The organism is Pannonibacter indicus (genome assembly GCF_001418225.1).
In the GTDB taxonomy this organism is placed as follows: Bacteria; Pseudomonadota; Alphaproteobacteria; order Rhizobiales; family Stappiaceae; genus Pannonibacter; species Pannonibacter indicus.
In genome coordinates, this window is the sequence record NZ_LIPT01000010.1 from 57672 (window position 1) to 114506 (window position 56835).

General features: G+C 63.3%; 51 protein-coding genes, 1 tRNA gene, 1 other RNA gene and 1 riboswitch (2 of these 54 running past the window's edge). Of the genes, 20 read left to right on the forward strand and 33 right to left on the reverse strand.

Features of this window, described 5'->3' with window-relative positions; translation table 11 throughout:
• Window positions 1–626, forward strand: partial view of a DUF1134 domain-containing protein gene (locus ASC48_RS14145; RefSeq protein ID WP_055456381.1) — the 3' portion only. Its footprint begins 7 nt before the window's first position; the window shows 626 of its 633 coding nt (coding positions 8–633); its start codon lies beyond the left edge, outside the window; it ends in the stop codon at window positions 624–626.
• Window positions 627–746: 120 nt separating this feature from the next.
• The gene (locus ASC48_RS14150; protein WP_141658967.1) at window positions 747–1919 is read left to right on the forward strand and encodes a coiled-coil domain-containing protein; all 1173 of its coding nucleotides are present in this window, start codon (window positions 747–749) and stop codon (window positions 1917–1919) included.
• A gap of 139 nt (window positions 1920–2058) precedes the next feature.
• Here the strand turns inward: ASC48_RS14150 and ASC48_RS14155 are convergent.
• Both ASC48_RS14155 and ASC48_RS14160 read right to left on the reverse strand, forming a co-directional pair.
• Window positions 2059–2133, reverse strand: a tRNA-Glu gene (locus ASC48_RS14155).
• A gap of 115 nt (window positions 2134–2248) precedes the next feature.
• Window positions 2249–2626 carry a hypothetical protein gene (locus ASC48_RS14160; RefSeq protein ID WP_055456383.1) on the reverse strand — a complete coding sequence of 126 codons (378 nt, stop codon included), beginning with the start codon at window positions 2624–2626 and terminating at the stop codon, window positions 2249–2251.
• Between ASC48_RS14160 and ASC48_RS14165 the strand changes: the two genes are divergently transcribed.
• From ASC48_RS14165 to ASC48_RS14175, 3 genes are all read left to right on the forward strand, one after another.
• On the forward strand, window positions 2625–3650 hold the full coding sequence (locus tag ASC48_RS14165) for an RluA family pseudouridine synthase (protein WP_055456384.1): 1026 nt from the start codon (window positions 2625–2627) through the stop codon (window positions 3648–3650). The genes ASC48_RS14160 and ASC48_RS14165 overlap by 2 nt on opposite strands.
• A gap of 174 nt (window positions 3651–3824) precedes the next feature.
• Window positions 3825–4715, forward strand: a complete 891-nt coding sequence (rpoH, locus tag ASC48_RS14170) for an RNA polymerase sigma factor RpoH (protein WP_055456385.1) — start codon at window positions 3825–3827, stop codon at window positions 4713–4715.
• A gap of 120 nt (window positions 4716–4835) precedes the next feature.
• Window positions 4836–7031 carry a CHASE2 domain-containing protein gene (locus tag ASC48_RS14175; RefSeq protein ID WP_244270065.1) on the forward strand — a complete coding sequence of 732 codons (2196 nt, stop codon included), beginning with the start codon at window positions 4836–4838 and terminating at the stop codon, window positions 7029–7031.
• Window positions 7032–7328: 297 nt separating this feature from the next.
• On the opposite strand, the gene ASC48_RS14180 is transcribed toward ASC48_RS14175, so the two are convergent.
• From ASC48_RS14180 to ASC48_RS14195, 4 genes are all read right to left on the reverse strand, one after another.
• Window positions 7329–8267 carry an ABC transporter substrate-binding protein gene (locus ASC48_RS14180; RefSeq protein ID WP_055456386.1) on the reverse strand — a complete coding sequence of 313 codons (939 nt, stop codon included), beginning with the start codon at window positions 8265–8267 and terminating at the stop codon, window positions 7329–7331.
• 82 nt (window positions 8268–8349) lie between these two features.
• Window positions 8350–9003, reverse strand: coding sequence for an ABC transporter permease (locus ASC48_RS14185; RefSeq protein WP_082440147.1), 654 nt, complete (start codon window positions 9001–9003; stop codon window positions 8350–8352).
• 229 nt (window positions 9004–9232) lie between these two features.
• Window positions 9233–9336, reverse strand: a riboswitch (TPP riboswitch).
• Window positions 9337–9470: 134 nt separating this feature from the next.
• Complete coding sequence (locus ASC48_RS14190) at window positions 9471–11099, reverse strand: hypothetical protein (protein WP_055456387.1); 1629 nt, start codon at window positions 11097–11099, stop codon at window positions 9471–9473.
• Window positions 11100–11282: 183 nt separating this feature from the next.
• Complete coding sequence (locus tag ASC48_RS14195; RefSeq protein ID WP_055456388.1) at window positions 11283–12575, reverse strand: adenylosuccinate synthase; 1293 nt, start codon at window positions 12573–12575, stop codon at window positions 11283–11285.
• Window positions 12576–12827: 252 nt separating this feature from the next.
• On the opposite strand from ASC48_RS14195, the gene ASC48_RS14200 reads away from it, so the two are divergent.
• On the forward strand, window positions 12828–13715 hold the full coding sequence (locus ASC48_RS14200) for a DMT family transporter (protein ID WP_055456389.1): 888 nt from the start codon (window positions 12828–12830) through the stop codon (window positions 13713–13715).
• 144 nt (window positions 13716–13859) lie between these two features.
• Here ASC48_RS14200 and serA read toward each other — a convergent pair whose 3' ends face one another.
• The 18 genes from serA to ruvC form a co-directional block, all read right to left on the reverse strand.
• Window positions 13860–15446 (reverse strand): phosphoglycerate dehydrogenase, encoded by a 1587-nt coding sequence (serA, locus tag ASC48_RS14205; RefSeq protein WP_055456443.1) that lies wholly within the window; start codon window positions 15444–15446, stop codon window positions 13860–13862.
• A gap of 140 nt (window positions 15447–15586) precedes the next feature.
• Window positions 15587–16759, reverse strand: coding sequence for a phosphoserine transaminase (locus ASC48_RS14210; protein ID WP_055456390.1), 1173 nt, complete (start codon window positions 16757–16759; stop codon window positions 15587–15589).
• Window positions 16760–16924: 165 nt separating this feature from the next.
• The gene (locus ASC48_RS14215) at window positions 16925–17752 is read right to left on the reverse strand and encodes an outer membrane protein (protein ID WP_055456391.1); all 828 of its coding nucleotides are present in this window, start codon (window positions 17750–17752) and stop codon (window positions 16925–16927) included.
• 327 nt (window positions 17753–18079) lie between these two features.
• Entirely contained in the window at window positions 18080–19423 is a 1344-nt protein-coding gene (gene glmM / locus ASC48_RS14220) for a phosphoglucosamine mutase (RefSeq protein WP_055456392.1), read from the reverse strand.
• 151 nt (window positions 19424–19574) lie between these two features.
• Window positions 19575–21500 (reverse strand): ATP-dependent zinc metalloprotease FtsH, encoded by a 1926-nt coding sequence (gene ftsH / locus ASC48_RS14225; protein ID WP_055456393.1) that lies wholly within the window; start codon window positions 21498–21500, stop codon window positions 19575–19577.
• A 226-nt stretch (window positions 21501–21726) separates the two neighbouring features.
• Complete coding sequence (tilS, locus tag ASC48_RS14230) at window positions 21727–23088, reverse strand: tRNA lysidine(34) synthetase TilS (RefSeq protein WP_167345144.1); 1362 nt, start codon at window positions 23086–23088, stop codon at window positions 21727–21729.
• Window positions 23072–24088, reverse strand: coding sequence for a tol-pal system protein YbgF (gene ybgF, locus ASC48_RS14235; RefSeq protein ID WP_055456395.1), 1017 nt, complete (start codon window positions 24086–24088; stop codon window positions 23072–23074). The genes tilS and ybgF overlap by 17 nt, the downstream gene beginning before the upstream one ends.
• A gap of 162 nt (window positions 24089–24250) precedes the next feature.
• Window positions 24251–24742, reverse strand: a complete 492-nt coding sequence (gene pal, locus ASC48_RS14240; protein WP_055456396.1) for a peptidoglycan-associated lipoprotein Pal — start codon at window positions 24740–24742, stop codon at window positions 24251–24253.
• A 181-nt stretch (window positions 24743–24923) separates the two neighbouring features.
• Window positions 24924–26279: a Tol-Pal system beta propeller repeat protein TolB gene (gene tolB, locus ASC48_RS14245; RefSeq protein ID WP_055456397.1), complete on the reverse strand. Its 1356-nt coding sequence runs from the start codon at window positions 26277–26279 to the stop codon at window positions 24924–24926.
• A 35-nt stretch (window positions 26280–26314) separates the two neighbouring features.
• Complete coding sequence (locus tag ASC48_RS14250; protein ID WP_141658968.1) at window positions 26315–26668, reverse strand: energy transducer TonB; 354 nt, start codon at window positions 26666–26668, stop codon at window positions 26315–26317.
• 51 nt (window positions 26669–26719) lie between these two features.
• Window positions 26720–27709, reverse strand: a complete 990-nt coding sequence (locus tag ASC48_RS14255; protein ID WP_055456399.1) for an energy transducer TonB — start codon at window positions 27707–27709, stop codon at window positions 26720–26722.
• A 15-nt stretch (window positions 27710–27724) separates the two neighbouring features.
• Window positions 27725–28168 carry a protein TolR gene (gene tolR / locus ASC48_RS14260; protein ID WP_055456400.1) on the reverse strand — a complete coding sequence of 148 codons (444 nt, stop codon included), beginning with the start codon at window positions 28166–28168 and terminating at the stop codon, window positions 27725–27727.
• 3 nt (window positions 28169–28171) lie between these two features.
• Entirely contained in the window at window positions 28172–28879 is a 708-nt protein-coding gene (tolQ, locus tag ASC48_RS14265; RefSeq protein WP_050472476.1) for a protein TolQ, read from the reverse strand.
• A 274-nt stretch (window positions 28880–29153) separates the two neighbouring features.
• Window positions 29154–29606: a tol-pal system-associated acyl-CoA thioesterase gene (ybgC, locus tag ASC48_RS14270; protein ID WP_055456401.1), complete on the reverse strand. Its 453-nt coding sequence runs from the start codon at window positions 29604–29606 to the stop codon at window positions 29154–29156.
• A gap of 115 nt (window positions 29607–29721) precedes the next feature.
• Window positions 29722–31833, reverse strand: a complete 2112-nt coding sequence (locus ASC48_RS14275) for a methyl-accepting chemotaxis protein (protein ID WP_055456402.1) — start codon at window positions 31831–31833, stop codon at window positions 29722–29724.
• 161 nt (window positions 31834–31994) lie between these two features.
• On the reverse strand, window positions 31995–33041 hold the full coding sequence (ruvB, locus tag ASC48_RS14280) for a Holliday junction branch migration DNA helicase RuvB (RefSeq protein ID WP_055456403.1): 1047 nt from the start codon (window positions 33039–33041) through the stop codon (window positions 31995–31997).
• Window positions 33042–33163: 122 nt separating this feature from the next.
• Complete coding sequence (gene ruvA / locus ASC48_RS14285) at window positions 33164–33781, reverse strand: Holliday junction branch migration protein RuvA (RefSeq protein WP_055456444.1); 618 nt, start codon at window positions 33779–33781, stop codon at window positions 33164–33166.
• Entirely contained in the window at window positions 33778–34305 is a 528-nt protein-coding gene (gene ruvC / locus ASC48_RS14290) for a crossover junction endodeoxyribonuclease RuvC (protein ID WP_055456404.1), read from the reverse strand. Before ruvC ends, ruvA begins: the two co-directional genes overlap by 4 nt.
• Before the next feature lie 100 nt (window positions 34306–34405).
• On the opposite strand from ruvC, the gene ASC48_RS14295 reads away from it, so the two are divergent.
• Window positions 34406–35170, forward strand: a complete 765-nt coding sequence (locus ASC48_RS14295; protein ID WP_055456405.1) for a sulfite exporter TauE/SafE family protein — start codon at window positions 34406–34408, stop codon at window positions 35168–35170.
• Between the two features lie 58 nt (window positions 35171–35228).
• On the opposite strand, the gene ASC48_RS14300 is transcribed toward ASC48_RS14295, so the two are convergent.
• The 6 genes from ASC48_RS14300 to ASC48_RS14320 form a co-directional block, all read right to left on the reverse strand.
• On the reverse strand, window positions 35229–35975 hold the full coding sequence (locus ASC48_RS14300) for a YebC/PmpR family DNA-binding transcriptional regulator (RefSeq protein ID WP_055456406.1): 747 nt from the start codon (window positions 35973–35975) through the stop codon (window positions 35229–35231).
• 262 nt (window positions 35976–36237) lie between these two features.
• Window positions 36238–37059, reverse strand: coding sequence for a TIGR00282 family metallophosphoesterase (locus ASC48_RS14305; protein ID WP_055456407.1), 822 nt, complete (start codon window positions 37057–37059; stop codon window positions 36238–36240).
• Window positions 37056–37667 carry a 5-formyltetrahydrofolate cyclo-ligase gene (locus ASC48_RS14310; protein WP_055456408.1) on the reverse strand — a complete coding sequence of 204 codons (612 nt, stop codon included), beginning with the start codon at window positions 37665–37667 and terminating at the stop codon, window positions 37056–37058. The genes ASC48_RS14305 and ASC48_RS14310 overlap by 4 nt, the downstream gene beginning before the upstream one ends.
• A gap of 103 nt (window positions 37668–37770) precedes the next feature.
• Window positions 37771–37927, reverse strand: a non-coding RNA gene (gene ssrS, locus ASC48_RS19370) — 6S RNA.
• Window positions 37928–38007: 80 nt separating this feature from the next.
• Window positions 38008–38379, reverse strand: a complete 372-nt coding sequence (locus tag ASC48_RS14315; protein WP_055456409.1) for a cell division protein ZapA — start codon at window positions 38377–38379, stop codon at window positions 38008–38010.
• A gap of 6 nt (window positions 38380–38385) precedes the next feature.
• Window positions 38386–38682 carry a DUF4164 domain-containing protein gene (locus tag ASC48_RS14320; RefSeq protein WP_055456410.1) on the reverse strand — a complete coding sequence of 99 codons (297 nt, stop codon included), beginning with the start codon at window positions 38680–38682 and terminating at the stop codon, window positions 38386–38388.
• A 441-nt stretch (window positions 38683–39123) separates the two neighbouring features.
• Between ASC48_RS14320 and tkt the strand changes: the two genes are divergently transcribed.
• The 10 genes from tkt to ASC48_RS14370 all read left to right on the forward strand — a co-directional run bounded on the left by tkt (window position 39124) and on the right by ASC48_RS14370 (window position 51411).
• The gene (gene tkt / locus ASC48_RS14325; RefSeq protein ID WP_055456445.1) at window positions 39124–41112 is read left to right on the forward strand and encodes a transketolase; all 1989 of its coding nucleotides are present in this window, start codon (window positions 39124–39126) and stop codon (window positions 41110–41112) included.
• A 191-nt stretch (window positions 41113–41303) separates the two neighbouring features.
• Window positions 41304–42314 carry a type I glyceraldehyde-3-phosphate dehydrogenase gene (gene gap, locus ASC48_RS14330; RefSeq protein ID WP_055456411.1) on the forward strand — a complete coding sequence of 337 codons (1011 nt, stop codon included), beginning with the start codon at window positions 41304–41306 and terminating at the stop codon, window positions 42312–42314.
• Between the two features lie 176 nt (window positions 42315–42490).
• Window positions 42491–43684 (forward strand): phosphoglycerate kinase, encoded by a 1194-nt coding sequence (locus tag ASC48_RS14335; RefSeq protein WP_055456412.1) that lies wholly within the window; start codon window positions 42491–42493, stop codon window positions 43682–43684.
• A 380-nt stretch (window positions 43685–44064) separates the two neighbouring features.
• A complete protein-coding gene (fba, locus tag ASC48_RS14340; RefSeq protein WP_055456413.1) occupies window positions 44065–45132 on the forward strand; it encodes a class II fructose-bisphosphate aldolase in 1068 nt (355 codons plus the stop codon).
• 283 nt (window positions 45133–45415) lie between these two features.
• Window positions 45416–46060, forward strand: a complete 645-nt coding sequence (locus ASC48_RS14345; protein ID WP_208975730.1) for a thiamine phosphate synthase — start codon at window positions 45416–45418, stop codon at window positions 46058–46060.
• Window positions 46057–47358, forward strand: coding sequence for a tetratricopeptide repeat protein (locus ASC48_RS14350; RefSeq protein WP_055456415.1), 1302 nt, complete (start codon window positions 46057–46059; stop codon window positions 47356–47358). The genes ASC48_RS14345 and ASC48_RS14350 overlap by 4 nt, the downstream gene beginning before the upstream one ends.
• A 143-nt stretch (window positions 47359–47501) precedes the next feature.
• Window positions 47502–48065 (forward strand): elongation factor P, encoded by a 564-nt coding sequence (efp, locus tag ASC48_RS14355; protein ID WP_055456416.1) that lies wholly within the window; start codon window positions 47502–47504, stop codon window positions 48063–48065.
• 81 nt (window positions 48066–48146) lie between these two features.
• Complete coding sequence (locus ASC48_RS14360) at window positions 48147–48941, forward strand: inositol monophosphatase family protein (protein WP_055456417.1); 795 nt, start codon at window positions 48147–48149, stop codon at window positions 48939–48941.
• A gap of 442 nt (window positions 48942–49383) precedes the next feature.
• The gene (locus tag ASC48_RS14365) at window positions 49384–50376 is read left to right on the forward strand and encodes a hypothetical protein (protein ID WP_055456418.1); all 993 of its coding nucleotides are present in this window, start codon (window positions 49384–49386) and stop codon (window positions 50374–50376) included.
• Window positions 50377–50379: 3 nt separating this feature from the next.
• Window positions 50380–51411, forward strand: a complete 1032-nt coding sequence (locus tag ASC48_RS14370; RefSeq protein WP_055456419.1) for a peptidoglycan -binding protein — start codon at window positions 50380–50382, stop codon at window positions 51409–51411.
• A gap of 348 nt (window positions 51412–51759) precedes the next feature.
• Here the strand turns inward: ASC48_RS14370 and ASC48_RS14375 are convergent, their stop codons facing one another.
• Entirely contained in the window at window positions 51760–52494 is a 735-nt protein-coding gene (locus ASC48_RS14375) for a DUF1013 domain-containing protein (protein WP_055456420.1), read from the reverse strand.
• A gap of 187 nt (window positions 52495–52681) precedes the next feature.
• A complete protein-coding gene (locus tag ASC48_RS14380) occupies window positions 52682–53704 on the reverse strand; it encodes an NAD(P)H-quinone oxidoreductase (protein WP_055456421.1) in 1023 nt (340 codons plus the stop codon).
• 298 nt (window positions 53705–54002) lie between these two features.
• Here ASC48_RS14380 and ASC48_RS14385 point away from each other — a divergent pair, with 298 nt between their 5' ends.
• Both ASC48_RS14385 and rcdA read left to right on the forward strand, forming a co-directional pair.
• Window positions 54003–54209: a DUF1192 domain-containing protein gene (locus ASC48_RS14385; RefSeq protein WP_055456422.1), complete on the forward strand. Its 207-nt coding sequence runs from the start codon at window positions 54003–54005 to the stop codon at window positions 54207–54209.
• 376 nt (window positions 54210–54585) lie between these two features.
• Window positions 54586–55125 carry a protease adaptor protein RcdA gene (gene rcdA / locus ASC48_RS14390; RefSeq protein ID WP_055456423.1) on the forward strand — a complete coding sequence of 180 codons (540 nt, stop codon included), beginning with the start codon at window positions 54586–54588 and terminating at the stop codon, window positions 55123–55125.
• Between the two features lie 85 nt (window positions 55126–55210).
• Here the strand turns inward: rcdA and ASC48_RS14395 are convergent, their stop codons facing one another.
• Window positions 55211–55987, reverse strand: a complete 777-nt coding sequence (locus ASC48_RS14395) for a sulfite exporter TauE/SafE family protein (protein ID WP_082440143.1) — start codon at window positions 55985–55987, stop codon at window positions 55211–55213.
• A gap of 219 nt (window positions 55988–56206) precedes the next feature.
• Here ASC48_RS14395 and ASC48_RS14400 point away from each other — a divergent pair, with 219 nt between their 5' ends.
• Window positions 56207–56835: the start of a propionyl-CoA synthetase gene (locus ASC48_RS14400; RefSeq protein WP_055456424.1), read on the forward strand. Its footprint extends 1288 nt past the window's final position; the window shows 629 of its 1917 coding nt (coding positions 1–629); the start codon lies at window positions 56207–56209; the stop codon falls past the right edge of the window.

The window sequence follows — 56835 nt, forward strand, 5'->3', positions numbered from 1 at the left end:
ACAGCAAGGCTTCCGGAACCAGCTCCAGCGAAGGCCGCCCGATCAGCCGGCGCGCGTTGATGGGCTTCATGCTCGGCTCGGTCGCGAGTGCTGCCCTCATGGGCCGCTCAGGGGCCGCTTTGGCCCAGGGCTCACCTCCGGGCGGCAGCTATAACCAGCAGGAAATTCTGGAAGCCGGCCATCGCTTCTTCGGTGAAATCTCCGGCGGCCTTGCCTCGGTCATCGAGAAGGCCGTCAGCCAGTATGGCGAGCCCAATGGCTACATTCTGGGCGAAGAAGGGTCTGGTGCGATCGTTGCCGGTGCGCGTTACGGCGAGGGCGACCTCTACACCCGCAATGCTGGCAATCACAAAATCTTCTGGCAGGGCCCGTCGATCGGCTGGGACTTCGGCGGCGACGGCGCCCGTGTCATGATGCTGATCTACAATCTGCCGGTGGTGGAGGACATTTACCGCCGCTATGTCGGCGTCAATGGCTCGGCCTATCTCGTCGGCGGCTTCGGTATGACGGTGCTTGCCTATAACAACATCTATGTCGTGCCCGTACGGGCCGGCGTCGGCGCCCGCCTCGGCGTCAACATGGGCTACCTCAAATTCACCCAGCGCCCGACCTGGAATCCTTTCTGATCTGCGGAAGTTATCTGAACGGCAGCTTTTCAGGGCTGGCCTCTTGGCCTGCCCTTTCTGCTGCGGTATTGATGGAGGTAACTGGCAGCAGAACAGACTTCAGAACCAGCGAGACGGCGTGTGATCGAAGCGGCAATGTATGGACTTCTGGGGTTCCTGGCAGCCAGTCTGCTGGGCCTCGCTGTTCTGTCTGCCGTGTGGAACCGCGCCGTGCGCCTGACACGTGAAGCGGTGCTGGCCACCACGCCAACCAGCTATCGCGAGATCATGGCCGCGCGTGACACGCTGCGCGCCGAACATGCCGTGGAGCTGCGCCGCCTGGAGCGGGAACTTTCAAGGCTCAAGGAAGAATGCACCCGGCTCCGTGCCGAGGCCGGACGCGCACTGCCCGCCCAGCTGGCGCTGGAGCGCGAGCATCACGCCCAGCTGCGCCAGGACAAGGCGCTGGAGGAGCAGCTTGAGGCCGAACGCCGCGATTCAGCCCGCCTGAAGGACGCCCTCTCCGAACTGGGCGCCCGTTACTCCGCCCTTCTGGAAAAAACCTTCGAGGCCGAAGCGCCCGAACTAGCCGACACGGCAGATACGGCAGCGCTCGCCACCATCACTTCGCTGGAAGCGCAGATTGCCACGATGAAGCGCCAGCTTGAGGCCTTCCGGGGCAGCGCACTCGCCAGCCAGATGGAACCGGATGCCGACGGCAGTGCATTACGCAAGACGATTGCCCAGCTGGAAGCCCGCCTTCTCGACAGGGAAGCCGATCTGATTGCCGCTCAGGCCGACATTGCGCGCCTGAGCCTGCATCTGGACATGGCCGGCGCAAAGCCCGAGACGCTGATGACACGGCTCGACAGCGAACTTCAGGCGGCAGAAACGGAGAAAGCCAGGCTGGCGGCCCGCGCGGCAGCGCAGGAGCGCGCACTCACCCGCGTGCGCGGCGAGAACCTGCGCCTGCGCCGTGAACTGGCGTCCAGCACGACGGTCCAGGATCTTCGCAGCGAGCTTAAATCCATCACCAAGGCCATGACGGGCGGCACGGCTGCGGCGCCCGCATCGCGGCCAACCTCAGCTCCAGCCCCGGCCGCTCCCCAGCCGGCCAAGACGCGCAAGAAGGCAGCCGCCAAGCCGGCACAGCCAACGCAGCTCAGCCCGGCTCAGCTTGCCGGCAAGATCGTACGTGCCAGCGCTGCCGCCGCCAGCCAGCAGCAGGCGGCCCAGGCTGCAACGGCCCCTTCGGCCGTCACGGCAACGCCTGCATCTGCCCCGGCAGACCCGCAAAAGAAGGTCGTCGCCTGAGGTACAGCTGAGGCAACTTGGCTCAGGCCTGCCTTGCTGTTGACGTCTGGAAACTGACTTCCCCGGATGAAACACGCCAAAGCCCAAACGCAGCGCGTAACGCTGTGTAGTCTCATATCCGTCATGTGAGGGAAGAGCTTGGTACTCCCAAGGGGAATCGAACCCCTGTTTCCGCCGTGAGAGGGCGGCGTCCTGACCGCTAGACGATGGGAGCGCCAGCAGCAACCGTGCTGCGAGGCCGCTCATATAGGCTCAACAGCGGAGCCATGCAAGGGCAAAGTTCTGATCCGCCGGGGAAAACACCTTCCCCGGCTGCCGGACCGGAGCATTCACTCCGCCAGCAGCTTCGTGCGGCCCAGGATTTCGCCAGATGAGGCGTCCAGATGCACCAGCTGGGGCGCGCCCTCCTGCCGCACCAGCAGGATGAGGCGACCATCCGCCCCCGGCGAAAGGCCCAGCACCTCGGCCCCTGCCCCCAGTTTCACCATCTCCGGCAGGGCAACGCCGCTGTTTTCCTTGCCCACGGAATTGACCTTGTACACGATTACTGCGAAGAGAGCGGCAAATCCGGCGAACATGATCAGCGTGGAGCCCGCCATGAGGCGGCGCAGGCGCGTCTGAACCCGCAGCACGGCGGGGTCCAGAGGAGCTTCCTCCTCATGTGTGCTGGTCTCCACATCCCGGTCTTTGAAGGCGGAATTGGTCATGAACGATACTTCTCCTCAGGCGCCGCAGGGGCTGGATGGGGCATCCGGCTTTATCGCTTCTGAAGAAGATGCAGGCAAGCGCCTCGATGCCGTCATGGCCGCGAAGCTGGAAGGCCTCAGCCGCAACCGGGTACAGGCCCTTATCAAGGGCGGTGAGGTGCAGGTCAACGGCAAGACCGTCGAAGAGCCCAAGCACAAGGTGCAGGAGGGCGACCGCCTGAGCCTGACCATGCCTGAGCCGGAGGATCCCGAGCCACAGGGCGAGGACATCCCGCTCGACATCGTCTACGAGGATGATGCCCTCATCGTCATCGACAAGCCGGCGGGTCTCGTCGTGCATCCAGGGGCGGGCAACTGGACCGGCACGCTGGTGAACGCACTGATTGCCCATTGCGGCGACAGCCTGTCGGGCATCGGCGGCGTCAAGCGCCCCGGCATCGTCCACCGCCTCGACAAGGACACATCGGGACTTCTGGTTGTCGCCAAGACCGATAGTGCCCATCAGGGCCTGTCGGAGCAGTTTGCCGACCATGGCCGCACCGGGCCGCTGGAGCGCGCCTATCTGGCCCTGGTCTGGGGCGGACCAGGTGCCCTGCGCGGCACCATCGAAGCCAATCTGGCCCGTTCGGAAAGCAACCGTCAGAAGATGACCGTGGTGCGCAAGGGCGGCCGTGAGGCCATCACCCACTGGCAGGTGATCGAGCGCTTCGGCCCGGTGGATCAGCCGCCGCTGGCCTCGCTGATGGAATGCCGGCTGGAGACGGGCCGCACCCACCAGATACGTGTGCACATGGCCCATATCGGCCTGCCGCTCATTGGCGATCAGGTTTACGGCGCCGGTTTCAAGACCAAGGCGAACCCGCTTCCCGAGCCCCTGCGCAGCGCTGTCGTTGAGTTTCCCCGTCAGGCGCTGCACGCCGGCGTCCTTGCCTTCGAACATCCGGTCAATGGCGAAACGCTGTATTTTGAAAGCGAGATCCCCGAGGATTTCGCCGCGCTTCTTGAAGCATTACGAAAATTTTAGGTCTCAGCCCCTTTACGGTCCTGTTTTCGGCAAGATCTTCCTTATATCTTGAGCCTGAGGGTGATCCAGGAACGGATGCCACATTGAAGCGTTTGCCCTGAGCAGCAGCACAAGCGGTGCTGCCAGACGTCCGGTAGGGGAACGCAGAAGGTTTTAGGAAAGGGGGCGCATTTCATGGCCCAGAACATTCCGGTGCTGACGGCAGGCGAAGGCGGCCTCAGCCGCTATCTCGACGAAATCCGCCGGTTCCCCATGCTGGAACCGCAGGAAGAATACATGCTCGCCAAGCGCTACCGCGAGCATGAAGACCCTGCTGCCGCCGAAAAGCTCGTAACCTCACACCTGCGTCTCGTCGCCAAGATTGCCATGGGCTACCGTGGCTATGGCCTGCCGCTCGGCGAAGTCATATCCGAAGGCAACGTTGGCCTGATGCAGGCCGTCAAGCGCTTCGAGCCCGAAAAAGGCTTCCGCCTCGCCACCTATGCCATGTGGTGGATCAAGGCCGCGATCCAGGAATATATCCTGCGGTCCTGGTCGCTGGTGAAAATGGGCACCACCGCCAATCAGAAGCGCCTGTTCTTCAACCTGCGCCGCCTCAAGGGCCGTATCCAGGCGCTGGACGAAGGTGATCTGAAGCCGGATCAGGTGCAGGCCATCGCCACCAAGCTGGGCGTGCCGGAAGAAGACGTGATCTCCATGAACCGCCGTCTGGCCGGTGACGCCTCGCTGAACGCGCCGATCCGGGCTGCGGAAGCCGATTCCGGCGAATGGCAGGACTGGCTGGTGGACGAAAGCGAAAGCCAGGAGACAATCCTCGCCGACCAGGAAGAACTGGACATGCGCCGCAAGCTGCTGGGCAATGCCATGTCGGTTCTCAATGACCGCGAGCGCCGCATCTTCGAGGCCCGCCGCCTGTCGGAAGAACCGATCACGCTGGAAGACCTCTCCACCGAGTTCGGCGTGAGCCGCGAGCGCGTGCGCCAGATCGAGGTGCGCGCCTTTGAGAAGGTGCAGAAGGCGGTGCAGAAGAGCGCCCGCGAAATGGAGACGGCAGCTCTGGCCTGATCCATTTCCAGCATCAATGGCATTTGATGAAACGGGACTCGCACTTGCGTCCCGTTTTTTGCTTTTCTAACGTGGCAGACTGCGGCTGGACGCGCCGCAAAGGGTGGAGGCTGCATCAGCGTGGGGTTTGGGCACTTTATGGGCAAGCGGGCGCGGGTTGCGCTCGTCACGTTGGCGGCATTGGCCAGCCTTGCAGGTATTCGTGCCATCGACCCGCCGTTTCTGCAGGCCGTGCGCGAACTGAGCTTCGATTATTATCAGCGGCTGGCCCCTCGCGGCTATCAGGACAGCCCGGTGCGGGTGGTGGATATCGACGATGCCTCTCTGGCACTCTACGGCCAATGGCCCTGGCCACGGGACCGGATGGCGGAAATCGTCAACACGCTCAACAGCATGGGTGCCGCCGCCATCGCCTTCGACGTGATCTTTGCCGAAGCCGACCGTTCGTCGCCGCGTCAGCTTGCCCTCAGCCTGCCGGAAAGCTCCATTGCCGCCTCGCCGGATCTGAAGGCCGCGCTCAAATCGCTGCCGGATACGGATGAGCTGTTTGCGCAGGCCCTCGCAGAAGCCCCCTCCATCCTGGGCTTCGCAATTTTGCCTTCCGCCACACCGCAGCAGCCGCAACTGAAGGCCGGCATGGCGCATGTAGGCCCCTCCCCCGCCGGCCTGCTCGCACCCTATGCCTCGGCTCTTGGCGCCATTCTTCCGTTGCAGGAGGCTGCGAGCGGCACCGGCAGCGTGTCGCTGAGCGCCGATGATACGGGCGGCATCGTCCGCCGCATTCCGCTGCTGGTGACTGACGGGACCGAAGTCTTCCCCAGCCTGGCGGTGGAGGCCCTTCGCGTGGCGCAAGGGGCAACCGGACTGATCACACGGGCGGATGAAACCGGCAAGGGCGGCGGGGCGATCAACGGGATCAGAGTGGGCAGCTTCTCGGTTCCGGTGACTGAAACCGGCGAGTTCTGGGTTTATTACGACTGGAACCGGCCCGAGCGCTATGTCTCCGTCGCCGACCTTCTCGACCCGCAGAAGCGTCCAAAGGTGCAGCCGCTGATCGATGGCCAGATCATTTTCATCGGCACCTCTGCCGCCGGTCTGTTTGATATCCGCTCCACGCCCCTTGGCGAGCAGGTGCCGGGCGTCTCGATCCACGCACAGGCTACAGAGCAGATCATCTCCGGCAACTTCCTCTCCCGGCCGGACTGGGCGGAGGGTGCGGAAATCATTGCCGTTCTGCTCGCCGGCCTCGTCCTTGTCGTGCTTCTGCCGCTGACCGGCGGGCTCATCACCGGCGCTGCTGCCGTTTGTCTCACCGTCCTGATGTTCGGCGGCTCCCTGCTGCTTTTCGTCCAGAACGGCCTTCTGATCGACGGGCTCTATCCCTCGATCACCGCCTTCGTCGTCTTCGCCATCGGCACCTCCATGCTCTATGTGATGACGGACCGGGAGAAACGCTTCGTGCGCCAGGCCTTCAGCCAGTATCTCTCGCCGGAGCTGGTCAGCCAGCTGGAACAGCAGCCGGACCAGCTGGTTCTGGGCGGGGAGCTGAGGCCCATGACCATCCTCTTCATGGATGTGCGCGGCTTTACCCCCATTTCCGAACAGCTGACGCCGACAGAGCTGGTGCATTTCCTCAATACACTGCTGTCCCCGCTCAGCGATGCCATCCAGGCCCATGGCGGCACCATCGACAAGTATATCGGCGACAGCATCATGGCCTTCTGGAACGCGCCCGTCCGGGTGGAGAACCACGCTGCCATGGCCTGCGCGGCCAGCCTGAAGATGCTGGACGTAGTGGACCGATTAAATGCGGAAGATGCCTTCGGCTTCAAGGCGCGCAATTTCAAGACCCAGAGCGTGCAGATCGGCATTGGCCTCAACACCGGCGAGGCCTGCGTCGGCAACATGGGCTCCTCACGCCGCTTCAACTACTCGGTGATTGGTGACGCGGTGAACGTGGCAAGCCGGATCGAATCCAGCTGCAAGAGCGTCGGCGCCGATCTCGTCGTCTCGGAAGACACCCGCACGCAGGCCCCTGACTTTGCCTATCTGGAGGCCGGCGCCATTCCGCTCAAGGGCAAGTCCCGGCCTGTGAAGCTCTTCGCGCTGATCGGCGATCAGGAGCTCCGCCGCAGCGAAGCCTTCCGGACACTCGAATTACATCACATGAAGCTGATGGATGCCCTCGACAACCGAAAACCGGAAGCCGCCGCAGCCGCCCTTGCCGACTGCCGCAATGCCGCCCCGCCGGAACTCACCGTCTTCTACGACCGGCTGGCCGAACGGCTGGAGAGGCTTGAAACAGAGATGGCGTGAGATGCGGGAAGGTTTGACGGGTGCAAACCGGTCAATGCCGCCAGACCCACACCCGGCGCCGCCCCGGCCTTGTGCCGGGGCCTGTCAGGAGGCCCCGGCGTAACCAGCACTCAATGAGATTAACTCCGGAAGGAGGGTAAGCTGGTGCGGCGCTTGAGCAATTCCAAGGCGTGATGCATCAGCACCGGAAGGCTTTGATAAAAGCACAAGCTTCCTAACAGGTCCCGGCTCAAGGCCGGGACGGCGCAGCAAGGGTGGAAGGCCCGGCGAATATTCGCACAGGCCCCCTTTCACACCTCACCGCAGCTCCGCCGTATAGTCCTCCACCGGCGGCACGCTGGTGATCAGCTTGTTTTCATACAGAAACTCGGCAAAGCGCTGATAGCGGCCGGCATCCAGAGCTGCCGGGCGCTTGGCAAAACGCGGCAGCGTGTCGCCCCAGGCGCGGCGGTTCAGCTCGTCATCAAGATTCGGATAAGCCGCAATGAAAGCCTCCCACGAGTCCTCCGGATGGTTGGTGAGGTAGACCGTTGCCTTCTCCACCGCCGCCAGGAAACGGACATAGCGCGGATCCCCGGTCTTGTCCTTTGCCGCCACGTAGATCAGCTCGTCGAAGATGGGCACGCCGTTTTCTTCCGGGAAGAAGGCCTTGCCCTTCTTGCCCTCCAGCTCGATCTGGGTGAGCTCGAAATTGCGGTAGCCGCCGATCACCGCATCCACTTGACCCGTCATCAGGGACGGCGACAGAGCGAAATTGACGTTGATGAGCTCCACGTCCCCGATCGAAAGCCCCTGCGAGCGCAGCATCTGGCCGAGCATCGCATCCTCGAAGCCGGACACGGAGAAGCCAATCTTCTTGCCCTTGAGGTCTGCCAGCGTCTTGATGGGGCCATTCTCCAGCACGATCAGCGTGTTCAGCGGCGTCTCCACCAGCGTGCCGATCCACTTCAGCGGCATACCTTCGTTGATCTGGGCATGGAGCGTCGGCTGATAGGACACGGCAATATCCCCCTGCCCTGCCGCGACCAGCTTCGGCGGCATCGCCGGATCGGCCGGCTCGATCAGGTCCACATCAAGCCCTTCGGCCTCGAAGAAACCCTTCTGCTTGGCCACCACCAGCGGCGCGTGGTCCGGATTGACGAACCAGTCGAGCAGAACGGTCAGCTTGTCCGCGGCCGAAGCGGGGGCAGCAGTGGCCAAAGCAGCGGCCAGCGACATCGCGAGAATGCGTTTCATGCGGGGTCTCCCAATAGACAGGTGTTGGATGAAGTTCGAGCCGGCCCAGCCTCAGCCTGACCGGCAGATGCGGGCGCGGGGATCAGTCCTCGCGCTGCCAGGGCACCATGCGGCGTGTCAGGCGCTCGACTACGAAGCGCAGGACCAGAACCATGGCGGCAAGCAGGGCGAGAGCGGCGAACATGGTGTCCGTCTGCATCCGGGCATTGCTCTGCAGCATGATGAAGGCGAGCCCGCCCTTGGCACCGACCCATTCGCCGACAATGGCGCCGATGGGGGCGAAGACCGCTGCAATCCGGACACCGGAGGCAAGCGCGGGCATGGCTGACGGCAGGCGGAAATAGCGCAGTTCCTGCCAGCGGTTGACACGGTAGAGCAGCGCCAGATCGGCGAGCCCCTGATCCATCCGCCTGAGGCCGTCAAAGAAGGTGGAGGTGACGGCAAAAAAGATGACCAGCACCGCCATCACGATCTTAGAAGCAAGGCCGAAGCCGAGCCAGAGCACCAGAATGGGGGCAATGGCAAAGACCGGCAGCGCCTGCGTCACCAGAACCACCGGCAGCAGCCCGCGCCGCGCCAGCGGCGACAGCCACATGACGAAGGCCAGCATGACCCCGGCGGCAATGCCGAAGACAAAGCCCAGCAAGGTTTCACTCAAGGTGATGCTGGCGTGATACAGCAGGAAGCCGCTCTGGCGCTGGAAAGCCTCCAGCACCTTCAGCGGACCGGGCAGCATGTAGGGCGGGATTTCGAGGAACCGCACCGCCAGGTCCCAGATCAGCAACAGGGACAGGCTGACCGTCAGGCCCGGCGCAATGCTGCGCAGGAGAGCGGCTGCACGGGCCGGAAACGCATTCCGGACAGGGCTCGCAGAGGGAAGGGGTTGCCTTCCCGAAAGAAGTTCTATCGACACAAAAGGATCTCCCGTCACCGGCGAGCCGGTCAAGACATTGGAGATCCGGGATATGGCTAAAGGTTTCCGTCCCTTCGCCGGCATGACCCGGATCAGGTTCTAAGGGTTCGGCTTTGCGCCATCTCAGCTCACATCGGAGCACCCCTCGGACCAGCCCGAAACATGCCGCCTGAATGCCGCCTTGGCAAGCAAAACTTGCGGCACCCTGTCACAAAAGCCGAAGGCCCCGGCCGTCACCCATTGACAGCCGGGGCCTTGAAGCTTAAGCGGAACCGGGCAGCCGCCCGGGATCAGCCGCGCTGCCAGACGGCAAGCGCCTGTTCCAGAGCCCGGGCGCCCGGGGTGCCCTTCTCGATGGTGAAGATGGCCCGCTTGCCATTCTCGTAGAGCATCGGAATATCGATCCAGCCACGCTCACGCATGAGGGCAAGGTTACGGTCGCGCTCGCTGTCAACGCTCGACAGCGCAATCCAGAAGTAACCCGGAGCAACCTTCACCGAAGCGCCTAGCAGAGCATCTCCGCGCGCTTCCTCCGTCGGCTTCATCACGAGGCCCGGCACATTGGAGACGTCCCCGCCGGAGAAGCCGCCAGGAAGCTGGAACTGGATCTCGACCAGATGGCTGGCGGGCAGCGAGGAATCGGTGTTTGGCTTGATTCGCAGCGTCACATTGATGTTCCGGTCCGGAATCTGGGCCTGCGCCACGAGTACCGTTTCAGCCTGTCCGCCGGAGCCGTTTTCCTCGGAAACCGACCAGGCCACGTTGCCCGCAGAAGCGGTGCCGGAGCCGCTGGCATCTTCGCCCTCCTCATAGAGGAAAGCCTTCTGCGCAACGATCGCACCGGGCGTTTCTGCCGTCTGAGCCGGCGCCGTGCTGGCGGCGGGCGGGGCAGCAGGCGCCTCCTGCGGCGGCGGGGCCGACGGTGTGATGAGTGTCGTCGTCACGGTCCGCGCATCGGGGGCAACCGCAGGCTCACCCGTATCGGTCAGCAGACGGTCGGTGTTCTTGCCGCCATTCTCGCCATTTGCAGCCGTCTCGCCCGCCGGTGCTCCTGCCTCGGGGGCCGGAGCGGTCGTTGCGGCCGTATCCCCGCTGGAGGAGAATATTCCCGCGATCAGCGAGCGCTGGGAATAGATGAAGGCGCCGATACCGATCAGCACCAGCACAAATCCGCCCAGGAACACGTAGGACATGAAAGACGAATTGCCAGCCGTGCGGGCGCGGCGCGGCGCGCGTGTCCGGCCCTTGCGCGGTTCATCAGCCGCAAGCCGGTAAGCCGCAGCATTCACGCTTCCAGCACCGGCGGGCGCAGGTGCGGACGGATCCGGGCGCAGGCTGTCGCCAGCAGGCGCCGGCCGCGGGCTCGGCGTGGGAAGAGCGTAGGAGGACAGTGCAGGGGCTGCCGGTTCAACGGACGGCTTTGCAGGCGCCGCCCCGAAGGCAGGCTCCATGCGCGGCTGGCTGCGCTCAACGGGCGGCTCTGCCGGAGTGCTTTCGTTGCGGAGGGCATCGCGGGCGGTCTGCACCGCGCTCGACGACGCATCCCCCAGCCTTCCGGCTTCCTGCACGGCAGAGCCCAGCGGCCCGCGCGGCGCGGGCGAAGAGGGCGGATAGGGCTCGGTGCGGGGGGCGGCCGGAGCGCTGGAGCCCGCAGCAGGGGCCATGGGCGCGGGCGCAGCGGGCGCCGGGCGCGTCGCCATCAGCGTTTCGCGCGCAGCCTCTGCCTCAACCTTGCGGATAGCCTCCTCAAGGCGCAACTGCTCGGCTGTGATCTCGGACGGGGAAAGCGGCGGCTCATAGGCCTTCAGCTGACTGACAATCGCGTTTCGGGCGCGGCTGTAGACGTTGCGCCGCGCGGAACCGTTGTTCTCCGGCAGTGACGCAATCGTTTTTTTCAAAATCGAATAGTAATCAGCCATTGGCTCGCTCGTGAGGGGTGCCAGCCTGAACCCGGCGCACCGGAAGCTCCGTATTCATGCCATCCCATTTGTAGGCTCAACACCGGCGGGCGCAAGAGGTGTTCAGCAAAGATAGGATGTGCAATCAGGTTTTTACATGACTTTCGGGCGGAATGGGGAGCATTCCGCCCGATAAATTTCACGTCAGTCCTGGAACGGATTCTGCACCAGAATGGTGTCGTCGCGCTCCGGGCTGGTGGAGAGCAGCGCCACCGGTGCACCGATCAGCTCCTCCACATGGCGGACATATTTCACGGCCTGCGCCGGAAGATCAGCCCAGCTGCGGGCACCCTTGGTGGATTCCTGCCAGCCCGGCAGGGTTTCGTAAATCGGCACCACACGTGCCTGCGCTCCCTGGGAGGCCGGCAGATAGTCGATCCGCTTGCCGTCCAGTTCATAGCCGACGCAGATCTTCAGCTCTTCAAGGCCATCCAGAACATCCAGCTTGGTCAGTGCGATGCCGGTGATGCCGGAAGTGCAGACCGTCTGGCGCACGAGAACCGCATCGAACCAGCCGCAGCGGCGCTTGCGGCCCGTGACGGTGCCGAATTCATGGCCGCGGGTGCCGAGGAATTCGCCGACTTCGTTCTGCTGCTCGGTCGGGAACGGCCCTTCGCCCACGCGAGTGGTGTAGGCCTTGGTGATGCCCAGCACATACCCGACCGCGTTGGGGCCAAGGCCCGAGCCGGTGGCAGCCTGACCGGCAACCGTGTTGGACGAGGTCACGTAAGGATAGGTGCCGTGGTCGATGTCGAGCAATGCGCCCTGCGCGCCTTCAAACAGCAGGCGCTTGCCTTCGCGGCGCTGGCCGTCGAGCAGCTTCCACACCGAATCCATGTAGGGCAGCACGGTGCCAGCCACGGAGGACAGTTCCTCGAAGATGGCCTGCGCGGAAATTTCGCTCTCGCCGAGGCCCCGGCGCAGCGGATTGTGATGCGCCAGCAGCCGGTCGATCTTGGCCGGCAGCGTCTCCAGATTGGCAAGGTCCATCAGACGGATGGACCGGCGGCCCACCTTATCCTCATAGGCCGGGCCAATGCCGCGGCCCGTGGTGCCGATGCGCGTGCCGGTGCTGGAGTTCTCGCGCAGCGCATCCAGTTCGCGGTGCAGCGACAGGATCAGCGTCGCATTTTCGGCGATGCGCAGGGTTTCCGGGTTCACGGTGACGCCCTGATCGCGCAGGCGGCCGATTTCCGACACCAGCGCATGCGGGTCCAGCACCACGCCATTGCCGATCACCGACAGCTTGCCCGGGCGCACGACGCCGGAGGGCAGCAGGGACAGCTTGTAGCTGACGCCGTCGATCACGAGCGTATGGCCGGCATTATGCCCGCCCTGGAAACGGACAATCACATCGGCCTGCTCCGAGAGCCAGTCGACGATCTTGCCCTTGCCTTCATCGCCCCATTGCGAACCGACGACAACAACATTGGCCATGGGTGCCATACCCTTCTCAAAAGGAACCATCTGCCGGGGCCGCTTTTTCCGGGCACCAGCACACAAAACCCCGGTACATGGCCGGGGCAAACGCGCGGACTATAGCCACTTCCGCCAAGAGTTGCGAGCCCGAAACGGAAGAAATTGACGGATGGGAGCCTCGCATTCCGGGTGGCGCTAACTGCCGGGCAAATGATACTGCTTTCATTCTCCCGCAGGTGCAGACCCCGCCTCAAACATCCGGACACAATCATGTCATTCGCCGCCTGGCTGCTGCTGTTTTTCCTCAGTGCCCTGTGGGGCGGCTCGTTTCTCTTTGCCAAGGTGGCGGTGGCCGAGATTCCGCCGCTGATGCTGGTGTTCCTCAGGGTGCTGATTGCCGCCGCCGTGCTGCATATGGTGCTGCGCTTTACCCCGCACCGGTTTCCCCGTGATCCGAAGATGCTGGCAAGCTTCCTTGTCATGGGCCTGCTCAACAATGCGGTTCCCTTCTCGCTGATCTTCTGGGGCCAGACGGGCATCGCGGCAGGCCTTGCCTCGATCCTCAATGCCACGACGCCGATCTTCACCTTCCTGATCGCCGCCGTGGTGCTGCATCAGGAACCGGTGACGGCCAACCGCATCGCTGGCGTATTGCTGGGCTTGTCGGGCGTGGCGCTGATGCTGTCCTCCAGCCTTGCCGGGCTCAGCTCCGATCCGCTTTGGGCGCAAGCCGCCTGCCTGGGCGCCGCCCTCTCCTACGGCCTCGCCGGAGCCTTCGGCCGCCGCTTCAAGGGCATGCCACCGCTGGTCACGGCAACCGGCCAGATCACCGGCTCCACCGTGCTGATGCTGCCGGTTGCGCTTTTCTCGGCCGGAAGCTGGTCACCGGCAGATGTCAGTCTGCTGGTCTGGAGCAATGTGCTGGCGCTCGCCGTACTCGCCACGGCGCTCGGCTACATGATCTTCTTCCGGCTTCTGGGCGAGGCAGGGGCAACCAACACCTCGACAGTCACCCTGCTGGTCCCCGTCTGCGCCCTCGGTTTCGGATATCTGCTGCTGGGCGAGAGGCTCTATCCGGTGCAATTCGCCGGGCTCGGCATTCTGCTTAGCGGCCTCGTGCTGCTTGACGGGCGCATCCTGAAGCTGTTGCGCCCGTAAACTCAATGAGCGGCATCCTTCCGGATGCCGCTCAAATCTCCAAAAACTCAGATCAACCATGGTCTTCCCGGACGCAGCGCAGCGGAGATCCGGGATGACAATAGAGAGGCAGTGCAAGCCACAAAGCCAAGACCCGCTTCCTCATCAGAACTTCAGCACTTTGGCCTGTTTCACCAGCGGCAGTGATTCGATGGCACGCAGCGTAGCGGCGGGCACTTCGCCATCCACCTCCAGCAGCGCGATGGCATCTCCACCCGGCTCCGTGCGGCCAAGATTGAACGTGGCGATGTTGATGCCTGCCTCGCCGAGAAGGCTGCCGAACTTGCCGATGAAACCCGGCTTGTCCTCGTTGGTGATGTAAAGCATGTAGGGGCCGAAACCGGCTTCCATGTTGATGCCCTTCACCTGAATGATGCGCGGCTTGCCGTCGGCAAACACCGTGCCTGCGACGGAACGCTCCTGCCGGTCGGTGACAATGGTCAGGCGCATGTAAGTCTCGTAGGCGCCCATCTGGCCGCGCCGCACCTCTTCCACCTGAATGTCCCGCTCGCGGGCGATGGCCGGGGCCGACACCATGTTGACGGTCTGCAGCACCGGCGTCAGCACGCCGGTCAGCGCCGCCGCCGTCAGGGCGCGGGTGTTCATGTCGGCAATCGTGCCTTCATATTCGATGCGGATCTTGCGAATGCCGGTTTCCGTCAGCTGGCCCGCGAAGGAGCCCAGCTGCTCGGCCAGCCGCACGAAGGGCGTCAGGCGCGGCGCCTCTTCCGCCGAGATCGAAGGCATGTTGAGCGCGTTGATGACGGCACCGCTCATCAGATAGTCCGAGATCTGCTCGGCCACCTGCAAGGCAACATTCTCCTGCGCCTCTTCGGTCGATGCGCCCAGATGCGGGGTGCAGACCATGTTCGGCGCGCCGAAGAGCACGTTTTCCTTCGCTGGCTCCTCGACAAACACATCGAACCCGGCCCCTGCCACATGGCCCGTATCAAGTGCCGCCCGCAGGGCCACCTCATCAACCAGCCCGCCACGGGCACAGTTGATGATATAGACGCCGCGCTTGGTCTTCATCAGCGCATCGGCGGAGATGATGTTGCGGGTCTTGTCCGTCAGCGGCGTGTGCAGGGTGATGAAATCGGCCCGCGCCAGCAGCGTGTCCAGCTCAACCTTCTCAACGCCGAGATCCCTTGCCCGCTCAACCGACAGGAACGGGTCAAAGGCGAGAACCTTCATCTTCAGGCCGATGGCCCGGTCGGCGACGATCGAGCCGATGTTGCCGCAGCCGATGAGGCCCAGTGTCTTGCCGGTGATTTCCACACCCATGAAGCGGGACTTCTCCCACTTGCCGGCCTGCGTCGAGGCATCGGCGGCCGGGATCTGCCGGGCGAGCGAGAACATCATCGCAATGGCATGTTCCGCCGTGGTAATGGCGTTGCCAAAGGGCGTGTTCATCACGATGATGCCCTTGGCGGTGGCGGCCGGGATATCGACATTGTCGACGCCGATGCCCGCACGGCCGATCACCTTCAGCCGCGTGGCGGCGGCAACCACCTTTTCGGTGACCTTGGTGGCCGAGCGGATGGCAAGGCCGTCATAATCGCCGATCACGGCGAGCAGGGCGTCCTTGTCCTTGCCCAGCTCCGGGCGGAAATCCACGTCGATGCCACGGTTCTTGAAGATCTGGATCGCTGCTTCCGACAGCTGATCCGAAATGAGCACTCTGGGAGCCATGAAACTCTCCTTCATTCAGGGCGCTTCAGGCAAGGCAGCACCGTCTGCGGTTCAACGGGAGAACCGCAGCAGGCGCCTCACACGGGCGCAGGATTTTGGTGAAGTGCAAGGCCCGGAGAAAAGCTCACCGGGCCCTCGCATCAGGCGGCTGCCTGCAAGCGGGCCTTCTGGGCCGCAAAGGCCCAGTCGAGCCAGGGCAGAAGCGCCGCAACGCTGTCCGGATCCACCGTCGCACCGCACCAGATGCGGAAGCCCGTCGGGGCATCGCGGTAGGAGCCGATGTCATAGGCGACACCTTCAGCTTCCAGCGCAGAGGCCATGGCCTTGGCGAACGCCGCCTGCCCCGCATCGTCCAGCGCCGTCACCGCCGGATCAACGATCTTCAGGCAGACGGAGGTGTTGGAGCGCGTGGCCGGATCAACGGCGAGGAAGTCCACCCACGGCGTCTCTTCCACCCAGCGGGCGATATGCCCGGCGCTGGTGTCGGCGCGGCCGATCAGGGCCTTCAGGCCGCCGATGGAGGATGCCCATTCCAGCGCATCGATATAGTCCTCGACGCAGAGCATGGACGGGGTGTTGATGGTCTCGCCCTTGAAGATGCCTTCGATCAGCTTGCCCTTGGAGGTCAGGCGGAAAATCTTCGGCAGCGGCCAGGCGGGGGTGTAGCTCTCCAGCCGGGCAACGGCGCGCGGGCTGAGGATCAGCATGCCATGCGCGCCTTCACCGCCGAGCGCCTTCTGCCAGGAGAAGGTGACCACATCGAGCTTGGCGAAGTCCAGCTCCTGCGCGAAAGCGGCGGAGGTGGCATCGCAGATGACGAGGCCTTCCCGGTCTGCCGGGATCCAGTTTGCATCCGGCACGCGCACGCCAGAAGTCGTGCCGTTCCAGGTGAAGACAACGTCGCGGCTGAAATCGACGCTGCCAAGGTCCGGCAGCTCGCCATAGGGCGCTTCGATGGTGCGGGCATCCAGCTTCAGCTGCTTGACCACATCGGTCACCCAAGTGGAGCCGAAGCTTTCCCAGGCGAGCATATCAACACCGCGCGCACCGAGCAGGGACCACAGGGCCATCTCGACCGCGCCCGTGTCCGAGGCCGGAACGATACCGATGCGGTAGTCCGCAGGCACCTCAAGGATCTCACGGGTCTTGTCGATGGCGAGTTCAAGACGGGTCTTGCCGATCTTGGCGCGGTGGGAGCGGCCAAGGGACTTCACGTCCAGCGCGGCGGCAGACCAGCCGGGGCGCTTGGCGCAAGGACCAGACGAAAAACGGGGATTGGCCGGGCGCTTTGCCGGCTTCGCAGTCGCTGTCATATGCTATCCTCTCAGATAGGCGCTCCTCGTTGGGGAGGAGTGTCCCACTGACTTGGATATGCCCTTCCGGCAGGCCGGTCAAGCCGGATGGAGCCTTGCAGCGCTGCAAAGCGAAAGGCCGGTGCTTGTGGCACCGGCCCCTGAAGTGATCCGCGGGGAAGAGGATCAGTAACGGGCAGAGACAGCATTGCCCGAATAGAGCATCGGACGGTTGACCGGGCCAGCCGTATCGAAGTTGTATCGCACGCCAAGCCTGATCTCGTGGGCGGCCAGATCCTTGTACTTGATCCGGCTCTGACCGGTGCCGACATTGTTCAGCTGGACAGAACGGGCCTCGCCCAGGTTCTTGTAGCGGTAGCCAAGATCGATGTCCCAGTTCGGCGTCACCGCATAAGAAGTACCAGCCATCAGCGCCCAGGCAAAGTTCCACTTGCCGCTCGACCCGTCGTAGGACGTGTTCACGCCATTCGGGTTGAAGGACTTGGTGTCGTGGACATTCACATAGGCCGCACCCACACCAGCCCCCACATAGGGGGTAAAGCCGTTCCAGGTGCCCACATCCAGATAGCCGTTCAGCATCAGCGTCCAGACGTCGATATTGGCCGTTTCGCGGGAATAATCCGTGCCGGTGCAGAGGTTGCAAGGCGCATAACCACGGTACTTGGCTGACGGCTCGTAGTCGAACGTCAGGTCGGAACGCAGATAGTCGTTGAACTTGTAACCAATACCTGCACCGATGACGACCGTATCGTTCATCTTGTTACGGTTAAAACGCAGATCACCGATCACGGGATCACTGAAGCTGCCTTTCGGCGCCTGATAAATCTTGTAGCCGATATCGCCGCGCAGATACCAGCCGCCGGTGGCCGGGACTTCGGGGATATGCTCAATCACAGGAGCCGGCAGATCCATCGCCAGATCCGCGGCCAGTGCTGCCTGCGAGATGAAGATCGCACAGCTCGCCAAAGACAACTGCTTGAAAACGCTGCCCATGTCCTCGTCCTTTGAAACAAGCGTCCGCACCAGCCAGGCTGCGGGGCGCGCTTTGGAACATGTCTTAAATCTAGGGCAAAAGGTTTAAAGGGTGCTTAACCGTATTTCTTTACCAGGATTTTTTACCTTAACCCAAGGTAAACAAGAGAGATCACGTTAGGACTTCATTAATAAAAAGGCACCCGCCTCTCCAGCGGATGCCCTGTGCTTTTACCATTCCGGAAAAAGCTTGCCTCATCTCAGGATGGCCAGGCCCGTGCAGCGTTTGAGCGTTTCAAGATGTGATGAACAGCATTAGACGCCTTGGAATGAGCTGGTCCCTCGACGTCAGGCAGCCGAACGCGCGACAACTCCGGCGATTTCGTCCACCACGTCATTGACCAGCGAGGCGTCATCCCCTTCCGCCATGACACGGATCAGCGGCTCTGTCCCGGACGGACGGATGACCAGCCGGCCGCTGCTGCCAAGGCGCTCACGCCCGGCATCTATAGCCGACTTGACCATGTCACTCTCCAGCGGTTTACCGCTCTTGTAGCGCACGTTCTTCAGCACCTGCGGAACCGGCACGAACTTGGCACAGACCTCGGACACCGGGCGGTCCTGCTCGCGCACGCAGGCGAGAATCTGCAGGGCCGCAATGAGGCCGTCGCCAGTGGTGGCGAAGTCCGACAGTACGAGATGGCCGGACTGCTCTCCGCCAACGTTGAAGCCATGGGCACGCATATGCTCCACCACGTAGCGGTCCCCCACCTTGGTGCGGGCCAGTTCCAGCCCGCGCGAGCCAAGGAAGCGCTCAAGCCCGAGATTGGACATGACCGTTGCCACGATGCCCGGTCCCGTGAGCTTGCCTGCCGCATGCCAGCTCTCGGCAACGGTTGCCATCAGCTGGTCGCCATCCACCACCTGACCGCGTTCGTCGACAATGATCACCCGGTCCGCGTCACCATCCAGCGCAATGCCGATATCGGCCCGCACCTCATGCACCTTGCGCGCCAGCGCGTCGGTGGAGGTGGAGCCGCAGTCCTTGTTGATGTTGTAGCCGTCCGGATTGACGCCGATGGAGATGACTTCCGCGCCCAGTTCCCACAGCACTGCCGGTGCCACCTTGTAGGCCGCGCCATTGGCGCAATCGGCCACGATGCGCAGGCCTTCCAGGCTCATGTCGCGCGGCAGGGTGCGCTTGGCGAATTCGATGTAACGGTCGTGCACGCCGTCAATGCGCTTGGCCCGGCCCAGCTGATCAACGCTGGCAAGGCGCGGCGTCAGATCGCTGTCCATGAGACGCTCGATTTCGAGCTCGATCTCGTCGCTCAGCTTGAAGCCGTCCGGCCCGAAAAACTTGATGCCATTGTCGGCAAAGGGATTGTGCGACGCTGAGATCATGACGCCGAGATCTGCGCGCAGCGAGCGTGTCAGCATGGCGACGGCCGGCGTGGGCATCGGCCCGAGCAGGAACACTTCGAGGCCAACGGACGTAAAGCCCGCCACCATGGCATTCTCCAGCATGTAGCCGGACAGGCGCGTATCCTTGCCGATCACGACGCGGCTGCGGTGATGGCCATTGCGGAACATGAGGCCAGCCGCCATGGCGACCTTGAGTGCCACTTCCGCCGTCATCGGATGGGTGTTCGCCTTGCCGCGAATGCCGTCGGTTCCGAAATACTTGCGCATGGGTGAATCACTGCCTTTGCGATTGGTCTTGTACGTCCCTCATACAGCGTTCCGCCGCAGAAGGCCGGTCAAAATTTGTGATCGACTGTTACGATGAAAAACGCCCGGCCTGTAAAGACCGGGCGTCAGGTTATCAAGAAGGAATGACAGCTCAGGCGAGCGGCTGCGGCTCCAGGCCTGAGGGCGCCCCCCCCTCCCCGCCGCGCTTGGCACCGGCGGAGGGAACTGCGGAGCTGCGGCCCACGGGCTGGTCGTCATCCTCGTCACGAACCGGCGGCTTGCCTGCGAGCAGGTTCTTGATCTCTTCGCCCGACAGGGTTTCGTACTCGATCAGGCCCTTGGCGAGCGTTTCAAGATCATCCGCACGTTCGGTCAGGATACGGCGGGCTTCGTTGAAGCCCTCCTCCACGAACCGTCGCACTTCGGCGTCAATGATACGCGCGGTCTCTTCTGACACGTTCTGCTGGCGGGCAACGGAATGGCCGAGGAACACTTCTTCCTGGTTCTCGCCATAGGCCACCTTGCCGAGCTTGTCGGAATAGCCCCACTGGGTGACCATGGCGCGCGCCAGACGGGTCGCCTGCTGAATGTCCGAGGAAGCGCCCGAAGTGACATTCTCAAGGCCGAAGATCAGCTCTTCCGCCACGCGCCCGCCCATGATGATCGCAAGGCGCGAGGTCATCTGGGTGTAGCTCATGGAGATTTCGTCACGCTCGGGCAGCTGCATCACCATGCCAAGCGCACGGCCGCGCGGGATGATGGTTGCCTTGTGGACCGGATGGGCCTTCGGCACGCTGAGCGCGACAAGGGCGTGGCCAGCCTCATGATAGGCGGTGCAGCGCTTTTCCTCTTCGGTCATCACCAGCGTGCGGCGCTCGGCGCCCATCATCACCTTGTCCTTGGCGTCTTCGAACTCTGCCATGGTCACGAGGCGCTTGGACCGGCGGGCCGCCAGAAGGGCTGCCTCGTTGACGAGGTTCATCAGATCCGCACCGGAGAAGCCGGGGGTGCCACGGGCAAGAACCTTCACGTCCACATCCGGCGCCAGCGGCACCTTGCGCATGTGCACCTTTAGGATCTTCTCGCGGCCGGTCACATCCGGGTTCGGCACAACGATCTGGCGGTCGAAGCGGCCCGGGCGCAGCAGCGCCGGGTCGAGAACGTCCGGACGGTTGGTCGCAGCGATGATGATGATGCCTTCGTTCGGCTCGAAACCATCCATCTCAACGAGGAGCTGGTTCAGCGTCTGCTCGCGCTCGTCATTGCCGCCGCCGAGCCCCGCACCGCGATGACGGCCGACCGCGTCGATTTCATCGATGAAGATGATGCAAGGCGCGTTCTTCTTCGCCTGTTCGAACATGTCGCGCACGCGGGACGCACCGACACCGACGAACATTTCAACGAAGTCCGAGCCGGAGATGGTGAAGAACGGCACATTGGCCTCACCCGCCACCGCTCGGGCGGTCAGGGTCTTGCCGGTGCCCGGAGGGCCGACGAGCAGCACACCCCGCGGAATGCGGCCACCGAGACGCTGGAACTTCTGCGGATCACGCAGGAATTCCACGATTTCCTGAAGGTCTTCCTTGGCCTCGTCAATGCCGGCCACGTCATCAAAGGTGACGCGGCCATGGGCTTCGGTCAGCAGTTTGGCCTTGGACTTGCCAAAGCCCATCGCCTTGCCGCCGGCACCGCCCTGCATCTGGCGCATGAGGAAGATCCAGACGCCAAGGATGATGATCATCGGCAGCCAGGAAATCAGCGCGCCTGCAAGCGAGAAATTCTCTGAAGGCGGACGGGCCTTGATCAGCACGCCCTTGTTGCGCAGCTCGTCCACATATTGGGTGCCGCTGGGCGCATAGGTCTGGAACTGGCCGCCATTGGTGAAGTTGCCGGTGATCAGCTGATCCTGGATCGTTACATCACGAATCTCGCCCTGATCCGCCTGGTTCAGGAACTGCGAGAACGGAATGTCATTGGACGCCGTTCTCTGGGAAGAGCCCTGAAACAGCTGGAACAACGCGATCAGCAGGAGCGCGATGATCACCCAGAGGGCAAGATTACGGAAATTTGCGTTCATTTCGATCCCTTGTCCGCCATCAGGCGTCCATCAACGTCGAGGGTTGCCGGCTACTGTCCCACAAGATAGGTCGGCATAGTGCCCCTGCCAAGGAGTAGCCGCAGTGTTGCGCGGATCAGCTCACTTTTTTGTTAAGCCCGCGCCGGTTTCAGCAACATCAGCCTCCCTTAGGGCATGTTGCCTGCAGGTGCAATGACGCACCGCCCCGCACTCTTTGCACAGAGCGTCAATTATCCGGCATCATTGCGGACAGGACCTGATCTCCAGTGCGGCGCAGGACCAGTCCCGGCGCCCGCGGCAAGGCCCATGCAAGACAGGCTGCGCCGTTTTTGCCGCCCCCCTCAAGACGCATGACGGCCGGAAGACGGGCAAAAGCTGCAGTGGGGAAACCACTGGCCCTTGCAAGGGTGCGGACTTCCTCCCGCAGCCCTTCATCTTGCCGCAACTGCGCCACGGGCATGATCCTGAGGCTCCCCTTAACATCCGGTTTGAGGCAGACACGGTAACGCCCGTCCCAGTGGACGCATTGACCCGGCAGGAGTTCCACCGCGGCCGGCAAGGAGCGGCCCGGTTCCGGCCAGAGCCGCATGCACCCGCCCGCCGAAACATCAAAAACCGCCCCCGCCAGCGTCACCCGCAAGGGGCCACCGGCTAGAAGGCGGCCATCCAGCGCCTCCAGGCGGTCCAGCCGGGGCGGCTGGAGACTGCCGCCCACATGCTGCGCCAGCCGGGCCAGCAGCCGCAGGCGCACCTCTTCAGGCAGCGGCGTCAGGCGCGCAAGGTCGAGACGGGCAAAGTCGGGCACATCACCGGCACTGGCATCCTTCAGAAGAACATCCACAGCCGCATCAATGGCCTGCGCAGCCCGCGCCATCCGGCGGATGGTGGAACTGATACGGGACGGATCAAACCCCTCAAGCAAAAGCCCGGCCTGAAGCTGGCGCAGGCGCACCCGCTTGTAGACGGGATTGCTGTTGGAAGGATCATCCATCCAGGAGAGGCCACGGGCAACAAGGGAGGCCTTGAGGCGGGAACCGGGAACCGTCAGAAAAGGCCGCAGAAGACGCAGACCGAAGGGGCCGCCGGACTGATCCGCTGCCATCGCCGCCAGTCCATAAACTCCGCTGCCGCGGGTCAGCCGGTCGAAGAATGTTTCGATCTGATCATCGAGATGATGGGCCAGCACCAGCGCCTCCACGCCGGACAGATCCATGGCATCAGCCATCAGCCGGTACCGCGCCATGCGGGCTTCGGCCTGAAGATTGGTGAGGCCCTCCGGCGCCTGCCAGGTGAGAATTTTCGCAGGAATCTGCAGGGCTTCCGCCTGCTTCACGACAAACCGGACCTCTTCCGCCGCCTCCGGGCGCAAGCCATGATCAACGGTCAGAACCAGAAGGCGTGGTGCCGGAAATCCGGCAGAGTGCCTTGCGCGGGCCCAGCCGGCAGTCAGATGCAGGAGAGCAAGCGAGTCGCCGCCTCCCGAGACGGCCAGCGCAAGCGAAGAAAACCGCTCCAGCGGCGCCAGAAGACGTGCGGCCTCGTCCTCTGAGACCGGCAATGCGCTGGAAAAATCAGGAGCAGCGGGCACGCTGCTGTTCGGCGCGGGCCTGATCGCGCACCGCCTTCGCCGCATTGGGATATTTCGTCAGAAGCTCGGCATAGGTCGCGCAGGCCGCGCCCGTCTCGCCAAGACCCTTGAGGGAAAGACCCAGTTTCAGCAGGCTGTCGGGTGCTTTCGTGTTCTGCGGATAATCGGTATAGGTCTTCAGGAAAGCGTCGGCAGCACCGCGGAAATCCCCTTGCCCATACAGGCTTTCGCCAAGCCAGTACTGCGCATTGGGCACCTGATCGCTCTGCGGATAGGCCTCAAGGAAGGAGCGGAAGCCCTGTTCGGCGGAGACATAGTCACCCTGAAGCGCAAAATTATAGGCGTTGTCGTAATCGGTTCTGGGATCGCCGGTCATGCCGAGGCTCGCGATCTGGCCGGAGAATTCACCATTGCCGCTGTTGACGCCCGGCGGCGTGCCGCCCGGGGAGATTGGCTGCAGCTGCGGCTGGCCAAACTGGCCACGTGCCAGCGCCGACAGATCCAGCGGCCCGCTGCCGGAAGGCGCGCCCTCCTGATAGACCCCGTCCTGATAACCGCCACCGGCCGCGAACTCGGCATCACCCGACCCCCCCGCCGCATTGCTGCCCGGAGCCATCTGCCCGAGAATGCCCTCTGCGGGTGCCAGACCGGCACCCGCAGTTGCTGCATTGCTGGCCGCGTGCTGCGGCTGATGAGCCGGCGCGGCAGGGCCCGCGTCAGAGCGCTTGCCCGGCTGCTTATGCCCGCCTTCCAGCTGCTGGAAACGGTACTCGTTGTCTTCCTGCATCCGGCGCAGCTGATCCTGCAATTCGCGCAGCTGATAGCTCAGCTGCTCCACCTGACCGTTCAGGCGGCGCATCTGGTCTTCCACGTCGTTGAGGCGCACCTGCGCATCGTTACCGCCACCGCTGCCGAAAAGCTGCGCATTTGCGGACGGCACCGCTGATGCCATCATGCAAACGGCCGCCAGGGCCGCAAGAAGCGTCTTCCATTTCACCATGCTTTACCTCCGGTCTGCCTTGATGGCATCCGATGGATAGCACAGGGCGCGCTGACTTCGGCCAAAATTTGACGGAAACACCGTTCAACCACCAGTTCATATAAAAACAGGCGCGAAGGAAGCCTTCGCGCCTGTCAAATTCTTCTTCACGGGCAGATCAGATCAGCTGCCGGCGCTGTTCAGAACGGTCACAGCGCGGCGGTTCTGGGACCAGCAGCTCTCGTCGTCACACACAGCCACTGGACGCTCCTTGCCATAGGAGATGGTGCGGATACGCGAAGCCGAAACACCGCGCGAGACGAGGTAGTCGCGAGCAGCGTTTGCACGGCGGGCGCCCAGTGCAATGTTGTACTGACGGGTGCCACGCTCATCCGCGTGGCCTTCCATCGTGATGCTGTAGCGGCTGTAGCTGTTCAGCCACTGCGCCTGCTTGTCGAGGGTCGCCTGCGCCTGAGCGCTCAGGGTCGACTGATCGTTTGAGAAGAACACGCGATCGCCGACATTGACCACAAAGTCCTGGCTTGAGCCCGGGGTGGCGTTGGCGCTGCCATCAAGCCCGTCGGTATTGGTGTTGGAGCAGGCAGCCAAGGTCAGCGCAAAACCAATGACAGCCGCCATGCGCGCACCGCGCGCCATCATAGCCGTATTCAACATTCGATAACTCCTCGTCCCGCCGGATCCGGCAAGGTGAACGCATTCTCTACAACAGTGGTTAACAACCGGTTGGCGGCCAGCTCTATCATATAAGAAAGAGCCGGGCACCTCACGTTTTTCTGCGATTCCGGCTCTTCCACACAGGCGTGCCGCCGCCAGAGGCGGCAGCAGATGGCTTCAATCAGTCCAGCAGCGGCGACCAGGCCGGATCCGAGCCGAAGGCCGGAGTGTTGATGCGCTGCTCGTTGTAACCGGTCAGATCCACGGTCCACAACTGCGGACCGCCATTGGGGCCCGGCGTGTCGCGGAAGAACGTCAGCACCCGGCCGTTCGGCGCCCAGGACGGACCTTCGTTATGGTAGCCTTCCGTCAGGATACGCTCACCGGTGCCGTCCGGACGCATCACGCCGATCATGAACCGTCCCTGGTTCTGCTTGGTGAAGGCAATCAGGTCCCCGCGCGGCGACCAGACCGGTGTCGAGTAGCGGCCCGGACCAAAGCTGATGCGCTGCGGATTGGAGCCGTCTGCACCCATCACGTAAAGCTGCTGGGTGCCGCCCCGGTCGGATTCGAACACCACCTGGCGGCCATCCGGCGAAAAGGACGGGCTCGTGTCAATGGCCGGCGTATTGGTCAGACGCGTCGTGGCGCGCGAGCGCAGGTCCATGGTAAAGATATTGGCATTGCCGCCCTGCTGCAGGCTCATGATCACCCGCTGTCCGTCCGGCGAGAAACGCGGCGCAAAGGTCATGCCGGGGAAGTTGCCGACAATCTCGCGCTGACCGGTCTCGATATTGAGCAGGAAAACGCTCGGATCGGCCCCGGTGTAGGCCATATAGGTGATTTCCTGCGTCGTCGGCGAGAAGCGCGGCGTCAGCACCAGTTCATCGCCCCGGGTCAAGTACCGCAGGTTGGCGCCGTCCTGATCCATGATGGCCAGACGCTTGACGCGCTTCTGCTTCGGGCCGCTTTCATCGACGAAAACGATACGGGTATCAAAATAGCCCTTTTCACCGGTCAGACGCTCATAGATGGCATCGGAAATGATATGGCCAAGGCGGCGCCAGTTCTCCGGCGTGGTGAAGAACTGCTGGCCCAGCATCTGCTGGCCGGCGAACACATCCCACAGGCGGAACTCGGCGCGCAGCCGTCCATCCGCCTGGCGGGTGACGGAACCGGAAACGAGCGCCTGCGCCCCGATGGTGCGCCAGTCACCAAAACGCGGGGTCGTCTGGGCGCTCACGTTCTTTTCGATGAAGCTGGCCGGGTCGAGCGGACGGAACAGGCCGGAACGGCGCAGATTGTTGGAGATCACCTCCGTCAGCTGCCGTGCGAGCTGGGCGTCACCACCTTCAGGAGAGAAATCCGGCAGGGCGATCGGCATCGGTTCGATCGTGCCCTGCGTAATGTCGATTTCGATCAGGGCGCTGGCCGGTGCAATCATTGCCGCGCCGGACACCGAGATGGCGCAAACCGCCAGGGCCGCACGCAGGGCCGTGGCAAGGCGCCGTTTAATCTGGAAGGCTCTCATCTTCATCGAGGCTCCGGTTTTTCCTAAAGTCCACCAGTCCGTCATTGATGGACAAAATTGATGACAATCTCACGCCAGGCCTCATATTTGGCCTGTGGCAACGAATAGGGCGCGCATCGCTGCACAGCCCGGATGGTGCTCTGGGCGAGCAACTGCCCATCCACACCGTCTGCCGCCTCTACAACCTGCGGCGTTCCATCCAGTTCCCCGGACGGCGTTAATCTGAACCGCACCTTCACCTCGGCGCTGGTGCCAGCTTGCAGTTGAGGCGGCATCCAGCAGCGCTGGACCGCTTCCCGCAAGCCAGAGATTTCCTGTCCGGTCAGCGTCTGCGTGTCAGACGCCTTGGCCATCGGCGGCACGGCAAGCGCACAAAGCGGCAATGCAGTCTGCATCAGGTGCCTGCCCAGCCCGGAATGCCTCACCCCGCCTGGCCGCCTCATGTGTCAGCCCCCCAGCATCTGGCTTGGATCGAAGTTGATGATGACCTCACGCCAGGCATCATACTTCTCGGCCGGAAGCGTATAGGGCTGGCAGCGCATGACGGCGCGCACGGCACTGTCGGAAGCGGCCCGGAACGAGGGGTTGCCGCTCGAGTTGATCACCCGGGGAGACCCTTCCACTTCGCCAGCCATGCTCAGGTTGAACTGCAGGCGCACGGCAAGATCCGAAGCTCCCGCAGCACCGACCGGCGGGTTCCAGCACCTTGCGATCTGGCCGCGCAGCGCATCCAGCTCCGATACCGTCATCTTGACGTTGTTGTTGCCCGTTCGGCTGCCGAGGGAGGCGGCCTCCTTGGCACCGGCGGTGCCGCCGCCGGAGGGGTCAACCTTGTTCAGCAGCGCGCTGATCTCGTTCGGGTTGAACTTCTCGTCCTTCTTCGGCTGCTGCTGGGCGGTCTGCTGCTGCGGCTTCGGCGGCACAGGCTTGGAACGCGGGGTCACCTTCACCGGCTCGGACATCAGCGGCTTGGGCGCTTCCTCGGCAGGCGCAGCTTCTGCCACGGCCTGCTTGACAGGCTCCGGCTCGGCCTTCGGCGCAGGCTCCGCAACCGGTTTGACCGGTGCGGGCTTCACCGGGGCAGGCTCTGGTGTTGGCGTGGGTGGCGGCGTCGATGACTCCCGCGCGGCAACAGACTGATTAGTCGGCCGGGGTGTCGGCGGCGTTTGCAGTTCGGTCTTCGCCTCCCCGGCCGTCTTGTCCGGCTCAGGCGCCTTCTTGTTGGCTTCCTTGGTGGTGGATTCGTTTGGCTGTTCCTTCAGCTCCGCGGTCTTTTCACCCTTGTGCAGCTGGGTGAATTCACCAATCGGCACCAGATCAACCGGCAGGGACTCCATCGGCTTGGTGTCAAACGGTTCCGCCCCCGGAAGCGCAACAAGCCCCCAGAGCAAAAGAGCCATATGGCCCGAGACGGAAACGATCAAGCCTGTGCGCATGATGCGTCAGGTTCCCTATTCAGCAAGTGTCACAAGCCCAAGTCGCTTGAAGCCGGCGGCGTTGATCCGGCCCATGATCTGCATCATCGTGCCATAGGCCGCCGTCTGATCGCCCTTCACGAAGATCCGCTCCTCATAGCCATTTTCGGCAATGGCAGACAGTTTCGGCACCACCTCATCCAGCGCGATTTCGGTGTTCTGGATGAAGATCTTCCCATCCGCCGTCACGGAAATCGTGATCGGCTCATTGTCCCCCTGCAGGGGCTTGGCCGCCGTCTGCGGCAGATCCACCGGCACACCGGAGGTCATCAGCGGCGCGGCCACCATGAAAATGATCAGAAGCACCAGCATCACGTCCACGAAGGGGGTGATGTTGATTTCATTCACGGGCGCTGCGCGTCGGCCGCCGCGTCTGCGCCGTCCGCCACCACCGCCGCCCGCTCCAACACTCATACCCATGGGTCAGATCCGTTCGTCAATCTGGCGGGACAGGATGGCCGAGAACTCGTCCGCAAAACCTTCCATGCGGGCGGAGAGCTTGGCCACATCCGTCTGCAGCTTGTTATAGGCAATAACCGCCGGAATTGCGGCAAGCAGGCCGAGAGCCGTTGCCAGCAGAGCTTCGGCGATACCCGGAGCCACGACGGCAAGCGAGGTGTTTTCGGACTGAGCGATAGACTGGAACGCCGTCATGATGCCCCAGACCGTCCCGAACAGGCCGATGAAGGGCGCAGCCGAACCAACCGTCGCCAGAACAAGCAGGCGTGATTCCAGGCGCTCCGTCTCGCGTGCAATGGTCACGTCCATCACCCGGTCGATACGCTGCTGCAGGCTGGCAAGAGCCGGCCTTGCGCCTTCATGACTTCGTTTCCACTCGCGCATGGCCGCCACGAACAGGGCAGCCATGGAGTGATTGGCACGGCTCGACAGGGTCTTGTACAGCTCCTCAAGCGACTGGCCCGACCAGAATACAGTTTCAAACCGTGTCATCTGGCGCTTGGTACGGGTAAAAAGCATCGCCTTGTCAACGATGATCGCCCAGCACCAGACCGATGCGATGATCAGACCAAACATCACAAGCTTAACGACGATGTGGGCCTGCCAGAACAGGCCAATGAACGACATGTCGCCATGCGGGGCCGCCATGGTCGTCTGGGCGATTTCATTCATCTAAAAGGGACCTCTTTGCCCGTGGAGTTGTCATCATGAGTTTAAAGCACGCCAGGAGACCTGTTGTGTCCCGGCGGCTTCGGTTTCCTCCCGGACCTTTGGTCTTCCTGACCGCTGAATTTGGCAAAACTGGGACTGCGCAACGCGCGCAATCTCCCCTAAACAAAAGGATTAAGGTTACTGCCCTGTTAATGACGTTGCGTCGCACAAATTGATTTAATCCCAAAGCCTCAAAAAGCTTCCAGAAAAGCCGTGCAAAGCCGTGTGGCGTTTCTCAATCCGGTTGCACCGGCAGCCTGGCTGCCAGCTCCGGCGGCAGACGCACCGGACGGCCGGAAGCCAGGATCACCGCAACGACGACCTGAGCCGAAACCAGCAGCAAACCGTCGCGCCAGATTTCCTGTTCCAGCACCAGGCGGGCGCCCCGCGCTTGGCTGAGGCGGGTGCGAACCTCAAGGAGATCATCGATACGGGCCGGTTTCACGAAGCGGATCACCATGTCGCGTACGGCGAAGACAATCGGCTGCCCGTGGCTGCCTCCGGCGAGCGCCGCATGATGCACTCCGCAGGCCCGCAGCAGTTCCGTCCGGCCGCGCTCGAAGAACCGGACATAGGAACCGTGATAAACGAGCCCGCTGAAATCCGTGTCCTCGTAATAGATGCGGACAGGAAGGACGTGCACACCTTCCACGATCCGGCCATCGGTGGTGCTGTCTTGCTGCGTCATGATGCCATCCGAACTCCCTGCCCGGCCGCATATGCGCCAAACGCCCGGTGCCTGCAAGCCCGCAATGGGCCAGCCAGCACCGGGCGTTCCGGATCCCTCTTCAGATGCTCTGAGGTCAGGCGGCCGCCACCTCGCGCAGGAAGCGTTCCACCGACCGGCGCAGCGTGTCGGCCTGCAGCTTCATGGTGAGCGTGGCTTCCCGCATGGCCGAGGCCGATCCCGAGTTCTCGGAAATATCCGCATTGAGTGCAGCCACTGCATTGGCCACCGCCATGGTGCCATGAGCCGCTTCGGAAACATTGCGGGAAATCTCGCCCGTCGCCGAACCTTGCTCGCGCACGGCGCCGGCAATGGAGGCGGTGTAGGAGTTCACCTCTTCCATCGAGTTGGTGACATCGGCGATCTGGTCCACGGCTTCTGCAGTGGAGTTCTGGATGGCAGAGATCTGGGCGGAAATTTCTTCCGTCGCCTTTGAGGTCTGGGTTGCCAGTTCCTTCACTTCCGCGGCCACGACCGCAAAGCCCCGTCCGGCCTCACCTGCACGCGCCGCCTCGATGGTGGCGTTGAGGGCGAGGAGGTTCGTCTGTTCGGCAATGGCGCGGATCAGGTCCACGACTTCACCGATCTTGTTTGCGGCATTGGCAAGCCCTGCAATCTTCTGGTTCGACGACTGGGCATTGGCCGTGGTGCGGCCGACGACATCCGCGGTCGTGGCAACCTGCCGGGCGATTTCAGCAATGGAGGCATTCAGTTCTTCCGTCGCACTGGCAACCGCCTGCACGTTGGAGGACGCACTCTCCGCATCACCGGCGGCCTGCGCCCCGCGATGGGAGGCTATGTCGGAACGGCTGCTCAGAATGACCGATGTTTCCTCCACGCGGACGAGATTGCTCTCCACCTCCGCCAGCAGCGCCTGCGCCTCTTCCCGGAAGCCCGCAATCAGGCCATCAATGTGCTTCTCACGCTGCTCACGGGCCACATGTCCGGCACGGCGCTCCTCGGCCAGCCGTTCGCGCTCGAGCGAGTTCTCCTTGAAGACCTCGATGCAACGGGCCATCTGGCCGATTTCATCGCCCCGTTCCAGGGCATTGATGGCCACCGAAAGATCGCCATCCGCAATCTGGCGGGCCGTGACGGACAGGGACTGAAGCGGTGCAAACATGCGGCTGGTCAGCCACCACATGACGGCAACGATCGGCAGCAGGCAGGCAATGCCCGCGGTGACCGCACCCCAGGTGATCTGACGCGCTGCCGCGTTCAGTTCTGCGCTTTCGACAGCGGCACCGACACCAAACGGCTTGTCGACGCTCTGGCCATCCGTCACGGTGTAGCGGTAGGCATTGCCGCCCAGTGTCACCAGGCCATCGCCGGAGCGGATGGCATCAAAGCGGAAAGCCTGCGGCGCCTTATCGCCATCGAACACCGCGACATTTCCGGCCGCATCCACAAGCAGGGCAAGTTCCGTCTCGCCAATGCCGCCCTTTGCGGAGATCAGACCCGCCAGCTTGGTCATGTCGACCGTGTAGCCGATGACGCCGAAGAACCGGTCATGCGAGAAGACGGGGGTTGCCAGCGTCAGGCGCACACTGCCGTCCGGCGCTACGAAGAAGCCCGAGGACGTGACCCGTGGCAACGCCGTCTCTGTCCTGTCCGGGATATCGAGAATGGCTTTCGCCGCCACCGTCAGCGGGCCACCCTGCAGTTCGGGTGAACTGAGGTTGCGGGCGAACTCCTCCCCCTTCATGTAGCTGTAGATGACATTGCCATCGAGATCGATGAGTTGAATGTCCTTGAACAGCCCCTGATCCACGAACGAGCCAATAGCCATGTGGATGGGCTTGTGGTTGTTTGCGTAGAAATTGCCTGCGCTCGATTCCACCAGCAGATGCCGCTCGTCCGGTCCATGCGGGTTGTCATCGATAAAGGTCTTGCGGAGCTGTTCGGTCTGATTTTCCTTCAGCACCTTCCAGCCGGCGGTCATTTTCATGACCGCATCCTTGGCATCAGACACCGATGCAAAGAAGCGGGCGGCATCGACACGCTGCTCAAGGGCAAGTTCCAGCGTGCGGTATTTACCGAGTGTTGCGCTCGAAAGTGCCTTGCTCGCCTGACTGTCGGCTACGTCCCCCGCGAGCCGTGCCGTGACAATGACAATGGCAAGGCACATGATGGCTGCACCGGCGAAAAACATCGCGGCAACCTTGTTGGACAAGCGGTTACGGATCATATGGGGTCCCTCCCTGAACTGGGAGGATCGTGAGCATACTTCCCCAAAAAAACCTTAATCAGCGCCGGAAATAAGATACAAGGCGCTGAAACACTGACGTGATGAACACTTTTGATTGCAGTTTCCGGCGACGCACAACGTGACAGGTGTTTTTCCTTAGGTCACACTTCAGCATCATCCGCGAACAGTCCAAGTTGCGGTGCAGCCGAACTTTGCGGTACCGCAAGACCCAGATGCCGGAACGCCTGCGCCGTCAGAACCCGCCCGCGCGGGGTGCGCTGCAGGAAACCGTTCTGGATGAGATAGGGCTCAACAATTTCTTCAATGGCATCGCGCGGTTCGGACAGGGCTGCGGCAATCGTCTCGATGCCCACCGGTCCTCCGCCGAAGTTGAGGGCAATCTGGTTGAGATAACGCCGGTCTAGACTGTCCAGCCCCGCTTCGTCCACTTCAAGCTGGGAAAGAGCCCGGTCGGCTGTCTCCCGGTCCACCGCGTCATTGCCGGCAAAGACGGCAAAATCCCGCACCCGGCGCAGCAGCCGCCCCGCAATGCGCGGCGTGCCCCGCGCACGCTTGGCGATTTCTCGCGCGCCATCCGGCGTCATTCCGACACCAAGAATGCGGGCGCCCCGGTTGACGATCAGTTCCAGTTCCTCAACCGTGTAGAATTCCAGCCGGACCGGAATCCCGAAGCGGTCACGCAGCGGTGTGGTCAGCAGGCCGAGGCGTGTGGTGGCTGCCACCAGCGTGAACTTTGCCAGGTCGATCTTGACCGAGCGGGCGGCGGGGCCCTCACCGATGATCAGATCGAGCTGGAAATCCTCCATCGCCGGATAAAGCACTTCCTCCACCGCAGGACTGAGCCGGTGAATTTCGTCAATAAAGAGGACGTCCCGCTCTTCCAGATTGGTCAGAAGCGCCGCCAGATCGCCTGCCTTGGCGATGACCGGGCCGGACGTAGCGCGGAAATTCACGCCGAGCTCGCGCGCCATGATCTGTGCCAGTGTCGTCTTGCCAAGACCCGGAGGGCCAACGAACAGCACGTGATCCAGCGCCTCACCGCGGGCTTTTGCCGCACCGATGAAGACCTTGAGATTGGCTCGCGCCTGCGCCTGGCCGACAAAATCATCCAGCGCCTGCGGGCGCATAGTGGTGTCGATTTCGTCACCGCGAATTTCCGGCGTGACGAGGCGTTCGGTCTTCTCCATACGCTTTCAACTCCAGACCCCGCCCGTGGCGGAGTGATTGGCACAAGCCCGTGCGGCGCTTGAGCAGATCGGGGGCGCGGTACGTCAGCGCCTCAAAGTCCCGGCATTCTCCTGCCGCTGTCTTACTGGGCCAGTTCCTTCAGGCCAAGGCGGATCAGCGTTTCGGTCGCCGCATCCTCGCCGGCAGACTTCACGGCACGGGCCACGGCCGCACTGGCCTGCGCCTGGGCATAACCCAGATTGGTGAGCGCCGAAACTGCCTCGGCAACGGGACGGGCGGCGGCATTCCCGCTCACCGTCTGTGCCACCGCCAGTGTGTCCGCATCAAGGCTGGAATAGCCCGGCGCCTTGTCCTTCAACTCGATCACCAGCCGTTCGGCCACGCGCTTGCCGACGCCCGGTGCGCGTGCCAGCGCCGCCTTGTCCCCCAGCGCAATAGCGGTTGCCACTTCGCTGGCCTTCAGCACGCTGAGCACCGCAAGCGCCACCTTGGCACCAACACCCTGCACGGTCATCAGCAGGCGGAACCACTCGCGCTCGGCCTCGGAGGAGAAGCCATAGAGCCGGATCATGTCCTCGCGCACGATGGTTTCGATGAAAAGTACCGCCGCCTCACCGGCACGCGGCAATCCCTGCAGCACCCGCGAGGGGCAGAACACCTGATAGCCCACGCCGTGGACATCGAGAATGAGGTGATCGTCACCGTAACTGTCGACCGTACCCTTGAGCTTGCCGATCATGCTGCACCCCATGCCAATGCCTCAGCCTTTGCCCGCACCGCCGAGGTCTTGCGATGGTGCGCGTGACAGATGGCGATTGCCAGGGCATCCGCCGCATCATCCGTATCAAACTGCGCCTTGGGCAGCAGGATCTTCACCATGTGGCGGATCTGGTCCTTTTCGGCATGCCCCGTGCCCACCACGGTCTTCTTCACGAGATTGGGTGCATATTCGGCCACTTCCAGCCCGTGCAGCGAAGGAACCAGCAGCGCAATGCCGCGCGCCTGGCCAAGCTTCAGCGTCGCGCCGGCGTCCTTGTTGACGAAGGTCAGCTCAACGGCGGCCTCCTGCGGCGCATTCTCGTCGATGACCTTCTGCAGCCCGTCATGCAGCTGCACCAGCCGGGCGGCCAGTTCCCGCTTGTCATCCGACGTGACGGTTCCGGCGGCAACAAAGGTCAGCCGGTTGCCCAGCGCCTCAATGAGGCCCCAGCCGGTGCGGCGCAGGCCGGGATCAATCCCGAGAATTCGAATCGGATGTATCATAGAACAAACCGGTAACAAAACTCTGGCCTTGACGCTAGTGCGAGGGGCTTCTAACGCAGGCTAGCTGCGAAGTTATCCCGCCCTGCGGAAAGGAAGCCCCTTGCAGGACCTCATCACCGCCTATGGCTGGCCCACCCTGATCACCGGCCTTCTGGTCCTCTTCACCGGGGGTGTTGTGCGTGGCTTTGCCGGTTTCGGTGCAGGCATGATCTTCATGCCCGTGGCCTCCGCCCTGTTCTCGCCGCCAGTGGCGGCGGGGGCGTTTCTGCTGCTGGACTACTTCGTCACCCTGCCGCTGCTGCCGCGCGCTATGCGCCTGTGCGACTGGCCCACGGTACTGCCTGCGGTTCTGGCGGCGATTGTCTCGGTGCATCTGGGGGCGTGGCTGCTGGTGAGCGCCGATCCGCTGGTCCTGCGCTGGATCATCTGCCTTGTGGTGCTGGCGGTGCTGGGGCTGCTGATCTCTGGCTGGCGCTATGCTGGCGCGCCCTCGCCCGCCACCTCCGCCGGCGTCGGCGCTGCGGCAGGCATTATGGGCGGCGTGTCGCAGGTTTCCGGCCCGCCGGTGGTTGCCTTCTGGCTGTCGAGCCCGCATCCCCCGCATATGATCCGGGCAAATCTCATCGTCTTCTTCGCGCTGGCGGGAACGGGAAGCCTGCTGGCCTATCTGATTGCTGGGGTTTTCAACGGCCGGGTGCTGGCACTGGCGGGCGGCGGCATCGCCGTTTATGGCCTCGGGCTTTATCTCGGCGCGCGCGGTTTCAGACAGGCCAATCCGCAGCTTTACCGCCGCATCGCCTACAGCCTCATTGCCCTTGCCGCCCTGACGAGCCTGCCTGCGCTGGATGGCTGGCTCGGGCGTTAAGGCAAAAGAAAACCCGGCCAGAAGCCGGGTTCCCATGAATTCGCACGACAGAAACGGCTCAGCCTGCGAGGCTCGCCATGGTTTCCTCGTCGATGTCGAAGTTGGCGTAGACGTTCTGCACGTCATCGTCATCTTCCAGCATGTTGATGAGCTTCATCAGCGTCTGGGCCTTGTCCGCGTCCACTGGTGTCAGGTTCTGCGGCTTCCAGACGATCTTGACCGATTCCGGCTCACCCAGCGTTGCTTCCAGGGCCTTGGACACATCGCCCAGATCCTCGAAGGCGCAGATGATGACGTGGTTGTCCTCATCCGACTGAACGTCTTCGGCGCCCGCCTCGATGGCAGCCTCCAGAACCGCCTCGGCACCCCCGGCCTTGGCCGGGTAGATGATCTCGCCGACCTTGTCGAACATGAAGGACACCGAACCGGTTTCGCCCATGGCGCCGCCGCACTTGGTGAAATAGGAACGCACGTTGGAAGCGGTACGGTTACGATTGTCGGTCAGCGCCTCGACGATGACGGCAACGCCGCCGGGGCCGTAGCCCTCATAGCGGATTTCGTCGTAGGACTCAGCGTCACCGCTGTGCGACTTGTTGATGGCCCGCTGAATGTTTTCCTTGGGCATCGACTGGGCCTTGGCGTTCTGAATGGCAAGGCGCAAGCGCGGGTTAGAGGCGGGGTCCGGATCGCCGTGCTTGGCCGCAACGGTGATTTCCTTCGACAATTTGGAGAAAAGCTTCGACCGGGCAGCGTCCTGGCGGCCCTTGCGATGCATGATGTTCTTGAACTGTGAATGTCCGGCCATGGTCTTCCCGGCAGTTGAGACGGCCAGAGCCAAGGCCCGTCAGGACCAGACAATGCTCCGGCGCATGAAGAATGGGCAGCCTTATAGGCAATGACGCGGGTAAAATCCAGACACCCCGCCGCTTCTCTTGCGCACGGAGGGCCGGATCTGCACTTTTGTCATGCCAAAGCGCGGGGATGCTGACGCATCACGCCTTGGAATTGCTCAAGTGCCGCACGGGCTTGAGCAACTCCCGGTGAGGCATTCCCACCGGGAGTTGCTGTCAGCGCCAGAAGTGCGGGATCACCTGCTCCAGCCGCCCGCCCATGCGCAGCGGCGAGACATGAATAGCAAGGCCCGTGCGGTCATCGGTTTCCACCGCCACGCCGCAAATGGTCGCATCGCCCAGCGCCGGGGTGAAGCGGCTGGAAGGCACCTTGCGCAGGAAGCGCTGCACCGGCTCTTCCTTTTCCATGCCGAGCACGCTGTCATAATCGCCGCACATGCCCGCGTCGGACATATAGGCCGTGCCGCCCGGCAGAATCTGGTGATCCGCCGTCGGCACATGTGTGTGCGTACCCACCACAAGGCTGACGCGGCCATCGAGGAAATGCCCCATCGCCTGCTTTTCGCTGGTGGCTTCCGCATGCATGTCGATGATGATCGCATCCACCACATGGCCGAGCGGACAATCGGCAATGGCCCGCTCCACGGCGGCGAAGGGATCATCCAGCGGGTCCATGTAGACCCGGCCCATGACGTTGACGACGGCCACCTGCGCGCCGTTGCGGGCAGAGTAGATGTTGACGCCGCGTCCCGGCGTTCCGGCCGGGAAATTCACCGGACGCAGCAGGCGCGGCTGCCGGTCGATATAGACGAGGGTTTCGCGCTGGTCCCAGACGTGGTTGCCGGTGGTGACCACATCGGCGCCCGCATCCACCACTTCCTGAAGGATCTGCTCGGTGATGCCGAAGCCGGAAGCGGAATTCTCGCCATTCACCACGACGAAATCGAGGCCGTTTTCCTCGATCAGGCCCGGCAGAGCCTCAATGGCAGCGGTGCGGCCGGCCCGGCCGACCAGATCACCCAGAAACAGAAGCTTCATCGGTCCTCTCGTGTGTGAAACCAGCGCAGCCCGGTTTCAGTCAGGATGCCGTGGAGAAACTGGTCATGCGGTTCTGTGGGCACCTGATCCACTTCCTGGACTGAAAAGGCAAGCCCGATGCGAAGGACCGGGCCGTCTTTCTCCAGCGCGGCAATCGCCGTGTCGTAGTGCCCCTTGCCGTAGCCCAGCCGCCCGCCGCGCGCATCAAAGGCCGCCAGCGGCACCAGCATCACATCCGGGCGCATGTTTGGAGACGCTTCTTCAGGCACGCTCGTGCCAAAACCTGCCGGCACCAGTTTCGTTTCCCGGTCCAGCTTGCGGAACAGCAGATGCGGCTTTGCGACGACGGGCAGGCAGAGAGGATGGCCGCGGGATGCCAATTCATGCATCAACGGACGCGGATCGATCTCGTCGCGAATCGGCCAGAAACCGGAGACGGTTTCGCCGGGCTTCAGGTTCAGCCCGTCCACGTGAGCGGTCAGGGCAAGGGAACACTCGATCCGCTGCACAGCCGTCATCGCCGCACGGCGCGCCAGCGCCGCTGCGCGGATCTGCTGTTTGGCCTGAACAAGATCGGTGAGAGCGTTGCGGGTGTCAGTGGCGGGCATCGAACCTCGCAGGGAACCGGTCCGGCAATCGGTGGGACTGCCATCCAGCGCACCTTTTCAGGCACCGGCGGGCCGCAGATCCGGCCCTCGGAAGAATTGTTAAAGTGCAGCCACGGCGACCGTTGGAATTGCAATCCCGGGAAACCTACAGTGTAGGTGGGCGCCGTGTGTTCCAGCCCAGGGGCCGGATCAGGGACAGCTCCCTAGGGAATGCGTAAGGCCCCGGGGATAATGTTTCCTGACGGGAAGCGCAGCTGCTGAACCAGATATAGAGCCAGAGCGCTGCATTTGAAAGCCCTTCGCGCAACCGCAGGCGTCATCGTCCCCCGCAGGGCTGCATTCAATCGGTCTTGAGGCTGCGGGTCAGGCCTTCGGCCAGCGCCTCGATCTTGCGGGCAGCCTCGTCGATGCGCAGCACGGCAGTGGCCTCATAGCGGTTGATATGCTCCAGCGCTGCCTGACGCGCGTCGCGCACCATGGAAAGCTCCTGCTCCAGTTGCTGCACGCGCTTTTCCAGCTCGACCAGTTCGTCAATCACCATGATTCCCGCCATGACGGTCAGCCGCTGGTCACCGATCTCACCGAAACTGCCCCGCAACTGGTTGATGCAGCCATCAAACCGCTCGGCAAGACCGATCAGCCGCTCCTCCTCGCCGTCGTCGCAGGCCATGCGGAAGGCCCTGCCGTTGATGGTGACGGAAATCTGCGCCATCCGCCCTCAGCCTCCGTGTGCTTCGAGAACGGAGCGGATCGTCTCCATGGCGGACACGAGGCGGCGGGACACTTCGCGGTTGGCGTCTTCCAGGCTCTGCGCCCGGGCCTCGGCCTTGTCCAGGTTCATCGCCAGCTGCGAGCGGTCCTCGCCGAGGCGCTGAATGTCGTCATGCAGGGCGTTGAGGGAATGGTCGCCATCCAGCCGCCGGCCAACCGACGTTTCCAGATGGGAAATGGCAGCCGCAAGGCGCGTCAAGGCAGCATCCAGAGACTGGCTATGACCTGAGCCCAATTCTGCCATCAAACCGCATCCACTTTCAAAATCCGCCTTCAGGACCCTGCGTAGGGGTATTTCCTGAGCGTAGACCACCAGCGCCCGCTGGCGTGACACATATGGCCCGCCGCAAAAACTAAAGCAAATTGCGAGCAGGCGGCAATAACCGGATGACCACACTTAACGGAATTCGCCCGGACCGCCTTCGCGGCATAAAGATTAAGCAATCGTTAAAAGCGCCGTCAATGGCGGCATTCGGCTCTGCGGCGTTTCTCCCCCGCCATCCCGTCATTTCATGCAAGTGCGGCCTTTATTGACACCACTAGGGTTCCTGTTATTTGTCGGGCTCCCTGCAGGGCTGGCGAGGGCATGGGAGATGGCAAAAGGCCGATCCTCATCATCTCCGGCACCAGGAAAACAGATTCTCAGGTAGCCCTGCGGCCTGCCGCATGTAGCAACGGGATGAACATGACTGATCTTGAAAAGCATCACCGCATGGCGAATGCGATCCGCTTCCTCTCCATGGACGCGGTCGAAAAGGCCAAATCGGGCCATCCCGGCCTTCCAATGGGCACCGCCGACATCGCCACGGTCCTGTTTACGCAGTTCCTGAAGTTCAACCCCACCGCCCCGCACTGGGCCGACCGCGACCGCTTCGTGCTGTCCGCCGGTCACGGCTCCATGCTGCTCTATTCCGTGCTCTACCTGCTCGGATATGAGGATTTCTCACTCGACCAGCTGAAGAATTTCCGTCAGATCGGCGCCCGCACGGCCGGCCATCCGGAATTCGGCCATGGCGCCGGCATCGAGACGACCACCGGCCCGCTGGGCCAGGGCCTTGCCAACGCTGTCGGCATGGCCATTGCCGAGAAGCTGCAGGCGGCCCGTTTCGGCGAGGATATCGTCGACCACTACACCTATGTGCTGGCCGGTGACGGCTGCCTCATGGAAGGCATCAGCCAGGAAGCCCTGACGCTCGCTGGCCACCTGAAGCTGAACAAGCTGATCGTCATCTGGGATGACAACAACATCTCCATCGACGGCAAGATCGATGTGACCGATTCCACCGACCAGATCGCCCGTTTCGAGGCCTCCGGCTGGGCCACCAGCCGTATCGACGGCCATGATCCGGAAGCCATCGCCAATGCACTGCGCAAGGCGCAGGAGAGCGACAAGCCGACGCTGATTGCCGCCAAGACCGTGATCGGCTTCGGCGCTCCGACCAAGGCCGGCACCAACAAGGTGCATGGCTCGCCGCTGGGCGCGGATGAAATCGCCGCCACCCGCAAGGCGCTGAACTGGAGCCACGAGCCCTTCGTCGTGCCGAGCGACGTGCTGGACGCCTGGCGCATTGCCGGCCTGCGCTCCGCCCATGCGCACAAGAGCTGGGAAAAGCGCTTCGCCGCCAAGGATGCGGAAACCCGCGCCGAGTTCGAGCGCCGCAACCGCGGTGACCTGCCGGCCGGCTTCGATGAAGCGATGCTGACCTACAAGCGCAAGCTGTTCGAGGAGCAGTCCGCGCTGGCCACCCGTCAAGCCTCCGAGCATGTGCTGAACGTGGTCAACGAGGTTATCCCGGAGACGATCGGCGGCTCGGCCGACCTGACCGGCTCCAACAACACCAAGACCCCGCAGACCAAGGCCGTAACACCGGGTGACTTTTCCGGCCGTTACATACACTGGGGCATCCGCGAGCACGGCATGGCCGCCGCCATGAATGGCATGGCCCTGCATGGCGGTGTCATCCCCTATTCCGGCACCTTCCTGGTGTTCTCCGACTACTGCCGCCCGGCCCTGCGCCTTGCCGCCCTGATGGAACAGCGCGTCATTCACGTGATGACCCACGATTCCATCGGCCTTGGCGAAGACGGACCCACCCATCAGCCGGTGGAGCATTACGCTGCCCTGCGCGCCATCCCGAACCTCTACTTCCTGCGCCCGGCCGATGTGACCGAGACGCTGGAGTGCTGGCAGATTGCGCTGACCGCCGCCAAGACCCCGTCGGTGCTCGCCCTCACCCGTCAGACCCTGCCCTCGCAGCGCAAGACCTTCGAGGAAGAGAACCTCTGCGCACGCGGCGCCTATGAACTGGCGGGCAGCGAAGAAGCTGCGGATGTGACGATCTTCGCCTCCGGCTCGGAAGTCGAAATCGCCATGAACGCCCGCGAAAAGCTGATGGCTGACGGCATCCCGGCCCGCGTCGTCTCCGTGCCGTGCTTCGAGCTGTTCGAAGCCCAGTCGGACGACTACAAGGCCTCCGTCATCGGCAGCTCGAAGGTAAAGATCGCGGTCGAGAGCGGCATCCGCCTCGGCTGGGACCGCTTCATCGGCAACGACGGCATCTTCGTCGGCATGCATGGCTTCGGCGCCTCGGGCCCCTACAAGGAGCTCTATGCCCACTTCGGCATCACCGATACGGCGGTTGTGGACGCTGCCAAGGCGCGCCTCGGCGCCTGATCCGGCCCCGGAGCAGCGGGCCATCGGGCCTGGCTGCCGCCGGAAGACACCAGAACTCTCGCCTCCGCCGCTCAGGCGGGGGCTCCTGAGCCCGGGCAGGCCCTCTCCTGCCCTTTCGCAAGGCCGGCCCGGTCTGGGCTGGCGAAAGGCGTCCTCCATAACGGCGCCACGCATGTATGGGAGTTACTCACATGGTGACCAAGGTTTCGATCAATGGATTTGGCCGCATCGGCCGCAACGTTCTGCGCGCGATCGTCGAGTCCGGCCGCACCGACATCGAAGTCGTCTCCATCAACGACCTCGGCCCGGTGGAGACCAACGCGCATCTGCTGCGTCATGATTCGGTGCATGGCAAGTTCCCGGCGGCCGTCACTGTCGAAGGCGACAGCATCCGCATCAACGGCGGCAAGCCGATCAAGGTGACCGCGATCCGCGACCCGAAGGAGCTGCCGCACGGCGAGCTGGGCGTCGACATCGCCATGGAATGCACCGGCATCTTCACCGACAAGCCGAAGGCCGAAGCGCACCTCGCCGCTGGTGCCAAGCGCGTTCTCGTCTCCGCTCCGTCCAACGGCGCTGACAAGACCATCGTTTACGGCGTGAACCATGATGCGCTGACGGCTGCCGACCTCGTCGTCTCCAACGCTTCGTGCACCACCAACTGCCTGGCTCCGGTTGCCTATGTCCTCAATGCCGCCATCGGCATCGAGAAGGGCTTCATGACCACGATCCACTCCTACACCGGCGACCAGCCGACACTGGACACCATGCACAAGGACCTGTACCGCGCCCGCGCCGCAGCCATGTCCATGATCCCGACTTCGACCGGTGCCGCCAAGGCCGTGGGCCTCGTGCTGCCGGAGTTGAACGGCAAGCTGGACGGCGTGTCCGTGCGCGTGCCCACCCCCAACGTCTCCGTGGTGGACTTCAAGTTCATCGCCAAGCGTTCCACCACCGTGGAAGAGATCAACAGCGCCATCCGCGACGCTGCCAACGGCAAGCTGAAGGGCATCCTCGGCTTCACCGACGAGCCGCTGGTGTCCATGGACTTCAACCATGACAGCCACTCCTCGATCTTCCACATGGACCAGACCAAGGTCATGGACGGCACGCTGGTGCGCATCATGAGCTGGTACGACAACGAGTGGGGCTTCTCCAACCGCATGTCGGACACCGCTGTGGCACTCGCCAAGCACATCTGATGCACCACTGACTGAAGGGCGGGCCCGGTGCCCGCCCTTTTTCCTTCTGCCGGGGCAAGTCCCCGATGGCACGCCGTGATCCGGCCTCTCCCGTGATCCGCAGGCCAGCGCTTCACGTTCAGGCGCCCCGCATTACGGCGGCGCAGCTTTCAAGCCAGCTCTCAAGGATGAGATCCATGTCCTTCAAAACCATCGACGATATTCAGGAACCTGCAGGCAAGCGCACCCTCGTGCGTGTGGACCTCAACGTCCCCATGAAGGACGGCAAGATCACCGACGACACCCGCATCCGCGCTGTTGCCCCCACCATCCGCGAACTGTCGGACAAGGGCGCGAAGGTCATCCTGCTCGCCCACTTCGGCCGCCCAAAGGGTGAAGCCGTGGCGGACATGAGCCTTGCGCCGGTGGCCCCGGCTGTTGCTGCTGTCATCGGCCGCCCGGTTGCCTTCTGCGCCGATTGCATTGGCGAAGCTGCGGCCGGTGCCGTTGCTGCCATGCAGGACGGCGATGTGCTGCTGCTGGAGAACACCCGTTTCCACAAGGACGAGGAAAAGAACGGCGCCGAATTCACTGCTGCTCTGGCCGCCAATGGCGACCTCTATGTGAATGACGCCTTCTCCGCCGCGCACCGCGCCCACGCCTCCACCGAGGGCCTTGCCCGGCTGCTGCCCGCTTATGCCGGCCGCTCCATGCAGGCCGAGCTGGAAGCTCTGGGCGCGGCTCTTGGCTCGCCCAAACGCCCGGTTCTGGCCGTTGTTGGCGGTGCAAAGGTGTCTTCCAAGATCGACCTGCTGGAAAACCTCGTCAGCCGCGTGGACATGCTCGTCATCGGCGGCGGCATGGCCAACACCTTCCTCGCCGCCAAGGGCGTCAACGTCGGCAAGTCCCTGTGCGAGCATGACCTTGCCCCGACCGCGCTGAAGATCATGGCAGCCGCCGAAAAGGCCGGCTGCGAGATCGTGCTGCCGGTGGATGCAGTCGTCGCCCGCGAGTTCAAGGCAGGCGCGGCCAATGAGACCGTCAGCCTCGACGCGATTCCCGCCGATGCCATGATGCTGGATGTGGGCGCTGCCTCCATCGAGACGGTGAAGGCCAGGATCGACGGGGCTTCCACCCTGGTGTGGAACGGCCCGCTCGGCGCCTTCGAGATCGAGCCCTTCGACAAGGCAACCGTCGCCGCTGCGCAGCATGCGGCCCGCCGCACCAAGGACGGCAAGCTGCTCTCCGTCGCAGGTGGCGGTGACACGGTGGCTGCCCTCAACCACGCAGGTGCTGCCGGTGACTTCTCCTATGTCTCCACCGCTGGCGGGGCGTTCCTCGAGTGGCTGGAAGGCAAGGACCTGCCGGGCGTAACGGCCCTGCAGGCCTGAAGCCGGCATCTCCTCAAGTCTTGCAGTGCGCCAGTCCAGTATTGGCGCACCGCAATGCCCCCGAACACCCGCCACGGCGGGCAATTAATTCGGGCACCAAATTAAAAATGTCCGAATTTTCCTGCGTTTACCGGCATTTAAATTGATTTATGGGCTGCGGCCCCATCTTCCCAAACTGCTGGATTTTGTTAGAACGGCCACGGTTTTGTCGCAGTGCGAAACTTATCTGCGGCCCACGCTGCCGTTGCACGGCAAGCGCGGGAAAACGCTTCGTTCAACTGGCAAGACCGTTGGAACGGACGATCCACGCGCAGTGTTTGAGCAGGCAGGTCCGGAGCCGGGTCAAGGTTCCGCAAGGATCTGGAACAGGAGAGATTTCGATGGCACGCATTACACTTCGTCAATTGCTCGATCATGCCGCGGAACACGACTATGGCGTTCCGGCCTTCAACATCAACAACATGGAACAGGCGCTCGCCATCATGGAAGCGGCCGATGCGACCGATTCCCCGGTCATCATCCAGGCCTCGCGCGGCGCCCGTTCCTATGCCCATGACGTCATGCTGAAGCACATGATGGACGCGGTGACGGAAATCTATCCGCACATCCCCGTCTGCGTGCATCTCGACCATGGCAACGAACCGGCCACCTGCATGACTGCCATCCAGGCCGGCTTCACCTCGGTGATGATGGACGGCTCGCTGAAAGCCGACGGCAAGACCCCGGCTGACTGGGCCTATAACGTCGGCGTCACCAAGGCCGTGACGGACATGTCCCATCTGGGCGGCATCTCCGTCGAGGGCGAGCTGGGCGTGCTCGGCAGCCTCGAAAGCGGTATGGGCGAAGCGGAAGACGGCCATGGCGCCGAAGGCCGGCTGAGCCACGACCAGCTGCTGACCGACCCGGAAGAAGCGGTGAAATTCGTGCGCGAGACCAAGGTTGACGCGCTGGCCATTGCCATGGGCACCAGCCACGGCGCCTACAAGTTCACCCGCAAGCCGGACGGCGCGATCCTTGCCATGCACGTGATCGAGGAAATCCACCGCCGCCTGCCGGAAACCCATCTGGTGATGCACGGCTCCTCCTCGGTGCCGCAGGACCTGCAGGACATCATCAACCAGTACGGCGGCAAGATGCCCCAGACCTGGGGCGTGCCGGTGGAAGAAATCCAGCGCGGCATCAAGAACGGCGTGCGCAAGATCAACATCGACACCGACAACCGCATGGCGATGACCGGCCAGATCCGCAAGATCCTCGCCGAGAACCCGGGCGAGTTCGATCCGCGCAAGTATCTCAAGCCCGCCCGCGATGCCATGACCAAGCTCTGCAAGGAGCGTCTGGAAGCCTTCAACACCGCCGGTCAGGCCTCCAAGATCAAGCGCGTCCTCACCCTCCCGGAAATGGCCGCCCGCTACAAGTCCGGCGCGCTGGACCCGAAGATCTCGTAAGGCTTTCGGACCTTACTCAAGGATCAAACCAAGGCCGGGGCATCGCTCCGGCCTTTTTGCTGCGCTCTGGTGCATGCAGTCAGGCGGGCGCGGCATCCTGCACCGCACCGTCCCAGCCTCCTTGCCGGGACCTGTGAGGCGAGCACTGCCCCCCTCACCCGTAACATTCCGCCGCGCAAAGCTTCTGCACCCATCTCTGCGCTTGCGTCGTGCTTTTGCCGTCTTTAGGGACATAGGTATGTACCATGTGCCCGCATGCCGGGCCGAACAGACGGATACCGCCTTGAACCGCCCGCGCCTTTATCTGGTTACGCCGCCCGTTTTCGATCTCGAAGCCTTTGCCCCGCGCCTTGAAGCGGCGCTGTCGGGCGGGGATGTGGCCTGCGTCCTCATCTATCAGCCCGAGGCAACCGCCAAGGCGCTGCAGGACACGGCTGCAAAGCTGGTGCCCATGATCCAGAAGGCGGAAGCCGCCGCGCTGATCTACCGCGACACGCAGGTGACCGGCCGCACGGGCGCAGACGGCGCCCATATCGACAGCTCTTTCGAGGACATCAAGCTGGCCATGGAGAGCCTGCAGCCGGCGCGCATTGTCGGCGCGGGCGGCACCAAGCTGAAGCACGAGGAGATGGAAATTGCCGAAAGCGGCGTGGACTATCTGTTTTTCGGCCGGCTGGACCTTGAGGAGCAGCCCGGTGCCCATGCCAAGACACTGGAGCGCGCCGAATGGTGGGCGGAGCTGTTCACCACCCCTTGCGTTGCCCTGGGCGGCAATGATCTGGCCACCCTCGGCGAAACGGCGAACACCAAGGCCGACTTCGTTGCCCTGAAGGATGCCATCTGGCAGCATCCGGAAGGCCCGGCGCAAGCCGTGCGTCTTGCCAATGCGATTCTCGATCAGCACCCGTTTGAAGAGGACGAGGAATGACCCTGCCGCGCCGGACCCTGACCGGAAGCCAGTTTCCCGAAACGGCGGAGGCATCTGCCCGCCCGCCCCTGCGCCCTGGCCTGAGGCCCGGCGCACCGGGTCTGGCTTTGGCAGGTCTGGCGCTGGCTGCGCTTTGCACAGCCACGGGGAGCAGCCTTGCCCAGACGGCGGCTCCAGCGGCGCCCGCAGCCCCGGCGCAGGCAGAGGAGCAGGCCGCGCCGCCTGCTGCCGAAACCCCGGCAGCAGCAACCCCGGCAGGCGAGGCAGCATCGGCCCAGCCTTCTGCGGCACAGGATACCGCTGAAGGCGCGGCTGCAGAGACGGCCACCGAAGCCGATGCAGCCGCACGTGCCCTTGCCCGCTACGAGCCGGAGCCGCTTGTCAGCCTGCTTGAAGCGGGTCCGCCGCTGATGGAACCGGGCGAGCCGATTGATGCCGATTTCGCCTATGGCGTCTTCCAGCGCGGCTGGTACCTGACGGCGCTTGCCGTTGCCACCCCGCTGGCTGAGGAAGGTAACCGTGCCGCGCAGACCCTGCTGGGCGTGATGCATGAAACCGGCCTTGGCGTGGCGCGGGACTGGAAGAAGGCTGCGGACTGGTATCAGGTCGCGAGCACATCCGGCGACCCCAATGCGGCCTACCGGCTGGGGCAGATGTATCTGCTGGGCGAAGGGGTTGAGGCCGACAAGAAAAGGGCGGCCGATCTCTTCCAGAAAGCCGCTGATGCAGGCATCCCGGGCGCCATCTACAATCTGGCAATCCTCTATCAGGAAGGTGAAGGCCGTCCCTATGACGAGGAGCGCGCCTCCCAGCTGCTGCTGCAGGCCGCCGAAAAGGATGACGTGGAAGCGCAATATGCCCTCGGCCTCCAGTTCCTGGAAGGCGGCGAGAAAGTGCGCGACCCGATCAAGGGTGCCAACTGGCTGGGCCGGGCGGCCCGGCGCGGCCACACCTCGGCGCAGGTCTATTATGGCATCCTGCGCTTTCAGGGGCGCGGCGTGGAACCGGACGAGGCAGATGCCGCAGACTGGTTCGAGCGCGCAGCGCGGGCCGGAAACCCTGTCGGCATGAACCGCCTCGCCCGCATCTATGCCTTCGGCCGCGGCCGCCCGGTTGATCAGGTGGAGGCTGCCGCCTGGCATTATGTGGCACGCGCGCTTGGCCTTTCCGATCTGGAACTGGATGGCTATGTGGGGTCGCTGGACCAGGAAACAGTGACCAGGGCCATGGAACGCGCAGGCGCCCTGACCGCCACACTGATCCCCAAACCGCTGGATCCGGCCGGGACCACCCCCTGACAAGTAACCGCTTTGCAGGTTTTTCCTTGAATTTGCGCCCGTTTTGTGTTGGACAGGCGCGTCATTGGTGCCCGCTCGCCGTCCTTATCCGGCAGAGCGTGGATGCACCGTCAGGTTTCACGCCCTAATCAATCGGTCGTTTCATGAAGATCAACGGTAACGAGATCAAACCCGGCAATGTTCTCCAGCATCAGGAGACGCTCTGGGCGGTCGTCAAGGTGGACCACGTCAAGCCCGGCAAGGGTGGCGCGTTCGCCCAGGTGGAAATGAAGAACCTCATCGACGGCCGCAAGCTGAACGAGCGCTTCCGTTCGGAAGACAAGGTCGAGCGCGTCCGCCTGGAGCAGAAGGACTTCCAGTTCCTCTACATCCAGGAAGACGTCCTGATCTTCATGGACACCGAAACCTACGAGCAGCTTGAGCTGCAGAAGGACTTCGTCGGCGACCGCGCCGCCTTCCTGCAGGACGGCATGATGGTGACCGTGGAACTGCACGAAGAGAAGCCGATCGGCATCACCCTGCCGCAGTTCGTCACCCTGCAGATCACCGAGGCCGATGCTGTGGTGAAGGGTCAGACCCAGTCCTCGTCCTACAAGCCGGCCATTCTGGAAAACGGCGTGCGCGTGCTCGTGCCGCCGTTCATCACCGCTGGCGAGAAGATCGTCGTCGACACCGGCACGGTCGAATACGTCCGCCGCGCGGACTGATCCTGTTTCTGAAAACCCTTCCGCCCGGCGCTTCCCCTGAGGTGCCGGGTTCCCCATTCCAAAGACCCGGCAAGACAGATCATGGCACGTACAGCAATCCTAAACGTAATGGTCCAGGCAGCAATGAAGGCCGGACGTTCGCTCGTGCGTGACTTCGGCGAAGTTGAAAACCTTCAGGTCTCGCGCAAGGGCCCCGGCGACTTCGTCTCCGCCGCCGACCGCCGCGCCGAAGAGATCATCCGCGCCGAACTGACCAAGGCACGGCCGACCTATGGCCTGCTGATGGAAGAATCCGGCGAGACGCCCGGCGAAGACGGCCAGCACCGCTGGATCGTCGATCCGCTCGACGGCACCACCAATTTCCTGCACGGCATTCCGGTCTTCGCCATTTCCATCGCGCTGGAGCGCCAGGGACAGATCGTTGCCGGTGTCATCTTCAATCCGGTGATGGACGAGCTTTACACGGCCGAGCGCGGCCGTGGCGCCTTCGTCAATGACCGCCGCCTGCGCGTTGCCGCCCGTACCGCCCTGCCGGACAGCCTGATCGGCACCGGCCTGCCGTTCCTCGGCCGCGGTGACCATGGCCGTGCCCTCAAGGAACTGCGCTACGTGATGCCGGAAGTCGCCGGTGTCCGCCGCATAGGCGCTGCCGCGCTCGACCTTGCCTATGTCGCCTCGGGCCGCCTCGACGGCTTCTGGGAGCACGGCCTGAACCCCTGGGACATTGCAGCCGGCATCCTGATGATCCGCGAAGCCGGCGGCTATGTCAGCGACATCGACGGCAAGGACACGATGCTGGAGACCGGCTCGGTCGTCGCGGGCAACGAGTTCATCAAGGCCCAGCTGCAGAAGCTGCTGAAGAGCGCAGCCGAGTAAGACAGCAGGCGTTTGCGGCAACCCGCACGCCCGCCCGGCATGAACATGCAGCGCAGAAGCCCCAAGCTTCTGCGCTGTTTTTCTTACCGCCCCTGCAATCTTCCTCCGTCTTGCCATGGCTTGACCATGGCATCCATGCCATTGCATCTCCCGGCCTTTCGGCGGAAATTGGCAGGCATATTGTCAGGCCTATAGAGCGGGAAGGTCACGGGGTGGATGCCATGATCAAGCCATGGCAGGACGAAGATATCGGGGCCGGAGTCTACCTCCCAGGAACGCGCGGGAATCCGGGATTTATCCGTCGAAGGCCGGAGAGCAAAACCGCTGCCCGGCCTTCTGCTTTTCAATTAAGCTTTTGCTAACGCGCGATTAACGGTTTTCAACAAACGGTAAATCGCGCTATCACTGGTGCCAACAGCAACAGGCGGAAGCTCGACGGTTCATGGCACGCGATTTCGATCCCTACAGCCTGTCCAGTCCCAAGGCGTATCTCTCGTTCATGATCATCTTCCTGGTGATCGTTGCCTTCGTCGCTTTCATCCTGAACCAGCAGATCGCCACGGCCTTCATGAGCAATCCCGGCCTCAACGGGATGATTGTGCTCACCGGCCTGTTCGGCATCATGCTGACGTTTGCCCGCGTCGTGCGGCTGTTCCCTGAGATCGCCTGGGTGAACAGCTTCCGCATCGGTGATCCGGGCATCGAAGTGCGCCGCCCGCCGGTGCTGCTGGCGCCGATGGCGACGCTGCTCGGCAACAAGGTGGGCGAAATGGCGCTGACGCCGACCACCTCACGCTCGATTCTCGATTCCATCGGCATGCGTCTTGATGAGTCGCGCGAGATTGCCCGCTACATGACCGGCCTGCTCGTGTTCCTCGGCCTGCTCGGCACCTTCTGGGGCCTGCTGCAGACGGTGAGCGCAGTCGGCTCCACCATCCAGTCGCTGGATGTGGTGTCCGGCGATACAGGCGTTATCTTCGAGGATCTGAAGGCAGGTCTGCAGGCACCCCTCTCCGGCATGGGCACGGCCTTCTCGTCCTCGCTCTTCGGCCTCACCGGCTCGCTGGTTCTCGGCTTCCTCGATCTTCAGGCCGGACAGGCGCAGAACCGTTTCTACACGGAGCTGGAAGACTGGCTGTCCACCGTCACCGAGATCGAGCAGGAAGAGGCGCGTGCACCCGTTGCCGCCGCCCCCGATACGGACAAGCTGCAACTGGCCATCGAGCGGCTGCAGCGCGCGGTGGAGGAAGGCGGCAGCAAGGCCGCCAATCAGGCCATGGCGAACCTTGCCGAAGGCATCCAGGGCCTCGTCAAGCACGTGCGCTCCGAGCAGCAGATGATGCGCGAATGGGCTGACACCCAGAGTGCCCAGCAGAAGCGGGTGGAAAATCTCCTCTCCTCCATCGCAGCGGCCTTCGACCGCGCCAAGGAGTGATCCATGGCGGGGTTTCGCGGCCGCAGGCGCAATCAGGACATCGACTACTGGCCGAGCTTCGTGGATGCGCTGACCACGCTGCTGCTGGTGCTCATCTTCCTGCTGTCGATCTTCGTCATCGCCCAGTTCGTGCTCAGCCAGCAGCTGTCGGGCCGCGATTCGGTGCTGAACCGCCTCAATGCCCAGATCAGCGAGCTGACTGAGCTTCTGTCGCTGGAACGGGCTTCCAAGCGCGATCTGGAAACAACCGTCGCCACACTGCAGGCCAGCCTCGGCGCCGCCACCAGTGAGCGCGACAGGCTCTCCGGCCTGCTATCTGACCGCGAGGGCGCCGCCGCCAGCGCCAGCGGAGAGCTCGCAGCCCTTGAGGGTACCCTCAACGAGGAGCGGCAGGTCAGCCAGCGGGCACTGGCGCAGGTGGAACTGCTGAACCAGCAGATCGCCGCCCTGCGCCGCCAGCTGGCCGCCGCCAATGCGGCGCTGGAGGCTTCCGAGGCCAAGGAAAGCGAAAGCCAGGCCCGCATCGCCAGCCTTGGCCAGCGGCTCAATGCAGCGCTGGTGCAGCGCGTGCAGGAGCTGAACCGCTACCGCTCCGACTTCTTCGGCCGCCTGCGCGAGCTTCTGTCCCAGCGCTCCGATATCCGCGTGGTGGGCGACCGCTTTGTTTTCCAGTCGGAAGTGCTGTTCCCTTCCGGCTCCGACGAAATCAATCCCAATGGCCGGGTGGAACTGGACAAGCTGGCCGAGGCTCTACTGGAGCTTGAGGGGCAGATCCCGAGCGAGATCCAGTGGGTGCTGCGCGTTGACGGCCACACCGATGCAGTGCCGCTGTCTGGCACGGGGCGCCTGCGCGATAACTGGGAGCTGTCCTCCGCCCGCGCCACCTCCGTAGTGCGCTACCTGATCAGCAAGGGCGTGGACCCGAAACATCTGGTTGCAGCGGGGTTTGGCGAGTTCCAGCCACTGGAACCGGGCAACACCCCCGAAATCAACGCCCGCAACCGCCGCATCGAGCTGAAGCTGACGGAACGGTGAGAGGGCGCCCCTGCCGCTCCGGCACCGCGCATGCAATCAGGCAGCGGGCCGCCGCGGCCAAGCGCAGCGCGAGCCGGTGACCACTCGCTCGCAGAGAAAAGCCATTGTCTGAAGACGTGCGGCAACCGTGGCTTTCTGGTGCGAATCTCAGCCTCTCGCCTCACCCTCACCACTCTGCGAACGAGCAGGCCCCGGATCTCCGCTCCGCAGCGTCCGCGGCGCGCCGGAGATGTGGAACCATCCGGCACCGCGTTGGTGCAGACCCGTTGCGTGGGTCTTCCCCGATCCCCCAAACAACAAAGGCCGTCCCAATGGGACGGCCTTGAATGATCGCGAAACGCTGACGGCTCAGAAGCGGTAGTCGTCTTCGTCCTCGCCGTCGTTCTTCTTCGAGCCCTTGAGCGCGTTGAGCTTGGCGAAGACCGCATCGGCGTCGATCTCTTCTTCCACTTCGCGCTGCGGGAGGTCGCGGGTGAAGGCGGCGGCGATGGCCTCCTCGCTCGTGGTGTCTTCCACCGGCGCCAGCAGTTCGGTGTAGTCGGTCTCCGGACGCGGCGGGGCGTTCTTGGCGGCCTTTTCAACCTCCATGTCCAGCTCAAGCTGGCTGCACAGGCCCAGCGTCACCGGGTCGGATGCCGTCAGGTTGGACGAGTTCCAGTGGGTGCGCTCACGGATGGCAGCGATGGTCGGCTTGGTGGTGCCGACAAGGCGCATGATCTGCGCATCCTTCAGCTCGGGATGGTTGCGCACCAGCCAGAGAATCGCATTCGGGCGGTCCTGACGGCGCGACACCGGGGTGTAGCGCGGGCCACGGCGCTTGCTTTCCGGCACGACGACCTTGGAGCTCTGCAGCTTCAGCTGATAGTTCGGATCACGCTGCGCACGCTCGATTTCCTCGCGGCTGAGCTGACCGGTCATCACCGGATCCAGACCCTTGATGCCCTGTGCGGCTTCACCGTCAGCGATTGCCTTCACTTCCAGCGGATGCAGTTTGCAGAAGGCGGCGATCTGGGTGAAGCTCAGCGCCGTGTTGTCCACCAGCCAGACGGCAGTAGCCTTCGGCATTAGAGGCGTGTTCGACATCGGTGTAAAATCCTCCTGTCGGCTCCCTCGCCCGGCAAGGCGAAAAAGCGGTATTCCAAGTTTGAATGAATGGGAGATTGACAACAATATAGGCTGAGACGGCTTAAAAGGCAAACGCGCAAGCGCGCCTGCCTCAAAGAATCTCGACCCTTTCTGCCGAAGCGTCAGACGGCACCACCACCGCTGCCTAGACGGTGAGGACAATCTTGCCGATATGGCCCGAGCCTTCCATCCGCCGGTGCGCATCGGCGGCCCGATCCAGCGGGAAAGTCGAATCCATCACCGGCCGGATGGTGCCATTTGCGATCAGCGGCCAGACATGCGCCTCAAGAGCCGCCGCAATCGCCGCCTTGAAGTCATTATCGCGCGGGCGCAGGGTCGATCCGGTGTGAATGAGACGCTTCATCATCAGGCGGTTGAAGTTCACCTCCGTGGCCACCCCGTTGAGATTGGCAATCTGGCAGATGCGCCCCTCGACAGCCGCAACCTGCCAGTTCTTCTCGACATAATCGCCGCCCACCATGTCGAGGATGACGTGGATGCCCGCCCCGCCCGTGATGCGGCCGATCTCCTCGACGAAATCCTGGGTGTTGTAGTTGATGGCGTGATCCGCCCCGAGCTTCAGCACCGCCTGGCGCTTGTCCTCCGAGCCCACGGTGGTGAAGACTTCGGCACCAAAGGCCTTGGCCAGCTGGATTGCCGTGGTGCCAATGCCGGAGGTGCCGCCATGCACCAGAAAGCGTTCCCCGGCCTTCAGCCCCACCCGGTCGAACACATTGCTCCAGACGGTGAAGAAGGTTTCCGGCAGAGCCGCAGCTTCCACGATCGAAAGACCGGAAGGCACTGGCAGCGCGTGGCGCTCGTCCACCTTGCAGTATTCGGCATAGCCGCCGCCCGCCACAAGCGCGGTCACCTGATCACCGATGTTGAACCGCCCGGCCCCCGGGCCACGGTCCACCACCGTACCGGCCACTTCAAGGCCCGGCAGGTCGGACGCGCCCTTTGGGGCCGGATAAAGCCCCATGCGCTGCATCACATCCGGCCGGTTGACGCCCGCCGCCTCGACCTTGATGAGGATTTCGCCTTTTTGTGCCACCGGCAGATGCCGCTTCTCCGGCGCCAGCACATCCGGTCCGCCGGGAACCGGAATCGCCATCACGGTCATCTCCTGCGGCAAGCCGGGCGGAATACTGGACGGAATGGCGGACATGGCAATCTCCCTGTATCTGTCTGAACCGGTTCACACTCTCGCCCGGCACTGTAGAGTCTGTCCGGCGAAAGTGGAAACCGGTTTTCCCGGAAATCGCACACAAGGCAGCCCTCCCCTCACATGCAAGGTCTCTCCTGAAAGACTGACAGACGCCGCGCCCTGTCCTATTCTTGTCCGCTGGCACAAGCGCGGCGGAGAGGGTTTCAGATCGGGACCTGTTCCGGAATGAGCCACACCAGCCGTGCCAGCCTGCGCCACTGCGCCTGCAAGGCACGGCAGAAAGAGGAGGAGAAGGCAGATGAGTGAAGACAACATCTGGGCTGCGCCAAAGGCAGCTTCGGCGGTCTTTGTTCCGGGCAGTGATCTCTCGCGCCTGTCTGTGACCGAGCTGCAGACAGAGATCTCCAACCTGCAAGCAGAGATCGTCCGTCTTCAGCGGGAAATTGACGCCAGAAGCGGTGTTCGCGCAGCAGCCGATGCACTGTTCAAGCCATCATCCTCGTGAGGAGAGAAAAATCCCAGCATCCCTAGACCGTTAAAGGTGGCTAACGGAACGGCATCATTAAAATTTTATTCATTTACGTCATATTAAGCCTTCTGGGAGATAACTGTGAATGTCCAGTTATCTGGATTCCTGAGTGGCTCCTGTCCACTCTGTTTGACGCCTCCCTGTTAATGACTTCGAGCCGCGCGCGCGCGGCTCTTTTTTTCGCCATCGTGACATTGTAAGCAGGGATTCGGTTTACCGCAGCGCCATGGGCGCAGCGGCTGGCACGGCAGTTGCTCTTCATCCTGTCAAGAAATCCGCGCGTTTCAAATCGGAACAGGAGCGGATGGCTGGTCCGGACAAGGACCGGGGTCAAATGAGAAGGCGTTAACCCATGACGGACGAAACCAGGAAGCTCAGCATCGTGCCGGAAACGGTCAGCTTCGCAGACCGCCTTGCCGCATCCCAGCAGTTCCAGGCGCTGTTTCATGAGGGCATGGCCCTCGTGGAAGAGACGGCCGCCTATCTGGACGGCAACGGCCGCAGTGAATCGAAGCGGCTGGAGCGCCCTGCCTCGCTTGCCTATGCCACCGAATCCATGCGCCTGACGACGCGCCTCATGCAGCTCGCCTCCTGGCTGCTGCTGCAGCGCGCGGTCAACGAAGGCGAGATATCGCCTGATCAGGCCAGCACCGACAAGAATCGCGTGCGCCTCGACCGCCTGAGCAGCGCCAATTCGGGCAATTCCTTTGATGCCCTGCCGCTGCGCCTGCAGGACCTGATTCTGCGCTCCGTGCGCCTGCAGGAGCGGGTGCAGCATCTGGATGCCATGCTCTATCCGGTGGAAGAAAAGCCGGAAGAGCTGGTTCCGGCCGAAAACCCGGTGGCCCAGCAGATCGACCGCATCTTTGCGGCCTTCGGCAAGGCTGGCTGAGAGCCGGCTTTTCCCTTTCCCTTCTCAGGCCCGTTCCGGGACAGGCACCGTGCCGTTCCGGAATAGTGGCTGCATCAAGCCCGGATCAGCCTGCACCGGCAAGAGCAGACAGGCCATCCCAGACCAGCTTGGTGCCGACAACGGCCATCACGGCATAGACCACACCGTAGAAGAGCTGCGGGCGGACAATCCGCGTCAGCCGCCAGCCGGCCAGCGTTGCCAGAGGCGCCAGCGGCAGCAGCACCGCTGCGGTCGCCAGATTGGCCGCATCGAACTGGCCCAGCAAGAAATAGGGAACAAGCTTCACCATATTGACAGTGGTGAAGAAGATGACGGCCGTGCCTGCGAAGAGTGCCGGAGCAAGGCCGCGCGGCACCATGTAGATCTGATAGGGCGGCCCGCCCGTGTGGCTGACGAAACTGGTGAAGCCGGAGACCGTGCCCCAGAAGACTCCTGATGGCAGATTATGCGGCAGCGCCCCGCCTCCCCTGCGTCCCGGGCGGAACCTGTCGGCCACAAAAGCCAGCGAGATGACGCCGACCAGCAGCGTCACATGCGCGTTCTCGACGAAGGCCGCCGTCAGCCAGCCCAGCCCCACGCCTAGGACACCCGCAGGCAGCAGGATTGCGATGGCCTTTCGGTCAAACGTGCCCCGGTAGGCGGCAAGGCTCACGCCATCCATCACAATCAGCACCGGCAGCATGATGCCAGCCGCCTGGATGGGCGGGATGACCAATGCCATTAAAGGCACGGCGAGCATGCCGATGGGCCCGCCAAAGCCGCCCTTGCCCAGCCCGGCAAGGATGACGGCCGGAATTGCCACGGCATAGAACAGCGGATCGGATATCGGGGACAGGAACATGATGAGGCTTCCGGCGGGACTGTGCCCCCAAGACAGGGGCCACTCTTTGGAGCATAGCCAAAGAGGTTAAGTAAACCCACGCCCCTGCGAATGTCTAAGCAGCCGCCCTCTTGCTTGTGCAGCGCAAGCTGCGGCACTCTCCGCCACGCGGCCCGGCAAGGCACAAGCCTGCCCTGGCCGCAAGGGATGGAACCGCCGAACTGTCTGGGAGGACAAGCTATGGCCGCCAGCCGCTATCATGAAACCTATGATGCCTGGAAACGTGATCCGGAGGCCTTCTGGGCGCAGGCTGCGGCTGAGATCGACTGGTTCCGGCCCTGGGACAAGGTCTTCGATGCGCAGGAAGGCGTCTATGGCCGCTGGTTCGCCGGGGCCGAGACGAACACCTGCTACAACTGCCTCGACCGGCATGTGGCCCGCGGCCGTGCCGGACAGACCGCCCTGATTTACGACAGCCCCATCACCCGGACGCAAGCCGCCTATACATATCAGGAAATGCTCGACCAGGTTCAAGCCATGGCAGCCGTGCTTCAGGACCATGGGATCGGCAAGGGCGACCGCGTCATTCTCTACATGCCGATGATTCCCCAGGCAGCCATGGCCATGCTGGCCTGCGCGCGCCTGGGGGTCATTCATTCCGTGGTCTTCGGCGGCTTTGCCGCCCATGAACTGGCCACCCGCATTGATGACGCCGCGCCCAAGGCCATCATCTGTGCCTCCTGCGACATCGAGCCCGGCCGCGTGATTGCCTACAAGCCGCTGGTGGATGCGGCCATCGCCCAATCGGCGCACAAGCCGGAGTTCTGCCTCGTCATCCAGCGCCCGCAGCTTGCCGCAGAGATTTCGCA

What these genes read in the sequence shown, in the direction of transcription:
- ASC48_RS14165 (WP_055456384.1), top strand. Translation starts at nt 2,625, where the DNA reads ATGAACGATACTTCTCCTCAGGCGCCGCAGGGGCTGGATGGGGCATCC.
- ASC48_RS14160 (WP_055456383.1), bottom strand. Translation starts at nt 2,626, where the DNA reads ATGACCAATTCCGCCTTCAAAGACCGGGATGTGGAGACCAGCACACAT.
- rpoH (WP_055456385.1), top strand. Translation starts at nt 3,825, where the DNA reads ATGGCCCAGAACATTCCGGTGCTGACGGCAGGCGAAGGCGGCCTCAGC.
- ASC48_RS14180 (WP_055456386.1), bottom strand. Translation starts at nt 8,267, where the DNA reads ATGAAACGCATTCTCGCGATGTCGCTGGCCGCTGCTTTGGCCACTGCT.
- ASC48_RS14185 (WP_082440147.1), bottom strand. Translation starts at nt 9,003, where the DNA reads ATGCTGCCCGGTCCGCTGAAGGTGCTGGAGGCTTTCCAGCGCCAGAGC.
- ASC48_RS14190 (WP_055456387.1), bottom strand. Translation starts at nt 11,099, where the DNA reads ATGGCTGATTACTATTCGATTTTGAAAAAAACGATTGCGTCACTGCCG.
- ASC48_RS14195 (WP_055456388.1), bottom strand. Translation starts at nt 12,575, where the DNA reads ATGGCCAATGTTGTTGTCGTCGGTTCGCAATGGGGCGATGAAGGCAAG.
- ASC48_RS14200 (WP_055456389.1), top strand. Translation starts at nt 12,828, where the DNA reads ATGTCATTCGCCGCCTGGCTGCTGCTGTTTTTCCTCAGTGCCCTGTGG.
- serA (WP_055456443.1), bottom strand. Translation starts at nt 15,446, where the DNA reads ATGGCTCCCAGAGTGCTCATTTCGGATCAGCTGTCGGAAGCAGCGATC.
- ASC48_RS14210 (WP_055456390.1), bottom strand. Translation starts at nt 16,759, where the DNA reads ATGACAGCGACTGCGAAGCCGGCAAAGCGCCCGGCCAATCCCCGTTTT.
- ASC48_RS14215 (WP_055456391.1), bottom strand. Translation starts at nt 17,752, where the DNA reads ATGGGCAGCGTTTTCAAGCAGTTGTCTTTGGCGAGCTGTGCGATCTTC.
- glmM (WP_055456392.1), bottom strand. Translation starts at nt 19,423, where the DNA reads ATGCGCAAGTATTTCGGAACCGACGGCATTCGCGGCAAGGCGAACACC.
- ftsH (WP_055456393.1), bottom strand. Translation starts at nt 21,500, where the DNA reads ATGAACGCAAATTTCCGTAATCTTGCCCTCTGGGTGATCATCGCGCTC.
- ybgF (WP_055456395.1), bottom strand. Translation starts at nt 24,088, where the DNA reads ATGGTGAAATGGAAGACGCTTCTTGCGGCCCTGGCGGCCGTTTGCATG.
- pal (WP_055456396.1), bottom strand. Translation starts at nt 24,742, where the DNA reads ATGTTGAATACGGCTATGATGGCGCGCGGTGCGCGCATGGCGGCTGTC.
- tolB (WP_055456397.1), bottom strand. Translation starts at nt 26,279, where the DNA reads ATGAAGATGAGAGCCTTCCAGATTAAACGGCGCCTTGCCACGGCCCTG.
- ASC48_RS14250 (WP_141658968.1), bottom strand. Translation starts at nt 26,668, where the DNA reads ATGCAGACTGCATTGCCGCTTTGTGCGCTTGCCGTGCCGCCGATGGCC.
- ASC48_RS14255 (WP_055456399.1), bottom strand. Translation starts at nt 27,709, where the DNA reads ATGCGCACAGGCTTGATCGTTTCCGTCTCGGGCCATATGGCTCTTTTG.
- tolR (WP_055456400.1), bottom strand. Translation starts at nt 28,168, where the DNA reads ATGGGTATGAGTGTTGGAGCGGGCGGCGGTGGTGGCGGACGGCGCAGA.
- tolQ (WP_050472476.1), bottom strand. Translation starts at nt 28,879, where the DNA reads ATGAATGAAATCGCCCAGACGACCATGGCGGCCCCGCATGGCGACATG.
- ybgC (WP_055456401.1), bottom strand. Translation starts at nt 29,606, where the DNA reads ATGACGCAGCAAGACAGCACCACCGATGGCCGGATCGTGGAAGGTGTG.
- ASC48_RS14275 (WP_055456402.1), bottom strand. Translation starts at nt 31,833, where the DNA reads ATGATCCGTAACCGCTTGTCCAACAAGGTTGCCGCGATGTTTTTCGCC.
- ruvB (WP_055456403.1), bottom strand. Translation starts at nt 33,041, where the DNA reads ATGGAGAAGACCGAACGCCTCGTCACGCCGGAAATTCGCGGTGACGAA.
- ruvA (WP_055456444.1), bottom strand. Translation starts at nt 33,781, where the DNA reads ATGATCGGCAAGCTCAAGGGTACGGTCGACAGTTACGGTGACGATCAC.
- ruvC (WP_055456404.1), bottom strand. Translation starts at nt 34,305, where the DNA reads ATGATACATCCGATTCGAATTCTCGGGATTGATCCCGGCCTGCGCCGC.
- ASC48_RS14300 (WP_055456406.1), bottom strand. Translation starts at nt 35,975, where the DNA reads ATGGCCGGACATTCACAGTTCAAGAACATCATGCATCGCAAGGGCCGC.
- ASC48_RS14305 (WP_055456407.1), bottom strand. Translation starts at nt 37,059, where the DNA reads ATGAAGCTTCTGTTTCTGGGTGATCTGGTCGGCCGGGCCGGCCGCACC.
- ASC48_RS14310 (WP_055456408.1), bottom strand. Translation starts at nt 37,667, where the DNA reads ATGCCCGCCACTGACACCCGCAACGCTCTCACCGATCTTGTTCAGGCC.
- ASC48_RS14315 (WP_055456409.1), bottom strand. Translation starts at nt 38,379, where the DNA reads ATGGCGCAGATTTCCGTCACCATCAACGGCAGGGCCTTCCGCATGGCC.
- ASC48_RS14320 (WP_055456410.1), bottom strand. Translation starts at nt 38,682, where the DNA reads ATGGCAGAATTGGGCTCAGGTCATAGCCAGTCTCTGGATGCTGCCTTG.
- tkt (WP_055456445.1), top strand. Translation starts at nt 39,124, where the DNA reads ATGACTGATCTTGAAAAGCATCACCGCATGGCGAATGCGATCCGCTTC.
- gap (WP_055456411.1), top strand. Translation starts at nt 41,304, where the DNA reads ATGGTGACCAAGGTTTCGATCAATGGATTTGGCCGCATCGGCCGCAAC.
- ASC48_RS14335 (WP_055456412.1), top strand. Translation starts at nt 42,491, where the DNA reads ATGTCCTTCAAAACCATCGACGATATTCAGGAACCTGCAGGCAAGCGC.
- fba (WP_055456413.1), top strand. Translation starts at nt 44,065, where the DNA reads ATGGCACGCATTACACTTCGTCAATTGCTCGATCATGCCGCGGAACAC.
- ASC48_RS14350 (WP_055456415.1), top strand. Translation starts at nt 46,057, where the DNA reads ATGACCCTGCCGCGCCGGACCCTGACCGGAAGCCAGTTTCCCGAAACG.
- efp (WP_055456416.1), top strand. Translation starts at nt 47,502, where the DNA reads ATGAAGATCAACGGTAACGAGATCAAACCCGGCAATGTTCTCCAGCAT.
- ASC48_RS14360 (WP_055456417.1), top strand. Translation starts at nt 48,147, where the DNA reads ATGGCACGTACAGCAATCCTAAACGTAATGGTCCAGGCAGCAATGAAG.
- ASC48_RS14365 (WP_055456418.1), top strand. Translation starts at nt 49,384, where the DNA reads ATGGCACGCGATTTCGATCCCTACAGCCTGTCCAGTCCCAAGGCGTAT.
- ASC48_RS14370 (WP_055456419.1), top strand. Translation starts at nt 50,380, where the DNA reads ATGGCGGGGTTTCGCGGCCGCAGGCGCAATCAGGACATCGACTACTGG.
- ASC48_RS14375 (WP_055456420.1), bottom strand. Translation starts at nt 52,494, where the DNA reads ATGTCGAACACGCCTCTAATGCCGAAGGCTACTGCCGTCTGGCTGGTG.
- ASC48_RS14380 (WP_055456421.1), bottom strand. Translation starts at nt 53,704, where the DNA reads ATGTCCGCCATTCCGTCCAGTATTCCGCCCGGCTTGCCGCAGGAGATG.
- ASC48_RS14385 (WP_055456422.1), top strand. Translation starts at nt 54,003, where the DNA reads ATGAGTGAAGACAACATCTGGGCTGCGCCAAAGGCAGCTTCGGCGGTC.
- rcdA (WP_055456423.1), top strand. Translation starts at nt 54,586, where the DNA reads ATGACGGACGAAACCAGGAAGCTCAGCATCGTGCCGGAAACGGTCAGC.
- ASC48_RS14395 (WP_082440143.1), bottom strand. Translation starts at nt 55,987, where the DNA reads ATGTTCCTGTCCCCGATATCCGATCCGCTGTTCTATGCCGTGGCAATT.